This window comes from Streptomyces sp. MBT53, from assembly GCF_016654115.1.
In the GTDB taxonomy this organism is placed as follows: domain Bacteria; phylum Actinomycetota; class Actinomycetes; order Streptomycetales; family Streptomycetaceae; genus Streptomyces.
On sequence record NZ_JAEQAZ010000008.1, the window covers coordinates 1 to 57671 of the forward strand.

A 57671-nucleotide genomic window follows, 5' to 3' on the forward strand; every position below is an offset into this window, starting at 1 on the left:
GACGCCGCCGAACAAATATTGATAAGGGTTGGACCCTGAACTTCGGTTCGGGGTCCAACCCTTTTTTGTTGGGCGTCACTTGAAGTTCACATTGCACAATCACCATCCGAGCATGGGTACTGCTGCAATGCTCAGGGCCGCAGGCGTCGGACTCGGTGACGAGGTCGTCGTGCCGGCGTTCGGGAACGTGGAAGTCGCTGAGGCCGTCACTCTCGCGGGTGGGCTGCCGGTGTTCGCCGACATAGATCCGGTGACCTACTGCCTCGACGCGTCCGCTGTCGAAGCGGCCGTAACTCCGCGTACCGCGGCGATAGTTGTCGTACATCGATTCGGTCGGTCCGCTGATGTCGCGCGGTTGCTCGGGGTCGGGCAGCGGCATGGGCTGCTGGTGTTGCAGCAGGGGGAGTCCGAGGCGCCGTACGACGAGGTGGCTCAGCGGCGGGAGCGGGCTTCCTATCTTGATGCGAAGCTGCGTGGGGTGCGGACGCCCGATGGTGGGGACGGGCACACCTACCAGCAGTACGTCGTGCGGGTGCCGGGGAACGGGCGGCCGGATCGTGACGCCTTCGCTCGGGCCGTGCGGGGCAGGGGAGTTGAGTGCCGGGTGCCGGTGAAGACGCCTGTGCATCGGCTGCCGGAATTCCGTCGGTGCGTGGCGCTGCCCGAGACCGAGCGGGCCGCGGACGAGACGCTCGCGCTACCGGTCGACGCCTCGTTGACCAAGCGGGAGATGCAGCGGATCGTGTCCGCGTGCAACGCGCTCGGGGGACTGTTGCAGCCCGCATTCTGACCGAGTCGGGGTCGGGCTGCGGTGGTTGGGCACACGGGCCTGTTCGGGGTATGATTCTTTTCGTCGCCGCGAGGGAAACCTCGGGAAAGCGACAGGCCCTCTTAGCTCAGTCGGTAGAGCGTCTCCATGGTAAGGAGAAGGTCAACGGTTCGATTCCGTTAGAGGGCTCCAGTAACTGAAAGGCCCCGCCCAATTGGGCGGGGCCTTTTGCGTGTTGGGGTGTCAGTCCTTCTGGAGGCCCGGGACCCGCATGGCGAGGATGGCCATGTCGTCGGACGGGGCGTCCGACGCGAAGCGTTCGACCGCGCGCATGATGCGGGCCGCGACCGCGCCGGCCGTCAGGCCCGTGCAGGTGGTGAGGACGTCGGTGAGGCCGTCGTCGCCCAGCATGCGGGTGCCTTCGCGGCGTTCCGTGACGCCGTCCGTGACGCAGAGGAGGACGTCGCCGGGGTCGAGGGTGACCGTCTGCTCGTAGAGCTCCAGGTCGTCCATGACGCCGAGGAGGGGCTGCGGTTCGGCGGCCGGTTCGACCGTGCCGTCCTGGCGCAGGCGGAGCGGGAGGGGGTGGCCGGCGCAGACCACCTTCAGCTTGGCGCTGCCGTCCTCCTGGGGCCACAACTCGCCGTAGAGGAGGGTCAGGAAGCGGCTGCGGGCGCCCTCGTCGAGGATCGCGGAGTTGAGGCGCTCCAGGACCGCGGGGCCGCCGAAACCCTCTCTGGCGAGCAGGCGGAGGGCGTGGCGGGCCAGGCCGGTGACCGCGGCTGCCTCGGGTCCTGTGCCGCAGACGTCGCCGATGGCGAAGCCGTAGACGCCGTCGCGGATGGGGAACAAGTCGTAGAAGTCGCCGCCCACTTCGTTGCCTTCGCCGGCCGCGCGGTAGATGACTTCGACCTCCACGCCCTCGATGTGCGGGAGGTCGGGGGGCAGGAGGCTGCGCTGGAGGGACTGGCTGATGGCCGTGCGCTCCGAGTACAGGCGGGCGTTGTCGAGGGCGAGGGCGGCTCGGCGGCTCAAGTCCTCGGCCAGTTCCAGGATTTCCTGGCGGAAGTGTTCGTCGGTGGGCTTGCCGAGGGTCAGCATGCCGATGACGCGGTTGCGGGCGACCAAGGGGAGGACGACTGTTTCGCCGCCAACTGCGGACGCCGTAGCGAGGGTTGGGCCGATGCCCGAGCTGACGCGGCGGGTCGGTTCGCCGAGGCCGAGGCTGCGCATGGAGGTGCGCAGAGCCGCCTGGTGGGCGGCTTCGGCGGGGGCGGCCCAGACGCGGGCGCCGGGGGTGGGTACCGGGTCCGGAGGGGCGATCTTCGAGAGCAACGACTTGATGCCGTCGATGAGTTCCTCGTCCTCGTGCAAGACGTACGAGAGGTACGGGTCGGAGGCCTGGTCGGCGATCGTGTAGACCGCGCACCAGGTGGCGAGGGTCGGGACCGTCATCTGGGCCATCAGGGCCAGGGTCTGGTCGCGGTCCAGGGTGCCGGCGAGGAGGTCGGAGGCCTCCACCAGGAAGCTGAGCGAGCCGCGGCGCAGGCGCTCGAGTTCGCCCAGGCGGGCCGACTCGACCGCCAACGCGATGCGGTCGGCGGCGAATTGGAGGCGGAGGGCTTCTTCGTTCGAGTACTTGTTGGGGCCTTCGGCCGCGACTCCCAGGGAGCCGGTGAGGCGGCCCTCCACCTTCAGGGGGACCGTGACGACCGAGCGCATTCCGGTGCCGCTGAGGAGCGGTACGGCGCCCGGGACGGCCTGGAGGTCCTCGTGGACGGCCGGCATGCGGGCGGAGCCGTAGCGACCGGGGCCCGCTTCGACGGGCACGCGCGCGAAGCGTTGGCGTGCGGAGGGCAGACCGGTGGAGGCGCGGACCTCCAACTCCGTTTCGTCGTCGGTCGCGAGGAGGAGGAAGGCGGAGTCTCCGTCGAGCATGTCGCGGGCGCGCTCGACCGTGCGCTGGAGGAGACCGTCGAGGTCGTCCGGCGCGGGGGAGCCGATGAACACCTCGAAGGGATCGGTGTTCTGGCCGTCCGGGGTGGACGCGGCGTCGGGGGCGGGGCCGCGCAACGGGGTCTGCAGAACCGCGCGTTCGTGGTCCCTTACCAGGAGGCACACGGTTGACGGCTCGCCGCCGGTGTCGCGCACACGGAGGTGGGAGGCGTACACCGGGATCACGCGGCCGTCGGCGCCGCGGATGCCGTAACTGCCCTCCCAGCGGGAGAGGCGCAGTGCTTCGGCGATGCCGGTGCTGGTGCCCGGGGTGTGCGGCCAGGCCGCGAGGTCGGTCAGGGGCTTGCCGGTGACCTGTTCGGGGGCGTAGCCGAAGAGTTCCTCGGCGTCCTCGTTCCAGGACGCGATGGAGCCCGTACGGTCGATCTGGACGACCGCGACACGGACCCTGCCGTCGGCGAGCGGGAGGAGGGCGGCCGGGAGGGACGGGCCGGCCGCGCGGGTGCCCACCGGGCGGGCGGGGAGGTCGAGTTGGAACCAGACCAGCTTCTGCGTGGGGGTGTAGTCGACGCCCCAGCGGCTGGCCAGGGCCGCGCACAGCTGGAGGCCCCGTCCGCCCTCGCGGTCCGGGCTGCTCATGGTGATCGCGGCCCCCTGGAGGGGGATCTCGCGCTCCGGATAGTGGTCGGCGACCTCGATCCGCACGCCGTCGTCACTCCGTAGGCACAGAACATCCGCGGCTGTGCCCGCGTGGACCACGGCGTTGGTCACCAGCTCGCTGGTGAGGACCACGGCGTCGTCGACGATGTCGGCGAAGCCCCAGCCCTGCAGGGTGTCGCGGACGAACGACCGCGCGGTGGCGACCGATCGTCCGGCGGGCTCGAAGCTGGCTGCCGCGCGCGCGGTGATCACAGAACTCCTCGGCCTGTTGTCGGCGGGCAGGGGCCCATGGCCGATCGGCGCCTGCCGGGGCAACGGCTGGTTCCCGGTCGGCGGGGGATCCTGGGGCGTTCCTCCAGGATGCAGTCCGGTGGTCATGGTGCGGTGCCCCTCCGATGCCTGCCCGCTCGTGCTCGTGCCACCGCCCAGGCCGGACGGAACCGGCGCGGCTGGACAGCCGCATGCAAGGTTACTTACCTTCACCGTCCATGCGGATGCCGGTCCGCAGTGTTTCCGTCCTCAGGGTGTGCGGACCGTGTGCGAAGCTGCCGAACTGTTATGGCCTGGTTCAGGCAGGGTGAAACACTGGGCAGGATTCTGGTGAAGGTCCGGGCAGGCCGGGTGTCTTCTGTGTACTGCGGGCAGCAGGCTTTGTTGAAGGCCGGTGAACCGGGCAGAGATACGCGGCAGTGACCGAAACGCCGAGCAGCAGCACCCAGTACAGCAGTAGCAGCAACGGTCGACCCCTGCGGGAGGGACACAGTGGAGTCTGGCGCAGCGACGCGGGCCACCAAGACGCGCGCGAAAGGCGGACAGTCCCTGAAGAACCAGCGCAAACCGCGCAATGGGACCACGGAAGTGGACGCGGCCTCCTTGGACCGGCTGCTGACCGCTCTGGTCGCCATGCGGGACGGCAACTTCCGCAAGCGGCTCACGGTGTCCGGCGACGGCGAGATGTCGGAGATCGCCGCCGTGTTCAACGAGGTGGCCGACCGTAATCTGCACCTCACGGGTGAGCTGTCGCGGGTACGGCGGATGGTCGGGCGTGAGGGAAAGCTCACCGAGCGGCTGGAGACGGGCGCCTGCGAGGGTTCCTGGGCCTCGGCCATCGATGCCTCCAACGCCCTCGTGGACGACCTCGTACGGCCCGTCTCAGAGGTCGGACGGGTGCTCTCCGCGGTGGCCGAGGGTGATCTGTCGCCGCGCATGGAGTTGCGGACGCAGGCGCAGGACGACGGGAACGGGCATCCGCTGCGCGGGGAGTTCCTGAAGGTCGGGCGGACGGTCAACAATCTGGTTGATCAACTGTCCACGTTCACCGACGAGGTCACCCGCGTGGCCAGCGAGGTGGGCACCGAGGGCAAGCTCGGCGGGCAGGCACGCGTGCGTGGCATGTCGGGCTCCTGGAAGGACCTCACGGAGTCCGTCAACACGATGGCGTACCGGCTGACGGCCCAGGTGCGGGACATCGCGCTGGTGACCACGGCGGTCGCCAAGGGTGACCTGTCACGCAAGGTCACCGTCCATGTCGCCGGCGAGATGCTGGAGCTCAAGAACACCGTCAACACGATGGTGGACCAGCTGTCCTCGTTCTCCTCCGAGGTGACGCGAGTCGCCCGCGAGGTGGGCACCGAGGGTGAGTTGGGCGGCCAGGCGCAGGTGCCGGGTGTGGCCGGGGTGTGGAAGGACCTCACCGACTCGGTCAACATCATGGCCGGCAACCTGACGGCCCAGGTGCGCGGGATCGCCCAGGTGACGACGGCCGTCGCCAACGGTGACCTGTCGCAGAAGGTGACCGTGTCGGCGCGGGGCGAGGTCGCCCAGCTCGCCGAGACGATCAACCAGATGACCGAGACGCTGCGCACCTTCGCCGACGAGGTCACGCGGGTGGCCAACGAGGTCGGTGCCGAGGGGCAGCTCGGCGGGCAGGCGAACGTGCCGGGTGCGGCGGGGACGTGGAAGGACCTCACCGACTCGGTGAACACGGTCTTCCGGAACCTGACGATCCAGGTGCGGGACATCGCCGCCGTGACGACCGCGGTGGCGAGCGGTGACCTGTCCCAGAAGGTCACGGTGAACGTGGCCGGCGAGATGCTGGAGCTGAAGAACACCGTCAACGGGATGGTTGATCAACTGTCCTCGTTCGGTGCCGAGGTCACGCGCGTGGCGCGCGAGATCGGTGTCGAGGGCGAGTTGGGCGGCCAGGCGCAGGTGCCGGGCGCGGCCGGTACATGGAAGGACTTGACCGACTCGGTCAACACTGCATTCCGCAACCTCACCGGCCAGGTGCGCAACATCGCCCAGGTGACGACGGCCGTGGCCAACGGCGATCTGTCGCAGAAGGTCACCGTCGATGTCTCCGGCGAGATGCTTCAGTTGAAGAACACCGTCAACACGATGGTCGACCAACTGTCGTCGTTCGCCGACCAGGTGACCCGCATGGCCCGGGACGTGGGCACCGAGGGCCGGCTCGGTGGGCAGGCGCGCGTGGACGGCGTCTCGGGTACCTGGAAGGAACTCACCGACTCCGTCAACTCGATGGCCGGGAACCTGACCTCCCAGGTGCGCAACATCGCCCAGGTGACGACGGCGGTGGCCCAGGGCGACCTGTCCCAGAAGATCGACGTGGACGCACGCGGCGAGATCCTGGAGCTGAAGAACACCATCAACACGATGGTTGATCAACTGTCCGCGTTCGCCGATCAGGTGACCCGGGTGGCCCGCGATGTGGGCACGGAGGGCCGGCTCGGCGGGCAGGCGCAGGTGCCCGGTGTCGCCGGTGTGTGGCGCGATCTGACGGACTCGGTGAACGGCATGGCTGGGAACCTCACCGCCCAGGTCCGCAACATCGCGCAGGTCGCTACCGCGGTCGCCCGGGGTGACCTGTCCCAGAAGATCACCGTGGACGCGCGCGGGGAGATCCTGGAGCTGAAGAACACCCTGAACACGATGGTCGACCAGCTTTCCTCGTTCGCCGAGGAGGTCACGCGTGTGGCCCGCGAGGTGGGCACCGAGGGGCAGTTGGGCGGTCAGGCCGAGGTGCAGGGTGTCTCCGGCACCTGGAAGGATCTCACGCAGTCGGTGAACTTCATGGCCAACAACCTGACCATCCAGGTGCGCCAGATCGCCGAGGTCACGACAGCCGTCGCCAAGGGCGACCTGTCCAAGAAGATCACTGTTGACGCGAAGGGCGAGATCCTTGAGCTCGTCACGACGGTCAACACCATGGTTGATCAACTGTCGTCGTTCGCCGAGCAGGTGACCCGGGTGGCCCGTGAGGTGGGCACCGAGGGCATCCTGGGCGGCCAGGCGCATGTGCCGGGCATCACGGGCATCTGGAAGGACCTCAGCGGCAACGTCAACCTGATGGCCAACAACCTGACCATGCAGGTGCGGAACATCTCCCAGGTCGCGGCGGCCGTCGCCAACGGCGACCTGACCCGGACGGTGACGATCGAGGCGCGCGGCGAGGTCCAGCAGCTCGCCGACACCTTCAACACCATGGTGAAGACGCTGAGTTCGTTCGCCGACCAGGTCACCAAGGTGGCCCGTGAGGTGGGCACGGACGGCATCCTGGGCGGCCAGGCGCACGTACCGGGGGTCGCGGGCACCTGGAAGGACCTCACCGACTCGGTGAACGGCATGGCGTCCAACCTGACCGGTCAGGTGCGCAACATCGCGATGGTCACCACGGCCATCGCCAAGGGCGACTTGACCAAGAAGATCGACATTGACGCCCGCGGCGAGATCCTGGAACTCAAGACGACGATCAACACCATGGTTGATCAGCTGTCCAGTTTCGCCGAGGAGGTCACCCGGGTGGCCCGCGAGGTGGGCACGGAAGGCCAGTTGGGCGGCCAGGCACGCGTGCGTGACGTCGACGGCACCTGGCGCGACCTCACCGAGTCGGTGAACGAGATGGCCGGGAACCTGACCCGCCAGGTGCGTGCCATCGCGCGCGTGGCGACCGCGGTGACCCGGGGCGACCTGAACCTGAAGATCGACGTGGACGCGTCCGGCGAGATCCAGGAACTCCAGGACTACATCAACAAGATGATCGCCAACCTGCGCGACACCACGATCGCCAACAAGGAGCAGGACTGGCTCAAGGGCAACCTCGCCCGCATCTCGGCGCTGATGCAGGGCCGCCGCGACCTGGACGACGTCGCCTCGCTGATCATGAGCGAGCTGACACCGGTGGTCTCCGCGCAGCACGGCGCGTTCTTCCTCGCGCTGCCCCTGGCGGACGCGGAGGGCGAAGAGGCGTACGAACTGCGCATGCTGGGGTCCTACGGCTACTCCATGGGCTCCATGCCGACGTCGTTCAGGCCCGGTGAGGCGCTGATCGGGACGGCCGCCCAGGAGCGGCGCACGATCCTCGTGGAGAACGCGCCCAGCGGCTATCTGAAGATCTCCTCGGGGCTCGGGGAGGCACCGCCCGCGCAGGTGATCGTGCTTCCGGTGCTGTTCGAGGGGAAGGTGCTCGGCGTCATCGAGCTGGCCTCCTTCACGCCCTTCACGCAGATCCAGAAGGACTTCCTCAACCAGATCGCCGAGATGATCGCGACCAGCGTCAACACCATCTCCGTCAACACCAAGACGGAGCTGCTGCTGAAGCAGTCCCAGGAGCTGACCGAGCAACTCCAGGAGCGGTCGGACGAGTTGGAGAACCGGCAGAAGGCGCTCCAGTCGTCCAACGCCGAACTGGAGGAGAAGGCCGAGCTGCTGGCCCAGCAGAACCGGGACATCGAGGTCAAGAACACCGAGATCGAGGAGGCCCGGCAGGTCCTGGAGGAGCGCGCCGAGCAGCTCGCCGTATCGATGCGCTACAAGAGCGAGTTCCTCGCCAACATGTCGCACGAGCTGCGCACACCGCTCAACTCGCTGCTGATCCTGGCCAAGTTGCTCGCCGACAACGCGGAGGGGAACCTCTCCCCGAAGCAGGTCGAGTTCGCCGAGACGATCCACGGCGCGGGGTCCGACCTGCTCCAGCTGATCAACGACATCCTGGACCTGTCGAAGGTCGAGGCGGGCAAGATGGACGTCTCCCCGACGCGCATCGCGCTCGTCCAACTCGTCGACTACGTAGAGGCCACTTTCCGTCCGCTGACCGCGGAGAAGGGCCTCGACCTGTCCGTACGGGTGTCGCCCGAACTGCCCGCCACGCTCCACACCGACGAGCAGCGACTGCTCCAGGTGCTGCGCAACCTGCTGTCCAACGCGGTGAAGTTCACCGACTCCGGGGCGGTCGAACTGGTCATCCGGCCGGCCGGCGCGGATGTGCCGGTGGCGATCCGGGAGCAGCTCCTGGAGGCCGGTTCGCTGCGGGACGCGGACGCCGACCTGATCGCGTTCTCGGTGACCGACACCGGGATCGGGATCGCGGGCAGCAAGATGCGGGTCATCTTCGAGGCGTTCAAGCAGGCGGACGGTACGACCAGCCGCAAGTACGGCGGCACGGGCCTGGGGCTGTCGATCTCCCGGGAGATCGCGCAGCTGCTCGGCGGTGAGATCTTCGCGCAGAGCGAACCGGGACGCGGTTCGACGTTCACGCTGTATTTGCCGCTGCACCCGAGCGAACTGCCCCCGCAGGGCTACCAGCAGCTGCCCGCGCTGGAGGCGGGCGACCTCGTGGCGTCGTCCGCCGCGGAGCTCGCCGAGCTGTCGGAGCGGAGCGAGGTGGGCATCGAGACGCCGGCCGAGGTGAAGTCGTACCACGAGACGCAGAACGGTGCCGCCGCGCTCTTCAGGAGGCGTCGTAGGGCCGTGGAGCAGTCCGCCCTGCTGGGGCAGACCGTGCGGGACCAGTGGGCGTCCGAGGAGACCGCGCCCCCGTCGCGCCGGGGCATCCGGTTCAACGGGGAGAAGGTGCTGATCGTCGACGACGACATCCGCAACGTCTTCGCGCTGACGAGTGTCCTGGAGCAGCACGGGCTGTCCGTGCTGTACGCGGAGAACGGCCGTGAGGGCATCGAAGTCCTGGAGCAGCACGACGATGTGACGGTCGTTCTGATGGACATCATGATGCCCGAGATGGACGGATACGCGACGACGACGGCGATCCGCAGGATGCCGCAGTTCGCCGGGCTGCCGATCATCGCGCTGACCGCGAAGGCGATGAAGGGCGACCGGGAGAAGGCGATCGAGTCCGGCGCCTCGGACTACGTCACCAAGCCGGTCGATCCCGATCACCTGTTGTCGGTGATGGAGCAGTGGATGCGTCCGGAGTGACGGAAACGATCGGACCTGACGGGAAAGCAGTGGGAACGGCGCGGGGAACGTTCGGTGTGCACGCGGAGTTGCTGACTCAGTGTGTCCGAAGCCGTGTAGAGGCACGGGATTCGGGGAACCTTCTGGTCTCCCGCTACGTTTCTGCTTCGTGCACAGTGACATCGCGGTGACAGGGTGTGGCGACAGGCGGGGTGCGGCTACCATGACCGGCACAAGGACGGGCGGCGCAAGAGAGCCGTCCTCTGGGGCGGCGCCCGGTGCACATCCGGGGCGAGGAGGGCGGGCCATGGTGCAGAAGGCCAAGATCCTTCTGGTCGATGACCGGCCGGAGAATCTGCTGGCGCTGGAGGCCATCCTCTCTGCGCTCGATCAGACACTGGTTCGGGCATCGTCCGGAGAGGAAGCGCTCAAAGCACTGCTCACGGACGACTTCGCGGTTATTCTGCTGGACGTCCAGATGCCGGGCATGGACGGTTTCGAAACCGCCGCGCACATCAAGCGACGGGAGCGGACCCGGGACATCCCGATCATCTTCCTCACCGCGATCAACCACGGCCCGCACCACACCTTCCGGGGGTACGCGGCGGGCGCGGTCGACTACATCTCCAAGCCGTTCGACCCGTGGGTGCTGCGCGCGAAGGTCTCGGTCTTCGTCGAGCTGTACATGAAGAACTGCCAACTCCGGGAGCAGGCGGCGCTGTTGCGGCTCCAGCTGGAGGGCGGCGGCAAGCCCGCGGTCGGTGCGGCCAAGGAACCGGCCGGACTGCTCGCCGAGCTGTCCGCGCGGCTCGCGGCCGTCGAGGAGCAGGCGGAGGCCCTGTCCAAGCAACTCGACGACGAGTCGGCGGACGCGGCTGCCGTGGCCACCGCGGCCCATCTCGAACGCAAACTCACCGGGCTGCGCCGGGCACTCGACGCCCTGGAGCCGGGCACCGGCACCGGAGCACCTTCGCTCCCGTCACAGAACTGACGTCCGCCGCGGGCGCAGTTGTGCGTGAGCGCGCGTCAGTTGCCTGTCCCGTACGGGCGACACGAACGGGTGAAGCAGTGGGCACACGTGTCCCCTGCGCTCTCCACAGGTAACCTCACACCTATGGCCTCACGTCCCTCCGCAGCCAAGAAGCAGCCCGCCAAGAGGGCTGCTCCGGCGAAGGCTCCGGCGAAGAAGGCCGCCGCGAAAAGGGCGCCCGCGAAGAAGGCGGTCGCCAAGAAGACCGCCCGCCCGGCGCCCAAGCCCGCGCCCAGCCCCACCGGTGGCATCGTCAAGCTCGTGCGCGCCATCTGGCTCGGCACCGCGCACGCCGTCGGCGCCGTGTTCCGCGGCATAGGGCAGGGCGCGAAGAACCTCGACCCGGCGCATCGCAAGGACGGCGTGGCACTGCTTCTGTTCGGCCTCGCCCTGATCGTCGCCGCCGGCACCTGGGCCGATCTGCGCGGTCCGGTCGGCGACCTCGTCGAGATCCTGGTGACGGGCGCCTTCGGCCGCCTCGACCTGCTCGTGCCGATACTGCTCGCGGTGATCGCCGTGCGCTTCATCCGCCACCCGGAGAAGCCCGAGGCCAACGGCCGCATCGTGATCGGCCTGTCCGCGCTCGTCATCGGCGTCCTCGGCCAGGTCCACATCGCCTGCGGCGCGCCCGCCCGCAGCGACGGCATGCAGGCGATAAGGGACGCCGGCGGCCTCATCGGCTGGGGGGTGGCGACCCCGCTGACGTACACCATGGGCGAGGTGCTCGCCGTACCCCTGCTCGTGCTGCTCACGATCTTCGGGCTGCTGGTCGTCACGGCCACGCCCGTCAACGCCATCCCGCAGCGCCTGCGGCTGCTCGGGGTGAAGCTGGGCATCGTCCACGACCCCGAGGAAGAGGACGAGTTCGGCGAGGACGACGAGCGCTACGACGAGCAGTGGCGCGAGGCGCTGCCCGCGCGCACCCGCAAGCGCGGGAGCGACCCCGAGGCGTACGACCCCGACAGCGCGGAGCAGGAGGCCCTCACCAGGCGCCGGAGCCGCCCCAGGCGCTCCGCGGTGCCCCAGCCCGACATGCACCGCCCCATGGACGCCGTGGACGTCGCAGCGGCCGCCGCAGCCGCGCTCGACGGGGCCGTCCTGCACGGCATGCCGCCCTCGCCGATCGTCGCCGACCTCACCCAGGGCGTACGGGTCGGGGGCGACCGCGAGGACACCACCCCGACGCCCGTCCCGGCCCCCGCCGCGCGGCCCAAGCAGGAGAAGCTCAAGGCCGAGGTCATGGACCTCACGAAGGCGCCCCCGGAGGAGGTCCGGGACCTCCCGCCGCGCGCCGAGCAGCTCCAGCTCTCCGGCGACATCACGTACTCGCTGCCCTCGCTCGACCTCCTCACGCGCGGGGGCCCGGGCAAGGCGCGCAGCGCCGCGAACGACGCCGTGGTCGCCTCCCTGACGAACGTCTTCTCCGAGTTCAAGGTCGACGCCGCCGTCACCGGCTTCACGCGCGGGCCCACGGTCACGCGCTACGAGGTGGAGCTCGGCCCGGCCGTCAAGGTGGAGCGGATCACCGCTCTCACGAAGAACATCGCCTACGCCGTCGCCAGCCCCGATGTGCGGATCATCAGCCCGATCCCCGGCAAGTCCGCGGTCGGCATCGAGATCCCGAACACGGACCGGGAGATGGTCAACGTAGGAGACGTCCTGCGCCTCGCGGACGCGGCCGAGGACGACCACCCGATGCTCGTGGCGCTCGGCAAGGACGTCGAGGGCGGCTACGTCATGGCCAACATGGCGAAGATGCCGCACATCCTGGTGGCCGGTGCCACCGGCTCCGGCAAGTCGTCCTGCATCAACTGCCTGATCACGTCGATCATGTGCCGCGCGACCCCCGAGGACGTCCGCATGGTCCTCGTCGACCCCAAGCGCGTCGAACTGACCGCCTACGAAGGCATCCCGCACCTGATCACGCCCATCATCACCAACCCGAAGCGGGCCGCCGAGGCGCTCCAGTGGGTCGTACGCGAGATGGACCTCAGGTATGACGACCTCGCCGCCTTCGGGTACCGGCACATCGACGACTTCAACCAGGCGATCCGCGACGGCAAGCTGAAGACGCCGGACGGCAGCGAGCGCGAGCTCAAGACCTATCCGTACCTCCTGGTGATCGTCGACGAGCTCGCCGACCTGATGATGGTCGCCCCGAGGGACGTCGAGGACTCGATCGTGCGCATCACGCAGCTCGCGCGCGCGGCCGGCATCCACCTGGTGCTCGCGACACAGCGCCCCTCCGTGGACGTCGTCACCGGTCTGATCAAGGCGAACGTGCCCTCCAGGCTCGCGTTCGCCACCTCCTCGCTCGCCGACTCCCGGGTCATCCTCGACCAGCCCGGCGCGGAGAAACTGATCGGCAAGGGCGACGGGCTGTACCTGCCGATGGGTCAGAACAAGCCCACCCGTATGCAGGGCGCCTTCGTCACCGAGGACGAGATCCACGCCGTCGTACAGCACTGCAAGGACCAGATGACCCCGGTCTTCCGGGAGGACGTCACCGTAGGCACCAAGCAGAAGAAGGAGATCGACGAGGACATCGGCGACGACCTCGATCTGCTGTGCCAGGCGGCCGAACTGGTCGTGTCCACGCAGTTCGGGTCCACCTCGATGCTCCAGCGCAAGCTGCGCGTCGGCTTCGCCAAGGCCGGGCGGCTCATGGACCTCATGGAGTCCCGGGGCATCGTCGGACCCAGCGAGGGGTCCAAGGCTCGTGACGTCCTTGTGAAGGGCGACGAGCTGGACGGCGTGCTCGCGGTGATCCGCGGGGAGTCCGAGGGCTAGGAACGGGTAGGCGCTTCCCGAAGGGGGTGCGACCGGCCGTGACTCACCCGTTAGAGATCGTCGGGCAACCGTTTCCCTTTGCCGTACGTCAAGTTGAGCGAGAGGACAGATGGGGCTCCCACCACGGGGTCCGTGTCTGGCCCGCCATCGGCCTGTCCGGCCATACCGATGGCGTACAAAGTCCCACCGCCCGGTTGCCCCACCCTTTCATACCCCCCCTAGACTGAACCTCCAGCACAGGCGGCTACACGCTCGAAAGGCGCCCCCGTGTCCATCGGCAACTCCCCTCAAGACGAGCGTCCGTTCGAAGACGGACACTCCGAAGACGGTCATGAGGAAGCAGCCCGCCCTTCCGTCGGCCGAGCCCTGCAGCAGGCACGTATCGCCGCCGGGCTGACCGTCGACGACGTCAGCAGTGTCACCCGGGTCCGCATCGCCATCGTGCACGCCATCGAAGCCGACGACTTCACGCCCTGCGGCGGTGACGTCTACGCGCGCGGGCACATCCGGACCCTCGCCAGGGCCGTCCACATCGATCCCGCTCCGCTCCTCGCGCGCTACGACGACGATCACGGCGGCCGCCCGGCTCCGACGCCGGCGGCACCCCTGTTCGAGGCGGAACGTATCCGTCCGGAACGGCGTGGGCCCAACTGGACCGCCGCCATGGTCGCCGCGATCGTCGCGGTGGTCGGCTTCGTCGGGTTCACCGCCTTCAAGGGCGGCGACACCGACAGCGACGCCAAGTCGCAGGTCGCCCAGGGAGCCTCGCCCAGCGCCAGCAAACCCGCCAAGCCGACACCCTCGAACACCGACTCCGCCACCCCCAAGTCCGACCCCTCCGACAGCGCCATCGCCGCCGCGCCGCAGGACAAGGTGACGGTCCAGGTGATCGCGGTCGACGGCCGCAGCTGGATCTCCGCCAAGGACCACAACGGCCGGATGCTCTTCGACGGACTCCTCAAGAAGGGCGAGTCCAAGACCTTCCAGGACAGCTCGAAGGTCAACCTGATCCTCGGCGACGCCGGCGCGATCCAGCTCTACGTCAACGGCAAGAAGATCGAGGACGACTTCCAGCCCGGAGCCGTGGAGCGCCTCACGTACACGAAGGGCGACCCCGAGGTCGGATAACCCGTCCGGCGGGTGGTTGCTCAAGGGGTTGGCCAAGATCGGCCAACCCCTTCGACGTGGGGTGTCAGTGGGACGAAGTAGTCTTGAGCCCATGCCTGAACGCCGTACCGTCGCACTCGTCACTCTTGGCTGCGCCCGTAACGAGGTGGACTCGGAGGAGCTCGCAGGCCGCTTGGAGGCGGACGGCTGGCAACTCGTGGAGGACGCCGAGGACGCCGACGTGGCCGTCGTCAACACCTGTGGCTTCGTCGAAGCCGCCAAGAAGGACTCCGTAGACGCCCTCCTGGAAGCCAACGACCTCAAGGGCCACGGCAGAACACAGGCCGTCGTGGCGGTGGGCTGCATGGCCGAGCGGTACGGCAAGGAACTCGCCGAGGCGCTCCCCGAGGCCGACGGAGTGCTCGGCTTCGACGACTACGCCGACATCTCCGACCGCCTGCAGACCATCCTGAACGGCGGCATCCACGCCTCGCACACCCCACGTGACCGCCGCAAGCTGCTGCCGATCAGCCCCGCCGAGCGGCAGGAGTCCGCCGCCGACGTCGCGCTGCCCGGCCACGGCCCGGTCGACCTCCCGGACGGCCTCGCGCCCGCCTCGGGCCCCCGCGCACCCCTGCGCCGCCGCCTGGACGGCTCCCCGGTCGCCTCGGTGAAGCTCGCCTCCGGCTGCGACCGGCGCTGCTCCTTCTGCGCCATCCCGTCCTTCCGCGGCTCCTTCATCTCCCGCCGCCCCAGCGACGTCCTCAACGAGACGCGCTGGCTGGCCGAGCAGGGCGTCAAGGAGGTCATGCTGGTCTCCGAGAACAACACGTCCTACGGCAAGGACCTGGGCGACATCCGCCTCCTGGAGTCGCTGCTGCCCGAACTGGCCGACATCGACGGCCTGGAGCGCGTACGCGTCAGCTACCTCCAGCCCGCCGAGATGCGCCCCGGGCTCATCGACGTGCTCACCTCCACACCGAAGATCGCCCCCTACTTCGACCTGTCCTTCCAGCACTCCGCGCCCGACGTGCTGCGCTCCATGCGCCGCTTCGGCGACACCGACCGCTTCCTCGAACTGCTCGACACCATCCGCTCCAAGGCCCCGCAGGCCGGCGTGCGCTCGAACTTCATCGTCGGCTTCCCCGGCGAGACCGAGTCCGACCTCGCCGAACTGGAGCGCTTCCTGAACGGCGCCCGTCTGGACGCCATCGGTGTCTTCGGCTACTCCGACGAGGAGGGCACGGAGGCGGCGACGTACGACAAGAAGCTCGACCAGGACGTCGTCGACGAGCGGCTCGCGCACATCTCGCGGCTCGCCGAGGAACTCGTCTCGCAGCGCGCCGAGGAGCGTGTCGGCGAGACCGTGCACGTGCTGGTCGAGTCGGTGGACTCCGAGGACGGCGCCTACGGCCGCGGCGAGCACCAGGCGCCGGAGACGGACGGCCAGGTGCTCCTCACGAGCGGCGAAGGCCTGAGCGTCGGCCGTATGGTCGAGGCGAAGGTGGTCGGTACGGAAGGTGTCGACCTGGTGGCCGAGCCGCTCCTGGGCTCGCTCGCGTGTAGTGAGGAGGCGGGCAGATGACCGGAGTCCCGGCATCGGCGGCGGGCGGCACCTCCAGCGCGAACGACGCGCCCGCGAGCGCGGGTTCCGGTGCGGCCTCCGGTGGCGCCCCTTCCGGCGCGATGTCGGGCAGTGTCTCCGGCGGGGTCCCCTCCGGGGGAGTCTCGGCCGGCAGTGCCTCCAGTGATGCCCCCGGTGTTGTCGAGTCCGGCCTGCCCGGTGGACCGAGGCCGGCGCGCGGTGCGAAGGTCGTCGCCGCCGCCGTCAACCAGGCGAGCGTCTGGAACATCGCCAACTTCCTGACCATGCTCCGGCTGCTGCTCGTCCCCGGCTTCGTCGCCCTGATGCTGGCCGACGGCGGGTACGACCCGGCGATGCGCTCCTTCGCCTGGGCGGCGTTCGCCATCGCCATGATCACCGACCTGTTCGACGGCCATCTGGCCCGCACCTACGACCTCGTCACCGACTTCGGGAAGATCGCCGACCCCATCGCCGACAAGGCGATCATGGGCGCGGCGCTGATCTGTCTGTCCTCGCTCGGCGATCTCCCGTGGTGGGTGACCGTCGTCATCCTCGGCCGGGAACTCGGGATCACGCTGCTGCGTTTTCTCGTCATCCGGTACGGCGTCATTCCCGCGTCGCGCGGCGGCAAGCTGAAGACGCTCACGCAGGGCATCGCCGTAGGGATGTATGTGCTGGCGCTCACGGGATGGCTGGCCACCCTGAGGTTCTGGGTGATGGCTGCGGCGGTCGTGCTGACCGTGCTGACCGGGCTCGACTATGTGAGACAGGCCATTGTGCTGCGCAGGCAGGGAATCGCCGAGCGCGCGGCGGCGTCGGAGGAGACGGAAGCGTGAGTTCCACGGCCACTGAAGTGGTGCGACTACTGACCGTGAGCGGTGCGACGCTCGCTGTCGCCGAGTCGCTCACCGGTGGTCTGGTTGCGGTGGAGATCACATCGGTGCCCGGAGCCTCCAAGGCCTTCCGCGGTTCGGTCACCGCCTACGCCACCGAGCTGAAGCACCAGCTGCTCGGTGTCGATGCCGCTCTGCTGGCCGAGCGGGGTGCCGTAGATGCGCAGGTCGCGGCCCAGATGGCGGCCGGTGTGCGGAAGGCGCTGGGTGCCGACTGGGGCATCGCGACGACCGGCGTTGCGGGTCCGGAGCCGCAGGACGGGCAGCCCGTGGGCACCGTTTTCGTCGCCGTGGACGGTCCCTTTGGACCGGATTCGGATGCCGCCGGTGGCGGGAAAGTGGCCGCGCTGCGGTTGAACGGCGGCCGGGCGGAAATTCGTATGGAGAGTGTACGGAGCGTACTCGCGCTGCTTTTGGAGCGGCTCGTGAGCGAACAGACCGGGAATGAGCGGGCACAGGATACGGAACAGAACGGGGGGTTTTGATGTTTGCAGCCCTGAGTGAACACGACATCGCTCCCCGCACGGCCGCGGCGCAAGGCGGTACGGTGGGGCGAGAAGGATGCGGCTACGCGGTCCGAGGAGGGAGCCACCGATGATTCTGCTCCGTCGCCTGCTGGGTGACGTGCTGCGTCGGCAGCGCCAGCGCCAGGGCCGTACTCTGCGCGAAGTCTCCTCGTCCGCCCGAGTCTCACTCGGCTATCTCTCCGAGGTGGAGCGGGGGCAGAAGGAGGCTTCCTCTGAACTGCTCTCCGCCATCTGCGACGCGTTGGACGTACGGATGTCCGAGCTCATGCGGGAAGTGAGCGACGAGCTCGCTCTCGCCGAGCTGGCCCAGTCTGCTGCGGCCACCGGTTCTGTGCCCACGTCGGTACGTCCGATGCTGGGTTCCGTGTCGGTGACCGGTGTGCCACCGGAACGGGTGACCATCAAGGCCCCCGCCGAAGCGGTGGACGTGGTCGCCGCGTGACGCTGACGCCGGTGTGAGCCGATGCGGCGCCGACCGGCACTGAGGATGTGTTGAGGGCCCCGGCCGGGGCTTCTCCGGTGAGAGCTGGAGAGGTGCGGTCGGGGTCTTTCGCGTTCCGGGCGCCGTGTATGGCCGGGGGCTTTGCCGGTCCGTAGCGGTCCGTTTGCCGGTGTGGCTCGGTGCGGTCATGGTTGAGGCGGGTGGTGCGTCCGTGTGCCGTCGATGCGCCCTCCTCGCGGATGACCGCGGTGGCTTAGCGTCCGGCTGGAGGTGGTGGCGGCCATGGCGGGGCGGATAGCGCGCTGGGGGGCTGCGCTGGCACTCGGAGCGCTGTGGTGGTGGGCCGTACTGCGGCTCGCCCTGACGCCGCACGCGGGTGCGCTGGAGGGGGCGGTCGCGGCCGGAGGGTGGGGGCTGAGCCTGCTTCCGGTGCACTGCATGCCCAAGGCGCGGGCGGCCGGCGCCGTGGCCGCCGGGCGGTGGAGGCGGGCATGGCGATTGCCTGCGATGCCGGTGGCTGAAGTGGCCACTGCTACCAGGGCATCGCCACGCCCCCGTTCGGACGGAGGATCTGACCCGTCGTGAACGACGACGCGTCGGACGCCAGATACAGCACGGCGTGCGCGATGTCCTCCGGCTCACCTACCCGGCCCAGCGGCGAAAGCCGGGCCATCATCGCCTCGGTACGGGCCTGCGCCTCGCCCTCGTGGTGATCGGTCATGGGCGTACGTATCCAGCCCGGCGCGACGGCGTTGACGCGGATGCCGTGCCGGCCGACCTCCGTCGCCAGCGTCTTCGTCAACTGGACGACGGCCGCCTTCGCGGCGCTGTAGCACAGCAGTCCTGACCCTCCGGTGTCGATGGCGCCCGAGGCCATGGTGACGATGCTGCCCCTGGTACCGCGGTCGAGCATCAGCCGGGCCGCCTCCTGGCAGGCGTACAGCACCCCCTTGAAGTTGACGTTCAGCACCCGGTCGAGATCCTCGTCCCGGGTCTCCAGCACCGTGCTGCTGTGCATGATCCCGGCGACCGCGGCCATCACATGCAGCTCCTCGCAGGACTCGACGGCCTGCCGGACCTGCGCGCGATCGATGACGTCGAGGTGGTGGGTGCGGGCGGTGCCGCCCTTGTCCTTGATCAGGGTCGCCGTGTCGTGCAGACCCTGCGGGTCACGGTCGGCGCAGTGCACGGTGGCACCCGCCTCGGCGAGCAGCACGGCCGACGCGCGGCCGATACCGCTGGCGGCGCCGGTGACGAAAGCGGTGCGTCCGGTGAGGTCGTACGCCTTGACGGGCATGCAGCGACGGTACGAGGGTTTCTGACGGGTCGTCAATTAGTCGTACGGTGCTGAGTTCCGCGCGGTGGAGAGGTGCCCGGCGCCGGTCCCACCTGGCAGGTCGGGCACCAGTAGGTGGGGCGCTCGCGGGAGCCGTCGCCCTGGTCGGCCGTGCGGATCGGGGTGCCGCAGCGCAGACAGGGGCGGGGTGCGCGGCCGTAGACGAACAGGTCGGGGGTGTGGGGGCCGCCCGCGGTGCGGTGCGCGGAACCGTTGATGATGTGGCTTGTGGTGTTGCGGACCGGGCGGTCGCGGTTGGCTTCCAGGAGTCGTTTGGCGATGGCGGGGAGCTTCGCGGCGCGGTCGGCGGGGAGGGCACCGACGGGGAGCCAGGGGGTGGCGCCGAGGAGGAAACAGAGTTCGCTCTTGTAGATGTTGCCGATACCGGCCAGGTTGCGCTGGTCGAGCAGGGCCTCGCCGAGGGGGCGGGAAGGTTCGGCGAGGAGGTTGGCCAACGCCTGCTCCGGGTTCCAGTCGGGGCCCAGGAGGTCGGGGCCGAGGTGGCCCACGGCGCGGTGTTCGTCGGCGGTGCGCAGGAGTTCCAGGACGGGGAGGCGATAGCCGACGGCCGTGCGGTCGGCGGTGGCGAGGATCGCGCGGATCTGGTGGGCCGGGCCGCCACCGCTCCAGCGCCGACCGTTGGCGTACACCCGCCAGGTGCCGTCCATGCGCAGGTGGGAGTGGAGGGTGAGGCCGCCCTCCACACGGGTCAGCAGGTGCTTGCCCCGGGGTGTCACGTCCAGGACGGTGCGGCCGGTGAGGTCCGCGGTGGCGTACTTGGGCACCCTGAGGTCGCTGCGGGTCAGCACCTTGCCCGCGAGGGCCGTGTGGAGGCGCTGCGCGGTCTGCCAGACGGTGTCGCCTTCAGGCATGGGTCAAGGGTGGCATGCGGTGGTGGGGGTCGGTTCGGTTCATGCGCGTAGGCGCAGGCCGCGCGGTGTCGCGATGAAGCCCGCTCCTTCCAGAAGGGTGCCGATGGGGGAGGTCAGGGCCGAGGCGCCGTTGACCCGCTCCACCGTCACCGTGCCGAGCGAACCGGCTCGGGCCGCTGCCGCGAGCGCTTCGGCGGCCCCCTGGAGGCGCGGGTCTTCGGTGGCCGTGGTGTCCGGCGCGGACGGCCAGGCGAGCAGGGTCTTGCCGCCGCGCTCCATGTACAGCGTCAGCTCACCGTCGACGAGTACGACGAGCGAGCCGGCCTTCCGCCCCGGCTTGTGCCCGGCGCCGGTCGGCGGCTCGGGCCAGGGGAGGGCGGCGCCGTACGCGTTCGCCGGGTCGGCGGCGGCCAGGACCACGGCTCGGCCGGCGAGGGACGGGCGGCGGTAGGAAGGCGTGCTGTTGGTCCGGGGTGCCGGGGCGGGGAAGTCGCGGGGCGAGATGTAGTCGCCCGGGGACGGAGGGTGGGAGGAGGGGGAGCCCTGGAGCCGTGAGCTGGGCCCGGCCGGTGTGCCCGTGTCGTCGAGGTCGTCGAAGTCGGTGAACGGACCGAAGGCGTCGGCGAAGTCGTGCACTCCGGGGGAGTCGGGTGTGTTGTGCGGGCCGTGGGTGGCGGGGGAGTCGTAGGTCGTCGGGGTCGAGAGGCGGTCGACGGAACCGGAGGGCGGTGCGCTGGTCCCACCGAGGGCCCCGAAACCGTACGGGTCGTTGTCCGTGCTGTCAGGCGCGGGCAGGTCGTCGCCCCGGTCGCGGGCGTTGGCGACCGCGCGGAGGCGGTCCACCGCGCCGTCCATCGCGAACTGGGCGGCGCCGAGCCCCTCCACGACATAGCCGCGCCGCGCCTGACCGCTGTCCTCGAAGACGGACAGGATGCGGTACGTCGCCGAGAAGCCGCCCTCGACGCCCTCTGCGGCGACCGCTCCCCGGGTCACCACTCCGTGCCGGTCGAGCAGGGTGCGGGCCAGGGCGTGGGCGCGCACGGTGGGGTCCGGTTCATGGGCGGGGAGCAGGGACCAGCGGCCCGCGACGGTCGGCGGACCGGTCCGTGAGGCGGGGCGCGCGGCGGCGGTGAGGGAGCCGTAACGCCCGCGCGGGACAGTGCGTTTCGCGCGGTGGGCCGTGGAGCCTGCTGTACGGCCGGAGCCCAGCAGGGAGCGCATGGGGGTGAGTGTGTCGTTCGTGAGCCGGCCGGACCAGGCCAGGTCCCAGACGGCGTCGGCCAGTTGGGGATCGGTGGCGTCGGGGTGGGTGGTCGCGCGGATCTGGTCGGCGATCTGGCGGAAGAAGAGGCCGTAGCCGCCGGAGAGGGTGTCCAGGACGGACTGGTGCAGTGCCGTGAGTTCGAGCGGGTGCGGGGGCGGGAGGAGCAGGGGGGCCGCGTCCGCCAGGTAGAGAGAGATCCAGCCGTCCTTGCCGGGGAGGGAGCCCGCGCCGGCCCACACCAGCTCGCCGGCGGAGGTGAGTTCGTCGAGCATGGCGGGCGCGTAGTTCGCCACGCGGGACGGCAGGACGAGCTTCTCGAGGGCGGACGCGGGTACGGAGGCGCCCTGCAACTGCTCGACGGCGCGCACCAGTCCGTCGATGCCGCGCAGTCCGTGGCCCTTGCCGATGTGCTGCCACTGGGGCAGGAACTGCGCGAGCGCAGCCGGCGGCACCGGCTCCAACTCGTGCCGCAGCGCGGCCAGTGAACGGCGGCGCAGGCGCCGCAGCACCGTCGCGTCACACCACTCCTGACCGATCCCGGCCGGGTGGAACTCCCCTTGTACGACACGGCCGTTCGCCGCGAGCCGCTGCAACGCGCCGTCGGTGACGGCAACGCCCAGACCGAAGCGGGCTGCTGCCGTGGCCGACGTGAACGGGCCGTGGGTGCGCGCGTGACGTGCGAGGAGGTCGCCGAGCGGATCCTTGACCGGTTCGGTGAACGCCTCGGGGACACCGACGGGAAGAGCCGTGCCGAGCGCGTCGCGCAGTCGGCCCGCGTCCTCGATCGCCGCCCAGTGGTCGGCGCCGCCGATACGGACCCGGATCGCGCGCCGCGCGGAAGCGAGGTCGTGGGCCCACTGCGGTGCGGCGCCCCGCTCGGCCAACTCGGCGTCGGTGAGCGGGCCGAGCATCCGCAGCAGGTCGGCGACGCCTTCGACGTCCTTGATGCGGCGGTCCTCGGTGAGCCACTGGAGTTCCCGCTCCAGCTCGGTGAGTACGTCGGCGTCGAGGAGTTCGCGCAGCTCCGCCTGGCCGAGCAGCTCGGCCAGCAGCCGGGAGTCCAGGGACAGGGCGGCGGCGCGGCGCTCGGCGAGCGGTGAGTCTCCCTCGTAGAGGAACTGGGCGACGTACCCGAAGAGGAGGGAGCGGGCGAAGGGGGAGGGCTCGGGGGTGGTGACCTCGACGAGGCGGACCTTGCGGGACTCCAGGTCGCCCATCAGCTCGGTGAGGCCAGGGACGTCGAAGACGTCCTGGAGGCATTCGCGGACCGCCTCCAGGACGATCGGGAACGAGCCGAACTCGCTTGCCACCTGGAGCAGTTGGGCCGCCCGCTGGCGCTGCTGCCACAGCGGGGTGCGCTTGCCGGGGTTGCGGCGCGGCAGCAGCAGCGCGCGGGCGGCGCACTCGCGGAAGCGGGCCGCGAACAGGGCCGAGCCGCCGACCTGGTCGGTGACGATCTGATCGACCTCGCCCTTGTCGAAGGCGACGTCCGCCGCGCCCACGGGGGCCTGGTCGGCGTCGTACTCCGTGCCGGCCTTCATCGGTTCCTGGTCGAGCAGGTCCAGGCCCATCAGGTCGGCGTCGGGCAGCCTCAGGACGATGCCGTCGTCGGCGTGCATCACCTGGGCGTCCATGCCGTAGCGCTCGGAGAGACGGGCACCGAGGGCGAGGGCCCAGGGGGCGTGGACCTGGGCGCCGAAGGGGGAGTGGATGACCACGCGCCAGTCGCCGAGTTCGTCGCGGAAGCGCTCCACGACGATCGTGCGGTCGTCCGGGATGTGACCGCAGGCCTCGCGCTGTTCGGCCAGGTACGACAGCACGTTCTCCGCGGCCCAGGTGTCGAGGCCCGCGGCGAGGAGGCGCAGGCGGGCGTCCTCCTTGGGCTGGGAGCCGACCTCGCGGAGGAACGCGCCCACCGCGCGGCCCAGTTCGAGCGGGCGGCCCAACTGGTCGCCCTTCCAGAAGGGGAGCCGGCCCGGGACGCCCGGCGCGGGGGAGACCAGGACGCGGTCGCGGGTGATGTCCTCGATCCGCCAGGAGCTGGTGCCGAGGGTGAAGACATCGCCCACCCGGGACTCGTAGACCATCTCCTCGTCCAGCTCGCCGACCCGGCCGCCGCCCTTCTTGGGGTCGGCACCCGCGAGGAAGACCCCGAAGAGACCGCGGTCGGGGATGGTGCCCCCGGAGGTGACGGCGAGGCGCTGCGCGCCGGGGCGGCCGGTGATCGTGCCGGCGATGCGGTCCCACACCACGCGCGGGCGCAACTCGGCGAACGCGTCGGACGGATAGCGGCCCGCGAGCATGTCCAGCACGGCCGTGAACGCCGACTCCGGGAGTGAGGCGAAGGGCGCGGCGCGGCGGACCGTGGCGAGCAGGTCGTCGACCTGCCAGGTGTCCAGCGCCGTCATCGCGACGAGCTGCTGGGCGAGGACGTCCAGCGGGTTGGCGGGGACCCTCAGGGACTCGATGGAACCCGTGCGCATCCGCTCGGTGACCACCGCGGCCTGGACCAGGTCACCCCGGTACTTCGGGAAGACCACGCCCGTGGAGACCGCGCCGACCTGGTGTCCCGCGCGGCCCACGCGCTGGAGGCCGGAGGCCACCGAGGGCGGGGACTCCACCTGGATGACGAGATCGACGGCTCCCATGTCGATGCCCAGCTCCAGGCTGGACGTGGCCACCACGGCGGGCAGTCGACCCGCCTTGAGGTCCTCCTCGACCTGGGCCCGCTGCTCCTTGGAGACCGAGCCGTGGTGGGCGCGGGCGATGACCGGGGGCGCGCCCTGGGCCGCGCCGGAGCCGCCCATCAGCTCGGCCGGTGCGTGGTGCTCGTCCAGGGGCTCGCCGGTCGCGCGCTCGTAGGCGATCTCGTTGAGCCGGTTGCACAGACGCTCCGCCAGGCGGCGGGAGTTGGCGAACACGATCGTTGAACGATGGGCCTGGACGAGATCGGTGATGCGCTCCTCGACATGCGGCCAGATCGACGGCTTCTCCGCGCCCTCACTGCCGTCGGCCACCGGGGAGCCGCCCAACTCGCCCAGATCCTCGACCGGGACGACCACGGAGAGGTCGAACTCCTTGCCCGACTTCGGCTGGACGATCTCCACCTTGCGGCGCGGCGAGAGATAGCGGGCGACCTCGTCGACCGGACGCACCGTCGCCGACAGGCCGATACGGCGGGCCGGCCTCGGCAGCAGCTCGTCCAGCCGCTCCAGGGACAGAGCGAGATGCGCGCCCCGCTTGGTGCCCGCGACCGCGTGCACCTCGTCCAGGATCACCGTCTCGATGCCGGTCAGCGCGTCACGCGTGGCCGACGTCAGCATCAGGAACAGGGACTCCGGGGTGGTGATCAGGATGTCCGGCGGGCGGGTGGCCAGGGCGCGGCGCTCGGCGGGCGGGGTGTCGCCGGAGCGGATACCGACCTTGACCTCGGGCTCCGGCAGGCCCAGGCGCACGGATTCCTGGCGGATGCCGGTGAGCGGGCTGCGGAGGTTGCGCTCGACATCGACCGCGAGGGCCTTGAGCGGGGACACGTACAGGACGCGGCAGCGCTTCTTCGGATCGGCGGGCGGAGGTGTCGCGGCGAGCTGGTCCAACGCGGCGAGGAAGGCGGCCAGGGTCTTGCCGGAGCCGGTCGGGGCGACCACCAGCACGTCCGAACCCTCGCCGATGGCCCGCCACGCGCCCGACTGGGCCGCGGTGGGCGCGGAGAAGGCCCCCGTGAACCAGCCGCGGGTCGCGGGGGAGAAGCCGTCGAGGGCTCGATGTGCGGAGCTGACCATGCGTCCATCCTGCACCCGACCACTGACAATGCGTCTGACCTGCGGGAATTCTCCGGCGACGGTGTGCAGTACGGTTTCTGTGGCTGCTGCCCGCATGGCGGAGAATGGCCGTATGGCAGGCACGGGCGAGCGGGCGAGGCACTGGCGGTACACGGAGCTGCCCGGCGTCGACCTGCTGCGGGCCCGGTACATCCGCAAGACGTTCGTACGGCACACACACGAGAATTTCGTGATCGCCGCCATCACGGACGGCGTCGAGGTGTTCCACCACGGTGGGGGTGACGTGTCCGCCGGGCCGGGGGCTCTGGCGCTGGTCAATCCGGACACTCCGCACACCGGCCGGGCGGGCGTGCCCGAGGGCTGGCGGTACGGAGCTGTCTACCCGTCGCCCGAGGTGGTCGCAGCGATAGCCGCCGAGACCACCTCGATCCGCGGCACGCCCGGTTTCATCAGCCCCGTGCTCGACGACCCCTACGCCGCCGGACTTGTCCATCAGATCCTGCGCGCGGCCGAGGAGGGCAACGCACTCGCCGCCGACACCCTGCTGCGGGTCGCCGTCACCAGGCTGCTCCGGCTGAACGGCGGCCCGCTGCCGCAGCGCGCCGTGCCCACGGCGGGCGGCCGGGTCGCCGCACGCGCGCGTGCCGTGCTGGAGGAGCAGATGCTGGAACCGCCCACCCTGGAGCAGCTCGCCGGGGATCTGGAAACCAGTCCGTTCGCGCTGCTGCGCGCGTTCCGGGGCGCCTACGGGATGCCGCCCCACACCTGGCTGACCGACGCCCGGGTGCGCCGGGCACGGCAACTCCTGGACGCGGGTACGGCGCCCGCGGAGGCCGCCGTCGCCGTCGGGTTCACGGACCAGCCGCACCTCAACCGGCACTTCGCCCGGATCGTGGGCGTACCCCCGGGCGCGTACCAGCGGGAGCGCAAGAACGTACAAGACGCGGGGCGGCGGCTGCTCCTACCGTCCGACACGTGGCAGAACAGATCGCTTCAGACGACATACGCACCCGAGAGGGAGGAGAAGAGGCTGGGAGCAAGCCGGACTCCGCCGTCGTACGGGACGCCCTCGGAGTCGGGATCGCCGTAGGGCTGTCGGGGTTCGCCTTCGGGGTGACCTCGGCCGGTGGCGGGCTCACCCTGCTCCAGACCTGCGCTCTCAGCCTCCTGGTGTTCACCGGCGCCTCCCAGTTCGCGCTCGTGGGAGCGCTCGCGGCCGGCGGCAATCCGCTGACCGCTGCGGCGGGAGCCTTCTTCCTCGGCGTGCGCAACACCTTCTACGGACTGCGCCTCTCGCAGTTGCTGGCCCTCCCGCGCGCGGTGCGGCCGTTCGCCGCCCAGTGGGTCATCGACGAGACGACGGCCGTCACCCTCGCGCAGCCCACGCGGCGCGCCGCGCGGATCGGGTTCACCGTCACCGGGCTCACCCTGTACGTGCTGTGGAACGTCACCACGCTGCTCGGCGCGCTCGGCGCCAAGGCCATCGGGGACACGGAGGCCTGGGGTCTCGACGCGGCCGGACCCGCCGTCTTCCTGGCGCTGCTCGCGCCCATGCTCAGGACCACCATCGAGCGGGCCGTCGCCGCACTCGCGGTCCTGCTGGGACTGGGCCTGCTGCCCGTGCTGCCGGCCGGCGTACCGGTCCTTGCGGCCGCTCTCGCGGCGCCGATCGCCCTCTACGTAGCGGGCCGTCGGCAGAACGGCACACGTAACGACGCACAGGAGGAAGACCGTTGACCGTCTGGATCGCGATCGCGGCCACCGCCCTCGGCTGCTACCTCGTCAAGCTCGCCGGACTCCTGGTACCCGCCGGCGCTCTGGAGCGTCCGCTCGTGAAGCGGCTGGCCGCCCTGCTGCCCGTCGCCCTCCTCGCCGCGCTCACGGCCCAGCAGACCTTCGCCGACGGGCACGCGCTCGTGCTCGACGCGCGGGCCGCGGGGCTGGCGGCGGCCGCCGTGGCGCTGGTGCTGCGGGCACCCTTCCTGCTCGTCGTCGCGGCGGCCGTGCTGGTGACGGCGGGTGTGCGGGCCATGGGCGGCTGAGGTCCCGGAGTCAGCCGACGGAGCGGCCGTACGCCTTCAGGGTGCGCAGTGCCTGGATCGTCACCATGGGGCGTGCCTCCAGGGCGATGCCCGGCGCCCATTGACGCCAGCGGATGGGCCAGCCGCCGTCCTCCTGCTGGCCGGCCGACAGATGGTCCAGGGAGCGGGTCATCTCGTCGTCCGTGAACCACGCGCGCGCGAGGGAACTCGGCGTCTTCGCGTAGTCGTACGGGAAGTGGTGCTCGCCCGGCGCGTATCCGGGGGCGACCGGGTAGGCCTCCAGGTGGTCCGGGTCAAGGGCGGCGAGGCGGTGCTCGCGCACCAGGCGGCCGAGCCGGTCGGCGGTGGCCTCCGCGCGCGGGCGGTCGGGCGCCGAGTCCAGAAAGGCGACGGCGGCCTCGATCTCGTAGGGGTGCGACTTCTCCAGGGAGTCGACGGCCTGCCAGCAGAAGTCGGTGGCCCGGAACAGCCAGGCGTGCCACACCTCGTTGCGGTGCAGGAGGCCCACCACCGGCCCGGTGGCGAGGAGTTCACTGGGCGGATCGTCCACGATCGGCACGAACGGCGCCGTCGGATAGCCGCGCTGGCCGGGAAGGATCGCCGGCAGGGCGCCGTCGGCGGTGGACACCGAGGTCAGATAGCGGCACACGCGTTCCACCCGCTGCCCGCCGCAGCGCCCGATGGAGTCCAGGACGCGAAGAGCGTGACCGGTGTGCAGCGGCTGGCTCACCGGGCCGCGCAGATCGGGTTCCAGCGCGTGCCCGTACCCGCCGTCCTCGTTGCGGTACGCGTCCAGCGCCGTCTCCACCGGATCGGGTTCGCCGTTGAGGAAGTGGTACGCGAAGAGGCGCTGCTCCAGCACGCGCGCGGTGAGCCAGACGAAGTGCTCGGCGCGGAAGAGCGGGGAGTGCGCCGGGGGCGTCGGGGGGAGTGGGGATGCTCCTGTTTCGGCCATGCGTCAGACCGTAGGACGGAAAGCGGTCTCGGCAGGCGGTCCCGGCCCGGGCCCCACTCTCAGGGGCGGGATACTGATGTCATGCGGTTGACGGTCTTCTGGCAGCGGATGACGGAGCACTTCGGCGCGGGATACGCCGAGAGCTTCGCGCGCGATCACGTGATGACGGAGCTCGGCGGGCGGACGGTGCACGAGGCGCTGGACGCGGGCTGGGAGGCCAAGGACGTGTGGCGCGTGGTCTGCGCGGTCATGAACGTTCCGCAGGAAAGTCGCTGATCGGTCACGAAGATCGACGGCGGTGACCGGTTGTCAGTGGCGTAGGCGAGACTTGGCCCGTGGCATCCACTGACGAGAGCGGGCACGACACCCCGCAGGCATCCCCGTCCGGTACGACGCCGCCGAGCCGGCCCCCGGCCGACGGCGCCGCGCCGGGCACCGGCATGCCGCGCTGGCTGCCGCGCGCCATGGTGCTGGCGCTCGCCCTCGTCGCCGTGTTCCAGCTGGGCAGTTGGGCCTTCCACCAGCTCATCGGGCTGCTGATCAACATCCTCATCGCGTTCTTCCTGGCCCTCGCCATCGAGCCCGCGGTGAGCCGGATGTCCGCGTACGGCATGCGCCGGGGACTGGCCACCTTCCTGGTCTTCCTCGGCCTGCTGATCGTGAGCGCCGGGTTCGTCACCTTGCTCGGCTCGATGCTCGCCGGCCAGATCATCAAGATGATCGAGGACTTCCCGGACTACCTCGACTCCGTCATCAACTGGGTCAACGGCCACTTCCACACCGACCTGAGACGGGTCGACATCCAGGAGGGGCTGCTCCACTCCGACTGGCTGCGCAAGTACGTGCAGAACAGCGCCACCGGCGTGCTGGACGTGTCCACCCAGGTCCTCGGCGGACTCTTCCAGCTGCTGACGATCGGTCTGTTCTCGTTCTACTTCGCCGCCGACGGGCCGCGACTGCGGCGCGCCCTGTGCTCCGTGCTGCCGCCCGCCCGGCAGGCCGAGGTGCTGCGCGCATGGGAGATCGCCGTCGACAAGACCGGCGGCTACATATACTCCCGCGGTCTGATGGCGCTGGTCTCCGGAGTGGCGCACTACATCCTGCTGCAGGCGCTGGGCATCCCGTACGCGCCCGTGCTCGCCGTCTGGGTGGGACTGGTCTCCCAGTTCATCCCGACCATCGGCACGTATCTCGCGGGCGCCCTGCCCATGCTGATCGCCTTCACCGTGAACCCCTGGTACGCCCTGTGGGTACTGATCTTCGTCGTGGTCTACCAGCAGTTCGAGAACTACATGCTGCAGCCCAAGCTGACCGCGAAGACCGTCGACATCCACCCCGCGGTCGCCTTCGGCTCGGTCATCGCGGGCACCGCGCTCCTGGGTGCCGTGGGCGCGCTGATCTCCATTCCGGCCGTAGCCACGCTTCAGGCGTTCCTCGGGGCGTACGTGAAGCGGTACGCCGTCACGGACGATCCCCGGGTGCAGGGGCACCGGCCCACCCGAGGGTCCGGTGGGCCCGGTCTGCTGACTCGCGCGCGGGGGGTGTGGGAGCGGAGGCCGGGGGCTACGGAGGCGACGGGGCACCTGCCGGCCGACTCCGACGGGACAGCCGGTTCCGGGGCGACTGACCCCGGCCCCGACCCCGAGAACTCCGGGCCGACCGACCCCGACCCGAGGGACTCCGGAGAAGGCGCCTCCTGAGGTCTGAGGGATGACCGCGCGAGCACCGGGGCACCAGGGCGTCGAGGTCAGTACGTGAGCGCGGCCCACGCTCCGGCTCCGGCCACCGCGAGGGCGTAGCAGCCGACCGCCACCGCCATGGTCCGCAGCCGTACCGTCTCGCTCCAGGACGTGCGGGACAGCAGCCAGGCCAGGGCCGGCAGCACCAGGACGGCGTGCAGGCTGACCCCGTGCAACGGCTTGAGCGGGGCCGTTGAGTGGTAGGCAGCCTCCTGGTGACCGGTCCGGGCGAGAACGACCCCCCCGCGCGATCATCGCGGCGCCCGAGGCCAGTGCGACGAGCAGGATCGCGAACCCGGAACGCACCGCGAGCGCCATCCCCGCGGGACCCGTCGGCCTGTGCCGGAAGGACGCCACCGCGAACACGGTGAGCAGCACCACGAGGACAGCGCCGCCCACCGCGAGCGTCATGGACACCGCCGTGTCGAAGGGCGTCTCCATGTCGAGGTGCGAAGGCACCCGGCGCCACGCCTGAAGGGTGATGCCGCCGACCTCCACCACGCAGTCGGCGGCGAACACGACGAGCAGGACGGTACGCAACCGGGCCCCGACACGCAGATACGACGTCACCCAGGTGACCGCGATCAGCGTCGCCCCGAAGGAGAGCCCGAACGTGACGGGCTTGCGCCAGGAGACGGGCCCGTACCAGGGGCCGCCGTCGACCGCGAACACCACCAGGTGCACCAACCCGGAGAGGATCAGCAGGGCACCGGTCGCATGGCAGAGACGCTCGGCGGGACGTGCATGGCTCTTCAGGGCCCGAATCATGGCCCGAGCCTCGCGGGAACTCGCCGCGCAGTCGTCGTACACCCGAAGACACCGGCCGTACGCCGACGGAAGTAGAGCTCTCCGGGGCGCTGCTGGTGGTTCGGCTCGGGGCAGGGTGGCGAGCCTGCAGGACTGGCTTCACGACTCGTGAACAAAGCCACGCTGCAGCCACTCGGTGTACCAGGTGCGAAAACCGGGGTTCACCGGGACGAAGCCGCCCCAGTCAGGGTCGATCTGCCAGACCTCGCCCTTTCGCGGGCCGTTCAGGATCAGCCGGACGTAGATGCCGCAGCCCTCTTCGGCCAGCATGAGCGTGCCCCGGGTCAGTTCACAGGCCGATGGACCGATGCGGCCGGGCAGGGGTTCGGTGAGGGTGAACGGCTCGGCAAGTCGGCCGGGCAGCCGGTCTTCTTCCCACTCGTCGTCCACGGCCCACCCCTCGCCGGTCTTCGAGCGGGGGACCGTCAACGGCATCAACCCGTGGCCGGGACCGGCGGGCCCGTTGCCCACCTCCGCGACGAAGGACCGGTACTGCGCCGGCAGATCGATGCCATGGGCTTCCTCAAAGGCTCTGATCTCCGACTCCGGCAGCGTCGGCGCCAGCTCGTACTGGTGTGTATCCGCCCCGAAGCGCGACCGCTCCTGGTCCCGTGCGGTCATCTCCCGTATCCGGGCACGTACGTCGCCCCCGCCCCAGCTCTCCATCCGGCGACCGTAGCAATGACGTCGGCGACACGAACGCGCCTTCATCGAGCTTCGACGGCACAGGACACAGATGACGTGAGTGTCGCGTGGTGCGCTTGACACGAAAATCGAACATCCATTCTTATGGGAGCTCCGGCGAGGCCATGACGGGCATTTCGGCAGGCTTTTGATGGCGAAGTGCCCGAGTTATCCACAGGCCGGACGGGCGTCGGGGCGCATTGTCAGTGGCAGGCGTTAGCGTCTTTGACGTGAAGCGATCGACTCAAGCAAACCGGGTGGAACCCATGGCAGGAACCGACCGCGAGAAGGCGTTGGACGCCGCACTCGCACAGATTGAACGGCAATTCGGCAAGGGCGCGGTGATGCGCCTGGGCGAGCGGCCGAACGAGCCCATCGAGGTCATCCCCACCGGGTCGACCGCACTTGACGTCGCCCTCGGTGTCGGCGGCCTGCCGCGCGGCCGAGTGGTGGAGGTCTACGGCCCGGAGTCCTCCGGCAAGACGACCCTGACCCTGCACGCGGTGGCGAACGCCCAGCGGGCCGGCGGCCAGGTCGCGTTCGTGGACGCGGAGCACGCCCTCGACCCCGAGTACGCGAAGAAGCTCGGCGTCGACATCGACAACCTGATCCTGTCCCAGCCGGACAACGGCGAGCAGGCCCTGGAGATCGTGGACATGCTGGTCCGCTCCGGTGCCCTCGACCTCATCGTCATCGACTCCGTCGCGGCACTCGTCCCGCGCGCGGAGATCGAGGGCGAGATGGGTGACAGCCACGTCGGTCTGCAGGCCCGTCTGATGAGCCAGGCACTGCGGAAGATCACAAGCGCGCTCAACCAGTCCAAGACCACCGCCATCTTCATCAACCAGCTCCGCGAGAAGATCGGCGTGATGTTCGGCTCCCCGGAGACCACGACCGGTGGCCGCGCGCTGAAGTTCTACGCCTCGGTGCGACTCGACATCCGCCGTATCGAGACCCTGAAGGACGGCACGGACGCGGTCGGCAACCGCACCCGCGTCAAGGTCGTCAAGAACAAGGTCGCCCCGCCCTTCAAGCAGGCCGAGTTCGACATCCTCTACGGCCACGGCATCAGCCGCGAGGGCGGCCTGATCGACATGGGCGTGGAGAACGGCTTCGTCCGCAAGGCCGGCGCCTGGTACACGTACGAGGGCGACCAGCTCGGCCAGGGCAAGGAGAACGCGCGCAACTTCCTGAAGGACAACCCCGACCTGGCCAACGAGATCGAGAAGAAGATCCTGGAGAAGCTGGGCGTGGGCGTCCGTCCGGAGAAGGACAAGCCCGCCGCTGAGCCGGTCGCGGACGCGGCGGTTCCCACCGCCACGGACGACCCCGCCAAGGCGGTGCCCGCTCCGGCGACTGCGGCCAAGACCACCAAGGCCAAGGCCACGGCAGCCAAGAGCTGACCCGTGACACGACGAACGGACTGGGTCGACTACGCGTATCCCGGCGCCCCGCAGGGGCGGGGGGGAGGCGGTGACGGCCCGGCCTACGGTGCGGACGGCGTACCCGAGGAGCCGTACGGCATGGACGGGCCGTACGGCGACGAGCCGGGCGGCGGCTGGTCGGCCGGCGCCTTCGACGGTGAGACCGGTCCGCCTTTCGGCGGCTCGGTACCCGGCGGCGGTTCGGCGGGCACCGGTCGGCCTTTCAGAAGCTCGGCGCCCGGCGGCACTTCGCCCGGCGGCGAGTCCGCTGACGACGACGCACCCGGCCGCGGTTCGCGCCGCAGCCGCGGAGCGCGCGGCGGAGGCGACGGGGATGGTTCATGGGAAGGCGGCTCACGGGAGGGTGGCTCACGCGGGGGTACGGCGCGTGGTGACGGCACGCGCGGTAGGCGTGGGCGCCGTGGCCGAGGCTTCGGCGAGTCGTCCGGAGAGAGCGGGGGTGACTTCTCCTCGTCGAGGGCCGAGAAGGAGGAGCCGCCGGCGGACCCGGCTGAGCGGGCGCGGGGCATCTGTCTGCGCCTGCTCACCGGGAACCCGCGCACCCGCAAGCAACTCGCGGACGCCCTGCGCAAGCGGGAGATCCCGGACGAGGTCGCGGACGAGGTGCTGTCGCGGTTCGAGGAGGTCGGACTGATCAACGACGGTGCGTTCGCGGACGCCTGGGTGGAGTCCCGGCACCACGGCCGGGGACTGGCGCGACGCGCGCTCGCCCAGGAGCTGCGCACCAAGGGCGTCGACTCCACGCTGATCGACGAGGCGGTCTCCCAGCTCGACCCCGAGCAGGAAGAGACGACGGCACGCGAACTGGTCGACCGCAAACTGCGGTCCACCCAGGGCCTCGACCGCGACAAGAGGCTACGGCGCCTCGCGGGCATGCTGGCCCGCAAGGGCTACTCCCAGGGCATGGCCCTCAGGGTGGTCCGCCAGGCGCTGGAAGAAGAGGGCGAGGACACGGAGTTCCTCGGGGACGAGGGGTACTGATCCGAGTTCCGGTCCGGGTTCTCATCCGGGTTTTTCTCTGGATTCCTGCCCGGTTCCGGCTTCTCGGTGGTGCACACGGCCTGAACACGGTGGACGCGCGGGGGCGCCGACCGCGTTCAGGCGAGCACCGGCCGATGCTTCAGGTAGGGCTAACCCCCCGTTGAAGACGCCGGATTGCCGCAGTGCACAGACACCTGTGCACAAACGACTGTGTACGCATGGCACCGGAACCCCGCACACCTCGCGCGGAGACACCCGCCGAGCAGACCTCGCCGACACCCGCGCCGGTCGAACTCTCCGACCTCGCCACGCTCAAGGCGCTCGCGCAACCCCGCCGACAGCGCATGCTCCAGCACCTCACCCTGCACGGCCCCGCGACCTCGGCCACACTCGCCCGCGCACTGGGCCTCAACACCGGCTCCACCAGCTACCACCTGCGTGAACTCGCCCGCTACGGCTTCGTCGAGGAGACGGAGGCGGAGACGGAGCCGGGGCGCCCACCTGACCACGGTCACGGTCGCGAGCGCTGGTGGCGGGCCGTTCCCGGTGACCGTCGTTTTCCGCCGCGCAGTCGCCAGAGCAGCGAGATGCGGCACGTCATGGACGAGCTCAACCACCATGCGTACGCCGCCGATCTGGAACTCTTCGAGCAGTTCCAGCGGGACGCCGCCGAGACCGGGCCGTGGGCGGACGCCTTCCCCTACTCGCGCGGCACCATCCGGCTGACGCTGCCCGAACTCGGGGCGTTCTTCGAGGAGTACATCGCCCTCCTCAACCGCTACAAGCGCCCCGAAGCCGAGACACCGGCCGGCGCCCGCACCGTACTCACCCGATTCCTAGCCTTCCCGGCACCCCTCGCCGAGCCCGAGTCCGAGCCCGAAGCCGACCTGGCGTGCAACGGAAAAGAGACCGAGCCCTCATGATGCTGCGCTACGCCCTCCGGTCCGTCCGCGCCCGCAAGGCCGGTTTCCTCGGCGCCTTTCTCTCCCTGATGTGCGCGGCTGCCCTCATCACAGCCTGCGGCACTCTTCTCGACACCGGCCTGCGCGGCACCATCCGCACCGAGCGCTACGCGGCGAGCCCCGTCGTGGTCTCCGCCGATCAGAACGTCCACCGGACGACCGTCAAACACAAGAAGGGCAAGACCAAGGTCAAGCACAAGGCGAAACCGATCGCCGAGCGCGCCTGGCTCCCCGAGAACCTGGAGACCACGCTCGCACGCACCCCGGGTGTCGCCCGTGTCATCCCCGAACTGACCTTCCTGGCCCAGCCGTTGACACCCGCCGGCACCGGCGGCCGGACCGCCTACGGGCACGCCTGGGACTCCGCCGCGTTGACGCCGTACCGCCTCGTCACCGGCAGCGCCCCGCGTGCCGCCACCGATCTCGTCATCGACCGCGACTTCGCCGTGCGGGCCCGACTCCGGCCCGGCGACCAACTCACCGTCCAGTCCACTCAGGCCCCGCGCGTCTACCGGATCACCGGAATCGCCGCTCCCGCCACGCCCGTACGTCATCAGACGTCGCTCTTCTTCTCCGCGGGCGAGGCCCGCCGTCTGGCCGCGCACCCCGGGCAGGTCACCGCGTTCGGAGTGCTCCCGGCCAAGGGCACCAGCGCGGAACGGCTGCGGCAGGCCATCACCACAGCCCTTCACCAGCCCACCACCCCACTCGGGTCCACCGCTCAAGTCACCACCGGCGACGCCCGTGGCCCCGTCGAGTTCCTGGACGCCGCCACGGCCAGGACCAGGCTGGTCAGCATCGGTGGTGCGATGGGCGGTACCTCGTTGCTCGTGGCGGTTCTCGTCGTCGTCGGCACCTTCGTGCTCTCCGTCCAGCAGCGGTACCGCGAACTCGCCCTGCTCCGCGCCGTGGCCGCCACCTCCGGCCAGATCCGCCGGCTCCTCGGCCGCGAGGCCCTGATCGTCGGCACGGTCGCCGGTGTCGCGGGCGCTCTGCTCGGGCTTCCGCTGGGCACTTGGCTCTACGACAGGTTCGTCGCCCTGGGTGCCGTCCCGGCCACCCTCCAGCACACCACCGGCATCGTCCCGCCGCTGGCCGCCCTCGTCGCGACAGCTCTCGGCGCCTGGACCGCCGCCCGGGTCGCCTCCCGCCGTATCTCCCGGATCCGCCCGGCCCAGGCACTCGCCGAGGCCGAACCAGGAGCAGGAGCAGGAGCAGGAGCAGGAGCAGGAGCAGAACCGGAAACCGAAGCCGGGGCCAAGTCCGCGCGCACCCGCCGCACGACGCGCACTCGCCGCACGACACGCACCCGTCTCACGACACGCGCCGGACTCACCCGCGGTCGTCTCCTCGCCGGGCTCGTCCTCCTCGCGGGCGGGGTCGTGCTGGTCGTCGTGCTCAGCAAGCTGCGTACCGAGCCCGCCTCAACACCCGTGACCTTCCTGGCCGTTGTGGTTCTGTCCACCTCCGTCGCCCTCCTCGGGCCGCTCCTCGTCAAGGCAGCCGTCCTCGTCCTGCGCGGTCCGCTCCGGCGCAGCGGCCCGACCGGTCGGCTGGCCACCGCCAACCTGCGTGGCAACGCCGTTCGCATGGCCTCCGTCGTCACCCCCCTCACCCTGCTGATCGGCATGACCTGCACCGTCCTGTTCGTCCAACCCACTCTCGGTGACGCCGCCCGTGCCCAGGTCCGTGAAGGTGTCCGTGCCGACTGGGTCGTCGCCTCCCAGGGACCCGGTGTTCCCGCCGAGGCCGCACGCCAACTCCGCGCGCGGCACGACATCGTCACCGAGGTCGTCCGTACGACCGTCCGTGTGGGCCTCGACAAATACGTGGCCCAAGGCGTCACACCCGCCGGACTCACCCGCACCTGGGACCCGGACGTCACCGCCGGATCGCTCGCCGGACTCACCGAGCACACCGTGGCCGTAAGCGAACTGGCCGCGGACCAGCTCCACTTGAAGCCCGGTGGCACCCTGAAGCTCACGCTCGGCGACGGCACGCCCGCCACGCTCACCGTCGTCGCCGTCTACGCCAGGGGTCTCGGCTTCGGCGATCTCACCCTCGCGCACGATCTCGTCGCCCGGCATGTCGACAACCCGCTCGCCTCCTCCGTCCTCGTCAGCACGCCCCGTACACAGACACAACTCGTGACTAACCTCCGTGAGTTCCCGGGCATCCGTGTTCTCGCGCCGGTCGCCGCCGACTCGCTCCAGGCGCAGCGGCAGCAGGCGAACGCCGAGGTCAACTACCTGGCCATGGGCCTTGTCCTGGCCTTCACGGCCATCGCCGTGGTCAACACGCTCGCCATGTCGGTCGCCGAGCGGGTCCGCGAGTTCGCGCTGCTGCGTCTCGCGGGGGCGACCCGTCGTCAGGTGCTGCGGATGCTGCGGATCGAGGCGCTGTCGGTGGTGCTGCTCGCCACGGCGCTCGGCAGCGGTGTCGCCCTCGCCGTCCTGACCGCGTTCAGCATCGGGATGACCGGCCGGGCCGCACCGTCGGTCACCCTTCTCGTCTACGTCACTGTGGTGACGGTCGGCGCGGCGCTCGCGCTCGTCGCCACGGCCCTGCCGGGGCGGGCGGCGCTCCGGGTGCGGGCGGTGACGGTGGCGACGGCGAGGGAGTAGCCGACAGGGGGGCGAAGTGCCGTTTCCCGGTTCACCGAGGGTGCGTTTTCCGCACGCTTAGTGTGCGGTCCGTGGAGGGTTCGCATGTTTGGTGCGGGAGTAGCTTCTGCTGCCGTCACTCCCCGGCCCTCCCGCCTGCTGAGCCGCAGTCAGGCCCGCCTGAGGAGCTTCAGGCCGTTCCATCGGCCGATCCTTCGCATGTCATGAAAGGCGGCCCCGTTGTTCTCGCCCGCGCATCACCGAAGATCGCTGGTGGTCTCCTTGGCCGCTGTCGGCCTCTTACTGATGAGTGCCTGCGGTCTCGAATCGAGTGCCGCGCCCGCCGACGACGGGCCGATCACACTCGGGTTCGTCAACGGCGGCAGTACCGAGTTCCACACGTGTCTGCAGGAGTCGATCGCGAACACGGCCAAGAGCAACTTCGCGAGGCTCGTCACGGCCGACTCGCATCAGGACGCCGCGCAGGAACTCTCCAACATCCAGACCATGATCACGCGCCGTGTCGACGCGATCATCGTGCAGACCGTCAACACCGACGCGCTCAAGAGCGACATCGCCAAGGCCAGGAAGGCGCACATTCCGATCTTCCTGACCTCGGTCAGCGCCGATCCGTCCGACATCCTCGGAGCCGTCGTCGTCGACCTGAAGGCGGTGGGCAGGCTCGACGCCGACTGGATCGAGGACGACGCCGCCGGTCGCCAGGTGCAGGTGGCCGTCATCGCGGGTGCGCCGGGCGCCGCCTCCGACCTGCTCGTCGGCGGATTCACCGAGGGACTGCCGGCGAACGCGAAGGTGGTCGCGAACCAGCCCGCCATGTTCGTCGCCGCGAAGGCGAAGATCGTCGCCGAGGGCATGATCAAGGCGCATCCCGGTCTGGACTACGCCTTCGTCGCCAACGAGGAGATGGCGTTCGCCGCCCGCAAGGCGTTCGACGCGGCCGGCGCCAAGGACGTCAAGATCGTGACGGTCAACGGCACCGACGAGGCCCTCGCCGCCCTCAAGGACGGCCGCTTCGCCGCCACCGTCTCCAACTCGGCCAAGGACACCGGCGAACTGGCCGTCACCAACGTCATCAGCCTTCTCCGTAAGGAGAAGGTGGAGAAGATCGCCACGACCCCGGCCCGCCTGGTCACGAAGGCCAACGCGGACACCGCCCCGCTCTACTGTCCCTCCGACGGACAGTGAGCCGAGGCGGTAGCCGGACTGTCACGTCGTAGACACTGTGTCTACGACGTGACAGGGAGTCCCGCCGCCTTCCAGGCCTGGAAACCGCCGACCAGGTCCGTCGCGCGGTGCAGGCCCAGTCGGTGCAGGGACTCGGCGGCCAGGCTGGAGGCGTAGCCCTCGTTGCAGATCACCACGACGCGCAGGTCGTGGCCGGTGGCCTCGGGGGCGCGGTGGCTGCCTTGGGGGTCGAGGCGCCACTCCAGTTCGTTGCGTTCGACGACCAGGGCGCCGGGGATGAGACCGTCCCGCTCGCGCAGGGCCGCGTAGCGGATGTCGACCAGGAGAGCCGTACCGTCGCGGGCGGCGTCGTGCGCCTCCTGGGCGTCGATCCGCCGGTAGTCCGCGCGGACCCGCTCCAGCAACTCGTCTATGCCGGGCGGTTGTTCGCGTACGGCACTCACTGCCAGTCCTCCGGGCGCTCGACCTGCTCCAGGCGCAGCACGGGGCCGGTGCGGCTGTAGCGGCGGATCTGCGGCAGCGGCGGGTAGTAGGCGTGGACGGAGATCGCGTGCTCTTCGGTGGACTCGTTGAGCACCTCGTGGACGTGGTGGTGGCCGAAGGCGCGGCCCTTGCCGGTCGGCAGCCGCCGCTCGCGGTCCACGCCCTCCTCCAGTTCGAGGGTCTTCCAGCCGTGGCTCGGGAGCCGCGCGGCGAGCGAGTTCTCCTTGAGCTCGCCGGCGGCGGTGAGGAAGGCGCCCACCGAGTCGGCGTGGTCGTGCCAGCCCGTTCCGCTGCCGGGCGGCCAGCCGATCAGCCAGGCCTCGCTGCCGCCGGGCCCTTCGAGCCGCACCCAGGTGCGGCCCTCGGGGTCGAGGGGGAGCGAGGCGACGAGTTCGGCGTCGGCTGCCGTACGCCGTACGAAGTCGAGCAGGTCCGCGTGCGTCGGAGCCGGGGCGGGCGCGGCGGGGGACGCCGAGGCAGAGGGGGAGACAGACACGTGCACCGTCCTGATGAGTGTTCGCGAGGGCACGCGCGGACCCACAGAAAGGGCGCGCGCGAGTGAGAGAGATGCGAATTCAGCAGGAGACGTGACAGACACAGCCCACGTAGCGGACGAGGTCCAGATGGACCTTCCGCCAGAGGTGGACAGAGGTGTCGGTCATGATCCGGAGTACAGCACGACGGTGCGTGCGGGTCAACTCAGCGTCACTATGTGGACAGTTGCTGTACGGAGGCCTCAGCGTGAGCCGGCCGTGGCCTCCGTCTTCGCCGGGCCGCCCAGGGTCGCTTCGGCCGCCGCGTACAGGTCGGCCGGCCGCACCCCGCTCAGAGCGGTGACCAGGTGTCCGTCGGGCCGTACGAGCAGGACCGTGTGGGCGGCGGCGCCCGGGTAGCTCTCGGCGACCAGCAGTTCGGCCGGGTGCGGCAGCGCCGTCACCGCGGCCGCCAGGCGTGGCATGACGCCGGCGGTCACCCAGTGCTTTCGCTCCCACACGCCGGTGCCCGGTGCGACCAGGACGACCAGCAGGGCACCGCGCCCGAGGCGGTCCCGCAGCCGTACGAAGGAGCCGTCCTCCGCGGTGACCCGGACATCGGTGACCGGCGCACCGGGCGGGGTGCCGACGGGGACCTCGCCCTCGATGTGCCGGGGCGCGAGCGGCGAGTCGGCGTACGCCCCCGGCGCACCGAGCGCGCCGCGCCCCAAGTGACCGTCCGTGAGCAGCGAGTCGTGGCCGCGGGCCGAGCCGGGCACGACCGCGCGCAGCCCGGCACCGCCGCGCACCAACGGCAGCGCCTGGTCGGCGGCGCGCAGCCGGGCCGCGACGACCGCCCGCCGTTCCGCCTGATAGCTGTCGAGCAGCGCCTCGTGCGGCCCGTGGTGCCAGGCCAGTGCCAGTTTCCAGGCGAGGTTGTCGGCGTCCCGCAGCCCCTCGTCCAGCCCCTGCGTACCGAGCGCGCCCAGCAGATGCGCCGCGTCCCCGGCGAGAAACACCCGCCCCACCCGCCACCGGCGCGCAAGCCGGTGGTGCACGGTGTGCACACCGGTGTCGAGCAGTTCGTACGGCGGTGTCGGCCCCTCGGTCCAGCCCGCGAGGGTCTCCCGGATACGGGTGAGCAGCAGCTCGGGCGTGACCAGGTCCTTGCCCGGCGGCAGCAGCCAGTCCAGGCGCCACACACCGTCCGGGAGAGGGCGCCCGGTGACCTCCCCGGCCGAGGGTCCGGACGTCCGCCACGGCGGCACCCGGTGCAACAACGCCTGGTCGGGCCACGGAAGTTCCGTGCGCAGCGCGGCCACGGCGTGTCGCTCCACCGCCGTACGGCCGGGGAAGCGGATGTCCAGGAGCTTGCGCACGGTGGAGCGCGGGCCGTCGCAGCCGACCAGGTAACTGCCGCGCCACCAGGTGCCCTTGGGGCCACGGGTGTGGGCGGTGACGCCCGAGGATTCCTGTTCGACCGCGTCGAGGCGGTTGTCCACGGCGAGTTTCACCAGCCGCTCGCCCGCGAGGGCCTGGCGCAGGGCGCCGGTCAGCACGTGCTGGGCGATGTGCAGAGGGCCGGTGATCTCTTCCTTGCCCTCGGGGCCCGCCGTGCCGAGGGCGCCCTCCGCGTCGTCACCCTGCGCGTCGAACCTGACCTCGCGCATCACCTGCTTGCGCCGCATCGACCGCCATCCGGCCCAACGGAAACCGGCTTCGGAGAGCGGGAATCCCGTCAGGCGCTCGATGAGCGCGGCGGTGTCCTCGCGCAGTACCACCGTCCGCGCGAGCCGTTGTTCGTCCTTGCCCGGCCCCTCGTCGAGGATCACCGAGGGGACCTCCTGGCGGGCCAGCGCAAGGGCGAGCGTGAGTCCCACGGGACCTGATCCGACGATGATCACCGGGTCCATGGCGCGCTGCCCCCTGCCCGCAGTGGTGTCCTGAGGGACGTATGGAAACGGGCAGTTGGAGCGGGGTGCACGATCACAGAACGTATGCAACCCATTGCCGGTGCTTGCGTCAAGTGACGGAGGCGATGGCGGTCACCCCGCCCTGTTTCGCGGTCGATCCGGGTCGTGGGCCTACGCCGCGCAGGCCGTCATACCGCGTGCGAGCCAAGCGACGTGAGCGGCGTGAACACGATTGGCGACGTTGAGTTTGGAGCGGATGGACCGGACGTGGTCTTTCACGGTTTCGGGGCTGATGGAGAGGCTGGTTGCGATCTCCCGGTTCGACATTCCGTGACCGAGGAGCTGCAGCACCTCCTGTTCTCTGCCGCTCAGGCGGTTGACGTTTTCCCGGGCGGATTTCTCCTGCGGTGTCATGGACGCGGAGTCGAGGTACTCGCCGATCATCGATTCGGAGATTTCCGGTGACAACGCGCGGCAGCCGCTCAGGATTGCCGGAATGGCCCATGAGATATGATGCGCGGCGGTCTCCTGGAAGAGGACTCCGGCCGCACCCATCATCAGTACATGTCGAATATCTCCCGCCTGGAGCTGCTCGACCACGATCAGCACCGGTATTTCCGGAAAGGTTTTTTCGGCGAGTTTCAGGAATTCGGTGGAGTCGTGCCCCTGGATGTGGCCGGTGATGATGATGTCCGGCCTTCGTCCGCTCTCGATCTCGACGTCCAGTGATGATTGAGTCTCCAACGCGGCGAGAAGGCTCGCCCGGAAGGAACTCCTGTCATCGACTATCTCAATTCGCATTTCGCTCCCCCGGTCGGCCTTCTGTGATTTGCGTAATGCTGGGGTCTGGCCGCGTGGTCAAGGCGGCCAAGTTTGCTTCATTTTTTCCCGGGGCCGGTCGGGCGTCAAGCTTTCCATGTCTTCATGTCGGACGATCTGAGGTTTTCTTGAGGTGTGCCAATGACCGTCGTGGGTCGAGTGTCACGAATGTCCGATTCCGTACCCCCTGGGAAGGGGATATCGGAGGACAGGTCGCCCGGGGTGTAATGAGCCATCACTGCGCCGGTGCGGCGAAGTGAATCCACTCGAAATGGAAAACCGTCCCCCTGGAAGGGTGAAGAGGGATGCAGTTGTCAGTCCCGCGGCGTCGGCCGTTCAACTCCTTGGCCAAGCGCGGTTCGGTCGTGCTCGCCGGCGCCGTGCTGGCTTCTTCGGCCGCCATGCTCACCGCGACCCCGGCGGCCGCGGCCGGTTGCGGAGCACCGCAACTCCGTGTCTGGTACGACTCGGACCAGTTCGGAACGTACCTGAAGGCCTGGTTCAGGACTCGCCCCGGCTGCACCGCAAAAGTGTATTCCCTGCGGGGATACATCTACTGCACCAACCCGACCAAGAAGGTCTACGAAAAAGTGACCTCGGGAACGGCGCCCGTGGAGACGGAGACGAAAACACTGCCCGCCAAGAACAAATGCAAGTCGTTCTCGGCGACCGCCAAGATAATTTACTACCCCGACACGGACTTCAGTGACTCGTGGACCTGGAAGTGGGGTGACTATCCGGCGTGACCCGGCGATGGGTGGTCGCCGCACCGGTGACGCATCTTCAATGACGATCGAGGAGTAATCGATGTCCTTCACATATCGCGGGGCATGCATGAGGATGACGGTCCTTGGTGCGGCTCTGGCAGTCATGACGGGGGCCCTCGCTGCGGCGCCCGCTTCGGCCGACGACGCCGATGCCGTCTACCTCGGAACACGCTCGGGTGATATCGACGTTCTCGGCGGCGGGTACAAGTGGCACTACTCGGACAAGCAGTACCGCAGCCTGATGTTGAGCAACACCCGGAACCACTACATTCACGTGACCTACAAAGGGTGCAAGAAATGGCGGGTGCGTGTTTCCGCCCCGCACCCCGAAGGCGGCTACACGGACGACTCCACGACCGTGGAGGGATGCAACAAGACGGCCGTGGTGAGCATCATCGGCAAACTGCACGCCAATGCCACTCTCGCCATCTATCTCCCGGTGTCCGGTGACACCAGGAGCGTCGCGGTCACGCCCATCAACTGATCGACCAGGAATGCTTCGGTGAACGGACGAGGGGTGGTGCGACATACACGCACCACCCCTCGCGGGAAACCCGGTAATTCCCTGGACCTGCGCCTAGTCCTTGCCGCCCGGCTCGACCGGCGGAGCGTGGCCCACGGTCTCGAGATCCTCCAGCATTTCCACACCGACCACGGCGCCCGTGCTCTTCTTGCTGCGCCGGAGCCTGCCCTCCAGCCAGCTCGCGAAGGTCGTGAGGGAGAAGTTGATCAGGATGAAGATCACGGCCACCACCGTGAAGCTGGCGATGGTGTTGCCGTAGTAGCCGATCATCGTGTTGGCCGATGCGAGCAGTTCGGAGAACGTGAGCACCGCGCCGCCGAGGGCGGTGTCCTTCACGATCACGACGAGCTGGCTGACGAGGGCCGGGAGCATCACGGTGACCGACTGCGGCAGCAGGATCAGCCGCATCACCTGGCCCTTGCGCAGACCGACCGCCATCGCCGCCTCGGTCTGGCCCTTCGGCAGGGCCAGAATGCCGGCCCGGACGATCTCCGCGAGGACCGAGGCGTTGTACAGCACGAGTCCCGTGACGACCGCGTACAGCGGACGGTCGTCCGAGCTGACGTTCGTGTACTTGGCGAACAGGGCGAGCCCGAAGATCATCAGGACCAGCACCGGGATGGCGCGGAAGAACTCCACGACGATCGAGGCCGGTACGCGGACCCAGACGTGGTCCGAGAGCCGGGCGATACCGAGGACGGCACCGAGCGGCAGCGCGATGATCATGCTGAGCGCCGCGGCCTTCAGGGTGTTCTGCAGCCCGGGCCAGATGTACGTGGACCAGGCCTCGGTGCTGGAGAAGAACGGCTTCCACAGCACCCAGTCGAGTTGGCCCTTGTCGTCGAGCTTGCTGTACACCCACCACAGCACCGCTGCCAGGGCGGCGAGGAAGACCGCTGTGTAGAGGACGTTCCGCCGCTTGGCGCTCGGCCCCTGGGCGTCGTAGAGAACGGAAGTCATCGCTTCACCGCCACCTTCTTGCCCACCCAGCCGAGGATCAGGCCGGTCGGCAGCGTGAGGATCACGAAGCCCAGCGCGAAGATCGAGGCGATCGGGATGAGCTGGGCCTCCTTCTCGACCATCGTCTTCATCAGGGCCGCCGCCTCGGCGACGCCGATCGCGGCGGCCACCGTGGTGTTCTTGGTGAGCGCGATCAGAACGTTCGTCAGCGGGCCGACCGCCGAGCGGAACGCCTGCGGCAGCACGACGAGCCGGAGCACCTGGGTGAAGCTGAGGCCGATCGCACGGGCCGCCTCCGCCTGTCCGACCGGCACCGTGTTGATGCCGGCCCGCAGCGCCTCGCACACGAAGGCCGAGGTGTAGGCGGTCAGACCGAGCACGGCGAGCCGGAAGTTGATCGACTCGAACCTCTCCGCACCGAGGTTGATCCCCAGGGTCTGACTCAGTCCCAGTGAGGTGAACAGGATGATCACGGTCAAAGGGATGTTCCGCACGATGTTCACGTAGGCGGTGGCGAAACCGCGCATCAGAGGTACCGGGCCGACGCGCATCGCCGTCAGCAGGGTTCCCCACACCAGGGAGCCGACGCCGGCGAGCAGGGTGAGCTGCACCGTCGTCCAGAAGGCCCCGAGTAGGTCGTAACCATCAAGAAAGTCGAACACGATTTCCCGCGCTTCCGCGTGTAGGGATGCCTCGGCGCGCCGTCCCCCGTGGGCGGCGCACCCGTCAGGCGTTGCTTCAGCTCTTGATGTCGCCGATCTTCGGCGCGGCCTCGTTCTTGTAGCCCGCCGGGCCGAAGTTCTTGTCGACGGCCTTCTGCCAGGAACCGTCGGACACCATCGACTCCAGGGCCGTGTTGATCTTGGCCTTGAGGGCGCTGCCCTTCTTGACGCCGATGCCGTAGTTCTCGTTGGTCATCTTGAAGCCGCCGAGCTTGAACTTGCCCTTGAACTGGGTCTGCGAGGCGTAACCGGCCAGGATGGAGTCGTCCGTGGTCAGCGCGTCGATGGCGCCGTTCTGCAGACCGGTGAGGCACGCCGAGTACGTCGGGTACACCTGCAGGTTGGCCTTGGGGGCCAGCTTGTCCTTGACGTTCTGCGCCGACGTCGAGCCGGTCACCGAACACAGCTTCTTGCTGTTGAGGTCCGACGGCGACTTGATCGAGTTGTCGTCGGCGCGGACCAGGACGTCCTGGTGGGCCAGCAGGTACGGGCCGGCGAAGTCGACCGACTTCTGGCGCTCAGGGGTGATCGAGTACGAAGCGGCGATGAACTCGACGTCCCCGCGCTGCAGCATGGTCTCGCGGTCGGCGCTCTTCGACTCCTTCCACTCGATCTGGTTCGCGCTGTAGCCGAGCTTCTTGGCGATGTACGTCGCGACGTCGACGTCGAAACCGGCGTAACCCTGCGGCGTCTTCTGGCCGATGCCCGGCTGATCGAACTTGATGCCGACGGTGATCTTCTTGCTGCCGCCCGAGGAACTGCCGCCGCTGTCCTTGTCGTTGTCGTTGCTGGAGCCGCAAGCCGTGGCGGCGAGCGCGAGGGCGAGTACGGCGGCCGAGGCGGCGGTGACCTTGCGGAGCTTCATGGGGAACATCCTTTGAGTGGTGAAGAGATGCAGGTCTTCAGTGATGAACGTCGGTGACGAAGAAGTTCAGGACGTCAGTGGTGGAGGATCTTCGACAGGAAGTCCTTGGCCCGGTCGCTGCGCGGGTTGCTGAAGAACTGGTCCGGCACGGCCTCTTCGACGATGCGGCCGTCGGCCATGAACACCACGCGGTTGGCCGCCGAACGCGCGAAGCCCATCTCGTGGGTGACGACGATCATCGTCATCCCGTCCCGGGCCAGCTGCTGCATGACCTCAAGGACCTCGTTGATCATCTCCGGGTCGAGCGCCGACGTCGGTTCGTCGAAGAGCATGACCTTGGGGTCCATGGCCAGCGCCCGCGCGATGGCGACACGCTGCTGCTGGCCGCCGGAGAGCTGGGCGGGGTACTTGTCCGCCTGGGTGGTCACGCCGACCCGGTCGAGCAGCGCACGCGCCTTCTCCTCGGCCTGCGCCTTGTCGGCCTTGCGGACCTTGATCTGACCCAGCATCACGTTCTCGAGCACCGTCTTGTGCGCGAAGAGGTTGAAGGACTGGAAGACCATGCCCACGTCGGCCCGCAGCCGGGCGAGTGCCTTGCCCTCCGCGGGCAACGGCTTGCCGTCGATCGTGATGTCGCCCGAATCGATCGTCTCCAGGCGGTTGATGGTGCGACACAGAGTGGACTTCCCGGACCCGGAAGGTCCGATCACCACGACGACCTCGCCGCGGGCGATCGTCAGATCGATGTCCTGGAGTACGTGCAACGCGCCGAAGTGCTTGTTGACGCTCTTCAGGACGACGAGTTCGCCGGTCGCGGCCACATCTTCCTTGGCCACCGATACTTCGGTCATCGCTTGCTGGCTCCGTCCTCGTCGGTTGCGGAGGACAGTAGTGAGGCCTTGCGACCAGCGTCATCACATCTGAGCGAGATCTGAGCATCACGATCGGATAGCAAACGGACACGTGTTGTAGCACTTGTCGTAAGGACGCGTACCGGCTGCGTAACGGAAACCGCCCGCAACCGGAACCCCCTTGACGGCGTCTTCGTCCATCAGCGTGACTGCCTGGGTGCACGCGCGCGTGAGACGTGCTTTCGTACAGGCCGAGACCATACGAACGATGAACCGGAGGGGGCCGGGATGAGACTGCTCCTCGTCGAGGACGACAACCATGTCGCCGCCGCTCTGTCCGCGGTCCTGGCGCGGCACGGCTTCGACGTCACCCATGCCCGCAGCGGCGAGGAGGCCCTCCAGGCACTCGTCCCCGAGGGCGACGTCTTCGGAGTCGTCCTCCTCGACCTCGGCCTGCCCGACCAGGACGGCTACGAGGTCTGCGGCAAGATCCGCAAGCGCACCAGCACCCCGGTGATCATGGTGACCGCGCGGTCCGACGTACGCTCCCGCATCCACGGCCTCAACCTCGGAGCCGACGACTACGTGGTGAAGCCGTACGACACCGGGGAGCTGCTGGCCCGTATCCACGCCGTCAGCCGGCGCAGCGTCCACGAGGACGCGGCCGGGGGCGGCGACACCGCGCTGCGGCTCGGTCCGGTGCGCATCGAACTGCCCACCCGCCAGGTCAGCGTGGACGGTTCGGTCGTCCAGCTGACCCGCAAGGAGTTCGACCTGCTGGCCCTGCTGGCACAGCGCCCCGGGGTGGTGTTCCGGCGGGAGCAGATCATCAGCGAGGTGTGGCGCACCAGTTGGGAGGGCACGGGACGCACCCTGGAGGTGCACGTCGCGTCCCTGCGCGCCAAACTGCGGATGCCCGCGCTGATCGAGACCGTACGAGGCGTCGGCTACCGGCTCGTCGCCCCGGCCACGTAGCGGGCCCGGGTGCGCACACGTCTCCTCCCGCTGCTCATCGTCCTGATGGCGGCCGTTCTGCTCGCCCTGGGCGTCCCGCTCGCCATCAGCGTCGCCGCGGCCCAGCAGCAGAAGGTGATCGTCGACCGTATCGACGACACCGCGCGGTTCGCGGCGCTCGCCCAGTTCGTCACCGACGCGCCCACGGGCAGCCGCCCCGCCGACATGGTCCCGGACGAACGCCAGCAGACCCTGGAACGCGAACTCGCCAGCTACTACGAGGTCTACGGCATCCGCGCGGGCGTCTTCTACCGCACCGACACCTCCATGGCGAACGCGCCGGACGACTTCCTGCTCCCCAAGGCCGGCGAGGTGCGCGAGGCCTTCGACGAGGCCCTGCTCAGCCGCCGCAGCCACGACCCGGAACAGGTCTGGCCCTGGCAGCGGCACCGCCTGGTCGTCGCCTCGCCGGTCATCCGGGACGGCGACGTCATCGCGGTCGTGGTCACCGACTCGCCCACCGGGCCGATGCGTTCACGGACCCTGCGCGGCTGGCTGACGATCGGCGCGGGCGAGATCGGCGCCATGCTGCTGGCCGTCGGCGCCGCCCTACGGCTGACCGGCTGGGTACTGCGGCCCGTACGCGTGCTCGACGCCACCACCCACGACATCGCCACCGGGCGCCTGAAGTCCCGGGTCGCCGCGGCCGGCGGGCCGCCGGAACTCCAGCGCCTGGCCCGTTCGTTCAACGAGATGGCGGACAACGTCGAGGACGTGCTGGAGCAGCAGCGCGCCTTCGTCGCCGACGCCTCGCACCAGTTGCGCAACCCGCTCTCGGCGCTGCTGCTGCGCATCGAACTGCTCGCGCTCGAACTGCCGGAGGACAACGACGAGATCGCCTCGGTCCGCACCGAGGGCAAACGCCTGACCCAGGTTCTGGACGACCTGCTCGACCTGGCGCTGGCCGAGCACGCAGATGCGGACCTCAGGGTCACCGACATCGGCGCGCTGACCGCCGAGCGCGTCGCGGCCTGGGCACCGACCGCCGAGGCCAAGGGCGTGCGCCTGGTGGGCAGTTGCCCGCCCACCACGGCGTGGGCCGACCCGATCACGCTGTCCAGCGCCCTGGACGCGGTGATCGACAACGCCGTGAAGTTCACGCCCGAGGACGAGTGCGTCGAGGTGACGGTCGCGTCGAACGGCGAGACCTCCACGGTCGTCGTCACGGACCGCGGCCCGGGCCTCACCGAGGAGGAACTCGCCCGCGTCGGCGACCGCTTCTGGCGCAGCGGCAGGCACCAGAACATCAAGGGCTCCGGCCTCGGCCTGTCCATCTCCCAGGTTCTGCTGGCCGCGGGCGGCGGCTCCCTGACCTACGGCCACCACGAGCCGCACGGGCTCAAGGTGACCGTGTCGGTCCCCAGGAGCGGGCCTACGGCCTGAACGGGCGCCGACGGGCCGTCCGGTGCGCATACGGCCTGAGAGGGCGTCAACGGCCCCTGTACGCCTACGGCTTGACGGAGCGGTAGTAGCGCCGGGCGCCCTCGTGCAGGACCAGGGGGTCGGTGTAGATCGCCGTACGCAGGTCCACGAGCTGCGCGGAGTGCACATGCGCGCCGATGCCGTCCCGGCTCTTGATCACGGTCCTGGTGATCCACTCGGTGAGCCGGGGGTTCAGGTCCTTGCGGGTCATCAGCACGTTGGAGACGGCGATGGTGGGCACCGTGGACCCCCGCTGGATGTCCGGGTAGGCCGACTCCGGCATGTTGGTCGCGCGGTAGTAGCGGGTGGCGTCGCCCTGCTCGTGCATCTTCGCCACGAGGCCGGCCTCTATCGGTACGAACCGGAACGCGTAGTGGGCGGCCAGATCCTTCAGGCCGTCCGTCGGCAGCCCGCCGGACCAGAAGAAGGCGTCGAGCTTGCCCTTCTTGAGCAGGGCGGGTCCGGTGTCGATGCCGGCCGCCACCGGCTTGACGCCCTTCTTCGGGTCGATGCCGGCCGCCGTGAGCACCCGGTTCGCGATCAGTCGCACACCCGAGCGGTCCGGCCCTATGGCCACCCGCTTGTTCCGCAGATCGGCCACCGAGTTGATGTCCGAGTCGCGCGGGACGATGAGCTGGACGTAGTCGTCGTACAGCCGCGCGATCCCGCGCAGCCCGGCGGCACCGGGCTTGCCGTCCGCCTCGTACGTCTCCACCGCGTCGGCCGCGGCGATGGTGAAGTCGGCGTGGCCGGTCGCCACGCGCGCGACGTTCTCCTGCGACCCGGCGCTGTTCACCAGCTTCACCTTGAGGCCCGGCATGTCCTTGTCGAGCTCGGCCTGCAGCAGCTTGCCGTACTCCTGGTAGACCCCGAGCGGCGTCCCGGTGCTGAAGGTGATCGTCCCGGTCGGCGGCTCGTCGCCCAGGGGCAGCAGCCACCACAGCAGCAGCCCGAACACGACGAAGCCGGCCACCGCGCCCGTCAGGGCCCGGCGCCTGCTGATGCGGGAGAACACCTTGAGCATGCGCGCGATCCTGCCAGCCCTGGCGCGGTACTGACCAGGGCCTGGCTCGCGGGCCGGAGCTGTCAGTGGCGGCCGCTAGGGTCGTGGCATGAGTTCTTCGCCCGCCGACCTGGTCCGCGAATTCCACCTGGCCTTCGGGCTCGACGCCCGCAGCACACCCACCGAGGTGGCCCCAGACCTCGCCGCCCACCGCGGCGAACTGCTCGCCGAGGAGGCCGCGGAGGTCGCCGAGGTCTCGGTGAGCGGCCCCCTCGACCGACTCGCGCACGAACTGGCCGACGTCGTCTACGTGGCCTACGGCACGGCCCTCGTCCACGGCATGGACCTTGACGCGGTGATCGCCGAGGTCCACCGCTCCAACATGACCAAGATCGGCCCGGACGGCGAGATCGCCCGCAGGGCCGACGGCAAGGTCCTCAAGGGCGAGCACTACGAGGTGCCGGATGTGCACGGGGTGCTGCGCAAGCAGGGGTGGGACGGCGGAACTCCGGATTCCGGCCGTGGCTCCGAGTGATGTGAGCCACGGCGGTTCTCAGCCGCAGAAGGAGTCACTCCCGGCACCGCCTACCCTTGTCGCATGAGCAGCGGTGACCGGAGCGAGGCAGTGGACGTCAAAACGTACGAAGTGCGCACCTACGGGTGCCAGATGAACGTCCACGATTCCGAACGGCTCTCCGGTCTCCTGGAGGGTGCCGGTTACGTGCGCGCCCCCGAGGGCTCGGACGGCGACGCCGACGTCGTCGTCTTCAACACCTGCGCCGTGCGCGAGAACGCCGACAACCGGCTCTACGGCAACCTCGGCCGCCTCGCCCCCATGAAGACCAAGCGCCCCGGGATGCAGATCGCGGTCGGCGGCTGCCTCGCGCAGAAGGACCGCGACACCATCGTGAAGAAGGCGCCCTGGGTGGACGTCGTCTTCGGCACGCACAACATCGGCAAACTGCCCGTCCTGCTGGAACGGGCGCGCGTCCAGGAAGAGGCGCAGGTCGAGATCGCGGAGTCCCTGGAGGCCTTCCCCTCGACGCTGCCGACCCGCCGCGAGAGCGCCTACGCGGCCTGGGTGTCGATCTCCGTGGGCTGCAACAACACGTGCACCTTCTGCATCGTCCCGGCGCTGCGCGGCAAGGAGAAGGACCGCCGCACCGGCGACATCCTCGCCGAGATCGAGGCCCTGGTCGGCGAGGGCGTCTCCGAGATCACCCTGCTCGGCCAGAACGTCAACGCGTACGGCTCCGACATCGGCGACCGCGAGGCCTTCAGCAAGCTGCTGCGGGCCTGCGGGACCATCGACGGCCTGGAGCGCGTCCGCTTCACGTCTCCGCACCCGCGTGACTTCACCGACGACGTCATCGCCGCGATGGCCGAGACGCCGAACGTGATGCCGCAGCTGCACATGCCCATGCAGTCCGGCTCCGACCCGATCCTGAAGGCCATGCGCCGGTCCTACCGCCAGGAGCGGTACCTGGGGATCATCGAGAAGGTCCGCGCGGCCATCCCGCACGCCGCCATCACCACCGACATCATCGTGGGCTTCCCCGGGGAGACCGAGGAGGACTTCGAGCAGACGATGCACGCGGTCCGCGAGGCCCGCTTCGCGCAAGCGTTTACGTTCCAGTACTCCAAGCGGCCCGGCACCCCGGCCGCGACCATGGAGAACCAGATCCCCAAGGAGGTCGTCCAGGAGCGCTACATGCGTCTGGTCGCCCTCCAGGAGGAGATCTCCTGGGACGAGAACAAGAAGCAGGTCGGCCGCACCCTGGAGCTGATGGTCGCCGAGGGCGAGGGCCGCAAGGACGGCGCCACCCACCGCCTCTCAGGACGCGCCCCCGACAACCGCCTGGTCCACTTCACCAAGCCGGACCAGGAGGTCCGCCCCGGCGACGTGGTGACGGTCGAGATCACCTACGCCGCCCCGCATCACCTCCTCGCCGAGGGCCCCACCCTGAACGTGCGTCCCACGCGCGCGGGCGACGCCTGGGAGAAGCGGAACGCGGCCGAGGCCGCCAAGCCGGCCGGCGTGATGCTGGGCCTGCCGAAGATCGGCGCCCCGGCGCCGCTGCCGGTCGCCACGGGGAGCGGTTGCGGCTGCGACTGAGCCGAGCGTGCGGGGGCGGGGCTCCCCGCACCCGCACGGTTCTCCTCACGCTTGACGTCTGTCCTCACTTCTGACGGGTGCACGCGCCCGACGGCGTGGCCAGGTGGACTGTCGGTGCTCCTTGTTAGGGTTCCGGCCATGCTCGTAGCCGCCGCGGTCTGCCCCTGCCCCCCGATTCTCGTCCCCGACGTCGCCGCCGGAGCCGCGTCCGAGCTGGACGCCGCGCGTGCCGCGTGCACTGACGCGCTCGGGGTGCTCGCCGCCGCCCGGCCCGACCGTCTGGTGGTCGTCGGGCCCGCCGAGCAGAGCGGGCGCGGGCCGCATCCCGAGGGCACCCGGGGTTCGTTCCGCGGCTTCGGAGTGGACCTCGACGTACGGCTCGGGAAGGACAGGGCCGCCGTCTCGGAGCGGGTCCTTCCCCCCTCGCTCGCAGTGGCCGCGTGGCTGCTGGAGCGGACCGGCTGGTCCGACGCCCCGATCGAGGGACTCGGTGTGGGGGAACCTCTCGCTGCCGAGCGGTGTATCGAAGTCGGGAGGGACATCGTCGCGCAGGCCGAGCGGGTCGCGCTGCTGGTGATGGGCGACGCCAGCGCGTGCCGGACGCTGAAGGCGCCGGGCTATCTCGACGAGCGCGCGGCACCCTTCGACGCCGAGGTCGCGCGGGCGCTGGGAGCGGCGGACGTGCCGGCTCTCAAGGCGCTGGACGCCGAGCTGGCGTACGAGCTGAAGGCCTCCGGCCGCGCCCCCTGGCAGGTTCTCGCGGGCGCGGCCGAGGGCGCGGACCTCGGCGGCGCGCTGCTGTACGAGGACGCGCCGTACGGCGTCGGATACCTGGTCGCGACCTGGTCGTAGACGCGGTGCGGCTGTGAATGTGATGCGGTCGCGAAACGGCGGACGGCCGGGAGCCAAGTGCTCCGCGGCCGTCCGCCGATCGATGTGCGGGTGCTGTTCAGGTGGTCGGCGGGGGCGAGTCCGGCGGTGCGGTCGTGCCGCCGCGCTCCGTCCCCGTGCTTCCCGCGCTCCCCGCGTCGTCCTTGTGCGCGAGTCGGTCCATGGCGTCCTTGGCCTTGCCCGTGCCCGTCTGGATCTTGTCGCTGTACTTGCCCTTGGTCTTCTCGTCGACCATCTTCGCGGCCTTGTCGAGGCCGTTCTCGATCTTGCCTCCGTGCTGCTGCGCGAGGCCCGAGACCTTGTCCTTCGCCGGGGCGAGTTTGGCCTTCAAACTGTCCATCAGACCCATGGTTCACCTTCCACGCGGGGCGGTTATGTGCGGGCGCCTTCACCGGCCTCGTTGTCGGCGGCCTCTTCGGCGGACTGCTGCTTGGGGATCTCGACGCCGTCCGCGGCCCCGACGGCCTCCGTCGCCGTCGTCTCGGCCGCTTCCTGAACGCCTGCCCCCGCCTCGGTCTCCGACACCTCGTCCGCCGCTTCGGCCGTGCGGTCCTCGGCCGTCTCCGTGCCGGCGGTCGACGCCTCCTCCGTAGCCTTCGACTTCCGAAGAAGCCGGTCAAAAACGCCCATATCCACTCCATACGTTACTCGTGCGGGCGAAATCCCGCGTCGCCCGGTGCGTCCGTCTGCGTCGCCCGGGGCGCCGCCTCCGGAAACCGGCGGCGGGACATCTCGCAACGGGCAACGACCCCGCGCGGGTGCCGACACGTAACTCGTTCGAGGCGAGGTCCGACGTTTGCGAGACTGGGAACGTGAGCAGCGCACCCCCCGCCCCCCGAGTCATCGCCGTCGTCGGACCGACCGCGGCCGGAAAGTCCGATCTGGGCGTCTTCCTGGCCCAGCGTCTAGGTGGCGAGGTCGTCAACGCCGACTCCATGCAGCTCTACCGAGGGATGGACATCGGCACCGCCAAGCTGACGCCCGAGGAGCGCGGCGGCGTCCCGCACCACCTCCTGGACATCTGGGACGTGACCGTCACGGCGTCCGTCGCCGAGTACCAGCGCCTCGCCCGCGAGCACATCGACGCCCTGCTCGCCGAGGGCCGCTGGCCGATCCTGGTCGGCGGCTCCGGGCTGTACGTGCGCGCGGCCGTCGACAACCTGGAGTTCCCCGGCACCGACCCCGAGGTCCGGGCCCGCCTGGAGGAGGAGCTCGCACTGCGCGGCTCCGGGGCCCTGCACGCCCGCCTGGCCGCCGCCGACCCCGAGGCCGCGCACGCGATCCTGCCCAGCAACGGCCGTCGTATCGTCCGCGCCCTGGAGGTCATCGAGATCACCGGCAAGCCCTTCACCGCCAACCTCCCGGGCCACGACTCGGTCTACGACACCGTCCAGATCGGCGTCGACGTGGCCCGCCCCGAGCTCGACGAGCGCATCGCGCGCCGGGTCGACCGGATGTGGAGCGCGGGACTCGTCGACGAGGTGCGCGAGCTGGAGGCCGGGGGGCTGCGCGAGGGGGTCACCGCGTCCCGTGCGCTCGGCTATCAGCAGGTGCTCGCGGCGCTCGCGGGGGAGTGCACGGAAGAGGAGGCGCGCGCGGAGACCGTGCGGGCCACCAAGCGCTTCGCGCGCCGCCAGGATTCGTGGTTCAGACGCGATCCCCGGGTGCACTGGTTGAGTGGGGCTGCGGCCGATCTCACAGAACTTCCGCACCTGGCACTGGCGTTGCTCGAACGACCGGTCACAGCCTGATCACGTGATGGCATCGGGACGCTCCAGCCGCGGTTGCGGCCTCCGGGGGCGTGCCATCATCGAGCTTCGATCGACCAAGTGGAGTCCGAGTTGGGAGGGCGCGTGGCGATGGAGGCCGGCCCTCGCGACACCGCAGAAGGCCCTGAGCAGGTCACCGCGGACCGTGGTGAATCGGAAGAGGTCGACGGCCGACTGAGCCCGGACGGCCCGGACGAGATCCAGGGCGGCGTGACCGCCGACGGTCCCGGGCCCGACGAGATGTACGCGGGACCCGAGGTCGAGGTCGAGCTGCGCCCGCAGCGTCGCCTGCGCATCTGGCAGCTCGCCCCCATCGTCGCCCTGGCCGCCGTCGGCTCCCTGATGTTCGCCTTCCCGCTCGCCTTCGACTTCGGCGACAGCGGGGCCGTGGTCGCCATGCTCGGTCTGCTGATCTGTTGCTGCGCGGCAGGCTGGGGCACGACGGCCGCCCGCCGCGTCGGCTACACCTGGCCGGGTTTCCCGCAGCGCGGCTCCGGTCGCCGCCCGGACTGGCGGGTCGTCATCGCATACTCCCTGATGGTGGGCGTGGTCGCTGTCCTCGCCGTGTACCGCGTGGCCAGGCTCCGCTAGCCGCCGAGGTCGCACACCGGAGTCATCGGGTGGTCGGGGCCACCCCGTACGATCGAGGAATGAGCACGCGGATCGCCTTCCTCAAGGGGCACGGCACCGAGAACGACTTCGTGATCGTCCCGGACCCCGAGAACGCCATCGATCTCTCCCCGGCCGCCGTCGCCGCCCTGTGCGACCGCCGCGCGGGCGTCGGCGGGGACGGACTGTTGCATGTCGTGCGGTCCGCCGCGCACCCCGAGGCGCGGGACATGGCGGCCGAGGCGGAGTGGTTCATGGACTACCGCAACGGCGACGGTTCGGTCTCCGAGATGTGCGGCAACGGAGTGCGTGTGTTCGCGCGCTATCTCCAGCGTGCCGGACATGTGGCCGCAGGGGACATCGCGGTCGCCACGCGCGGGGGAGTCAAGACCGTCCACCTCGCCAAGGACGGCGATGTCACGGTCGGCATGGGCAAGGCGCTTCTCCCCGAAGGGGACGTCACCGTGAGCGTCGGTGAGCGCAGCTGGCCCGCGCGGAACGTGAACATGGGCAACCCGCACGCGGTCGCCTTCGTCGACGACCTCGCGCACGCCGGAGACCTGTACTCCCCGCCGCCCTTCAGCCCGGCCGCCGCCTACCCGCAGGGTGTGAACGTCGAGTTCGTGGTCGACCGGGGCCCCGGCCACGTGGCCATGCGCGTGCACGAGCGCGGTGCCGGCGAGACCCGCTCGTGCGGCACGGGCGCGTGCGCGGTCGCCGTGGCCACCGCCCGACGCGACGGCGCCGACCCGGCCGTCACCGGAACACGGGCGACCTACACCGTCGACGTACCCGGTGGAACACTCGTGATCACCGAGTGGCCCGACGGCCGGATCGAGATGACAGGTCCCGCGGTGATCGTCGCCGAGGGCGAGATCGATGCCGAGTGGCTGGAAAACGCCATCCGCTGAACGGGTGATTCGCAGTCCTGGCCGCCCTGGACACCCCGATCCGAAGTCTCCGGCGGCCGGCCCGGCTTGAAAGCATGGTCGACCCGTCAGGGTGTGGCGCAAAACCGTAAACCTTCTGACCTTCGCTCGAATGGGTGATCCGTTTCACGCTCGGCGAGAGGCGGTCAGTCGCACGTGGTGGGCTCGGTAGCATCAAGCACCGGCCCGGACGGGGGATCGTCACCATCCCCTGAGCCGAGTCCGCCATGGGGCACCCGTCCGCCGGTCAAGCAGCCGGAGGTGCCCATGAGTGCGGAGGCCACGAACCCTGCGAGCCCAGGCCCTGTGACCAACACAGCGCCCCGCAGGAAGGCCCGCCCCCGGATCGACCTGCGCCGGCTCGGCCGGGCCGCCCTGCTCGGCCCCACGGCCCGTGACCGGCTGCCGGACGCCATCGGGCATGTCGCCGAGGCGCATCGCGCCCACCACCCCGACGCCGACCTCGAACCGCTGCGCCGCGCCTGGGTCCTGGCCGAGTCCTCGCACCGCGGCCAGATGCGCAAGAGCGGCGAGCCGTACATCACACACCCCCTCGCCGTGACCCTGATCCTCGCCGAACTCGGCGCCGAGACCACGACGTTGACGGCCTCTCTGCTCCACGACACCGTCGAGGACACGGAGGTGACACTCGATCAGGTCGGCGAGGAGTTCGGCGCCGAGGTGCGCTATCTCGTCGACGGCGTGACGAAGTTGGAGAAGGTCGACTACGGCGCCGCGGCCGAGCCCGAGACCTTCCGCAAGATGCTCGTCGCCACCGGCAGCGACGTCCGCGTGATGTCGATCAAACTCGCCGACCGGCTGCACAACATGCGCACCCTGGGCGTGATGCGCCCCGAGAAGCAGGCCCGTATCGCCAAGGTCACCCGGGACGTCC

At 69.9% G+C, this 57671-nt stretch carries 48 protein-coding genes, 1 tRNA gene and 1 pseudogene (1 of these 50 running past the window's edge); 32 read left to right on the top strand and 18 right to left on the bottom strand.

Annotated features, from left to right (window positions below):
* Positions 1-127 precede the first annotated feature (127 nt).
* On the top strand, positions 128-790 hold the full coding sequence (locus JHN45_RS04730; RefSeq protein ID WP_200717767.1) for a DegT/DnrJ/EryC1/StrS family aminotransferase: 663 nt from the start codon (positions 128-130) through the stop codon (positions 788-790).
* Between the two features lie 95 nt (positions 791-885).
* Positions 886-961, top strand: a tRNA-Thr gene (locus JHN45_RS04735).
* Between the two features lie 51 nt (positions 962-1012).
* Here JHN45_RS04735 and JHN45_RS04740 read toward each other — a convergent pair.
* Entirely contained in the window at positions 1013-3763 is a 2751-nt protein-coding gene (locus JHN45_RS04740; RefSeq protein ID WP_201048126.1) for a SpoIIE family protein phosphatase, read from the bottom strand.
* Positions 3764-4147: 384 nt separating this feature from the next.
* Here JHN45_RS04740 and JHN45_RS04745 point away from each other — a divergent pair, with 384 nt between their 5' ends.
* The 9 genes from JHN45_RS04745 (at position 4148) to JHN45_RS52795 (ending at position 18554) form a co-directional block, all read left to right on the top strand.
* Positions 4148-9616 (top strand): HAMP domain-containing protein, encoded by a 5469-nt coding sequence (locus JHN45_RS04745; RefSeq protein ID WP_201048127.1) that lies wholly within the window; start codon positions 4148-4150, stop codon positions 9614-9616.
* A 286-nt stretch (positions 9617-9902) separates the two neighbouring features.
* A complete protein-coding gene (locus JHN45_RS04750; protein ID WP_200714639.1) occupies positions 9903-10586 on the top strand; it encodes a two-component system response regulator in 684 nt (227 codons plus the stop codon).
* Between the two features lie 123 nt (positions 10587-10709).
* Positions 10710-13415: a DNA translocase FtsK gene (locus JHN45_RS04755; RefSeq protein WP_201048128.1), complete on the top strand. Its 2706-nt coding sequence runs from the start codon at positions 10710-10712 to the stop codon at positions 13413-13415.
* A gap of 267 nt (positions 13416-13682) precedes the next feature.
* Positions 13683-14543 (top strand): helix-turn-helix domain-containing protein, encoded by an 861-nt coding sequence (locus tag JHN45_RS04760; RefSeq protein ID WP_201048129.1) that lies wholly within the window; start codon positions 13683-13685, stop codon positions 14541-14543.
* A 91-nt stretch (positions 14544-14634) separates the two neighbouring features.
* Complete coding sequence (gene rimO / locus JHN45_RS04765) at positions 14635-16107, top strand: 30S ribosomal protein S12 methylthiotransferase RimO (RefSeq protein ID WP_200714642.1); 1473 nt, start codon at positions 14635-14637, stop codon at positions 16105-16107.
* The gene (pgsA, locus tag JHN45_RS04770) at positions 16104-16943 is read left to right on the top strand and encodes a CDP-diacylglycerol--glycerol-3-phosphate 3-phosphatidyltransferase (RefSeq protein ID WP_201048130.1); all 840 of its coding nucleotides are present in this window, start codon (positions 16104-16106) and stop codon (positions 16941-16943) included. Before rimO ends, pgsA begins: the two co-directional genes overlap by 4 nt.
* A complete protein-coding gene (locus JHN45_RS04775; RefSeq protein ID WP_201048131.1) occupies positions 16940-17485 on the top strand; it encodes a CinA family protein in 546 nt (181 codons plus the stop codon). Before pgsA ends, JHN45_RS04775 begins: the two co-directional genes overlap by 4 nt.
* A 109-nt stretch (positions 17486-17594) precedes the next feature.
* Positions 17595-17969, top strand: coding sequence for a helix-turn-helix domain-containing protein (locus JHN45_RS04780; RefSeq protein ID WP_019060943.1), 375 nt, complete (start codon positions 17595-17597; stop codon positions 17967-17969).
* A gap of 282 nt (positions 17970-18251) precedes the next feature.
* Positions 18252-18554: a hypothetical protein gene (locus JHN45_RS52795; protein WP_236583365.1), complete on the top strand. Its 303-nt coding sequence runs from the start codon at positions 18252-18254 to the stop codon at positions 18552-18554.
* Here the strand turns inward: JHN45_RS52795 and JHN45_RS04785 are convergent.
* Genes JHN45_RS04785 through JHN45_RS04795 form a run of 3 tightly spaced genes read right to left on the bottom strand, consistent with a single transcriptional unit; the run spans position 18502 to position 25223 of the window.
* The gene (locus tag JHN45_RS04785; RefSeq protein ID WP_201048132.1) at positions 18502-19266 is read right to left on the bottom strand and encodes an SDR family NAD(P)-dependent oxidoreductase; all 765 of its coding nucleotides are present in this window, start codon (positions 19264-19266) and stop codon (positions 18502-18504) included. The genes JHN45_RS52795 and JHN45_RS04785 overlap by 53 nt on opposite strands.
* A gap of 32 nt (positions 19267-19298) precedes the next feature.
* On the bottom strand, positions 19299-20177 hold the full coding sequence (locus tag JHN45_RS04790; RefSeq protein WP_201048133.1) for an Fpg/Nei family DNA glycosylase: 879 nt from the start codon (positions 20175-20177) through the stop codon (positions 19299-19301).
* Positions 20178-20216: 39 nt separating this feature from the next.
* A complete protein-coding gene (locus tag JHN45_RS04795; RefSeq protein WP_201048134.1) occupies positions 20217-25223 on the bottom strand; it encodes an ATP-dependent helicase in 5007 nt (1668 codons plus the stop codon).
* A 112-nt stretch (positions 25224-25335) separates the two neighbouring features.
* On the opposite strand from JHN45_RS04795, the gene JHN45_RS04800 reads away from it, so the two are divergent.
* From JHN45_RS04800 to JHN45_RS04810, 3 genes are read left to right on the top strand one after another with little or no spacing between them, the layout of a single operon-like run.
* On the top strand, positions 25336-26313 hold the full coding sequence (locus JHN45_RS04800) for an AraC family transcriptional regulator (RefSeq protein ID WP_201048135.1): 978 nt from the start codon (positions 25336-25338) through the stop codon (positions 26311-26313).
* Positions 26199-26960 (top strand): AzlC family ABC transporter permease, encoded by a 762-nt coding sequence (locus tag JHN45_RS04805; protein ID WP_374195589.1) that lies wholly within the window; start codon positions 26199-26201, stop codon positions 26958-26960. The genes JHN45_RS04800 and JHN45_RS04805 overlap by 115 nt, the downstream gene beginning before the upstream one ends.
* Positions 26957-27265: an AzlD domain-containing protein gene (locus JHN45_RS04810; RefSeq protein ID WP_201048136.1), complete on the top strand. Its 309-nt coding sequence runs from the start codon at positions 26957-26959 to the stop codon at positions 27263-27265. Before JHN45_RS04805 ends, JHN45_RS04810 begins: the two co-directional genes overlap by 4 nt.
* Positions 27266-27275: 10 nt before the next feature.
* On the opposite strand, the gene JHN45_RS04815 is transcribed toward JHN45_RS04810, so the two are convergent.
* The gene (locus JHN45_RS04815) at positions 27276-28220 is read right to left on the bottom strand and encodes a hypothetical protein (protein WP_201048137.1); all 945 of its coding nucleotides are present in this window, start codon (positions 28218-28220) and stop codon (positions 27276-27278) included.
* A gap of 81 nt (positions 28221-28301) precedes the next feature.
* Between JHN45_RS04815 and JHN45_RS04820 the strand changes: the two genes are divergently transcribed.
* Entirely contained in the window at positions 28302-28496 is a 195-nt protein-coding gene (locus JHN45_RS04820; RefSeq protein WP_019075591.1) for a DUF3046 domain-containing protein, read from the top strand.
* Positions 28497-28555: 59 nt separating this feature from the next.
* The gene (locus JHN45_RS04825; RefSeq protein ID WP_201048138.1) at positions 28556-29920 is read left to right on the top strand and encodes an AI-2E family transporter; all 1365 of its coding nucleotides are present in this window, start codon (positions 28556-28558) and stop codon (positions 29918-29920) included.
* Between the two features lie 47 nt (positions 29921-29967).
* Here the strand turns inward: JHN45_RS04825 and JHN45_RS04830 are convergent.
* Both JHN45_RS04830 and JHN45_RS04835 read right to left on the bottom strand, forming a co-directional pair.
* Positions 29968-30727 (bottom strand): annotated as a pseudogene (locus tag JHN45_RS04830) (hypothetical protein).
* 138 nt (positions 30728-30865) lie between these two features.
* Positions 30866-31432, bottom strand: coding sequence for an SMI1/KNR4 family protein (locus JHN45_RS04835; protein ID WP_201048139.1), 567 nt, complete (start codon positions 31430-31432; stop codon positions 30866-30868).
* 284 nt (positions 31433-31716) lie between these two features.
* On the opposite strand from JHN45_RS04835, the gene recA reads away from it, so the two are divergent.
* From recA to JHN45_RS04860, 5 genes are all read left to right on the top strand, one after another.
* Positions 31717-32853 carry a recombinase RecA gene (recA, locus tag JHN45_RS04840; RefSeq protein ID WP_200709664.1) on the top strand — a complete coding sequence of 379 codons (1137 nt, stop codon included), beginning with the start codon at positions 31717-31719 and terminating at the stop codon, positions 32851-32853.
* A gap of 3 nt (positions 32854-32856) precedes the next feature.
* On the top strand, positions 32857-33876 hold the full coding sequence (gene recX, locus JHN45_RS04845; protein ID WP_201048140.1) for a recombination regulator RecX: 1020 nt from the start codon (positions 32857-32859) through the stop codon (positions 33874-33876).
* A 218-nt stretch (positions 33877-34094) separates the two neighbouring features.
* A complete protein-coding gene (locus tag JHN45_RS04850; protein ID WP_201048141.1) occupies positions 34095-34799 on the top strand; it encodes a helix-turn-helix domain-containing protein in 705 nt (234 codons plus the stop codon).
* Positions 34796-37462: an ABC transporter permease gene (locus JHN45_RS04855; protein WP_201048142.1), complete on the top strand. Its 2667-nt coding sequence runs from the start codon at positions 34796-34798 to the stop codon at positions 37460-37462. The genes JHN45_RS04850 and JHN45_RS04855 overlap by 4 nt, the downstream gene beginning before the upstream one ends.
* A gap of 285 nt (positions 37463-37747) precedes the next feature.
* Complete coding sequence (locus JHN45_RS04860; protein ID WP_236583367.1) at positions 37748-38647, top strand: substrate-binding domain-containing protein; 900 nt, start codon at positions 37748-37750, stop codon at positions 38645-38647.
* A 41-nt stretch (positions 38648-38688) separates the two neighbouring features.
* Here JHN45_RS04860 and JHN45_RS04865 read toward each other — a convergent pair whose 3' ends face one another.
* From JHN45_RS04865 to JHN45_RS04880, 4 genes are all read right to left on the bottom strand, one after another.
* Entirely contained in the window at positions 38689-39090 is a 402-nt protein-coding gene (locus JHN45_RS04865) for a rhodanese-like domain-containing protein (RefSeq protein WP_201048144.1), read from the bottom strand.
* On the bottom strand, positions 39087-39626 hold the full coding sequence (locus JHN45_RS04870) for a cysteine dioxygenase (protein ID WP_201048145.1): 540 nt from the start codon (positions 39624-39626) through the stop codon (positions 39087-39089). Before JHN45_RS04870 ends, JHN45_RS04865 begins: the two co-directional genes overlap by 4 nt.
* A gap of 240 nt (positions 39627-39866) precedes the next feature.
* Positions 39867-41516: an FAD-dependent monooxygenase gene (locus tag JHN45_RS04875; RefSeq protein WP_201048146.1), complete on the bottom strand. Its 1650-nt coding sequence runs from the start codon at positions 41514-41516 to the stop codon at positions 39867-39869.
* Positions 41517-41687: 171 nt separating this feature from the next.
* Entirely contained in the window at positions 41688-42317 is a 630-nt protein-coding gene (locus JHN45_RS04880; protein ID WP_200709672.1) for a response regulator transcription factor, read from the bottom strand.
* 362 nt (positions 42318-42679) lie between these two features.
* On the opposite strand from JHN45_RS04880, the gene JHN45_RS04885 reads away from it, so the two are divergent.
* On the top strand, positions 42680-43081 hold the full coding sequence (locus JHN45_RS04885; RefSeq protein WP_201048147.1) for a hypothetical protein: 402 nt from the start codon (positions 42680-42682) through the stop codon (positions 43079-43081).
* Positions 43082-43169: 88 nt separating this feature from the next.
* Positions 43170-43586 (top strand): hypothetical protein, encoded by a 417-nt coding sequence (locus JHN45_RS04890; RefSeq protein WP_201048148.1) that lies wholly within the window; start codon positions 43170-43172, stop codon positions 43584-43586.
* A gap of 93 nt (positions 43587-43679) precedes the next feature.
* Here the strand turns inward: JHN45_RS04890 and JHN45_RS04895 are convergent, their stop codons facing one another.
* The 4 genes from JHN45_RS04895 to JHN45_RS04910 all read right to left on the bottom strand — a co-directional run bounded on the left by JHN45_RS04895 (position 43680) and on the right by JHN45_RS04910 (position 47023).
* Entirely contained in the window at positions 43680-44585 is a 906-nt protein-coding gene (locus tag JHN45_RS04895) for an amino acid ABC transporter permease (protein WP_201048149.1), read from the bottom strand.
* On the bottom strand, positions 44582-45247 hold the full coding sequence (locus JHN45_RS04900; RefSeq protein ID WP_200709676.1) for an amino acid ABC transporter permease: 666 nt from the start codon (positions 45245-45247) through the stop codon (positions 44582-44584). The genes JHN45_RS04895 and JHN45_RS04900 overlap by 4 nt, the downstream gene beginning before the upstream one ends.
* Before the next feature lie 76 nt (positions 45248-45323).
* A complete protein-coding gene (locus JHN45_RS04905) occupies positions 45324-46172 on the bottom strand; it encodes a glutamate ABC transporter substrate-binding protein (RefSeq protein ID WP_200709677.1) in 849 nt (282 codons plus the stop codon).
* A 74-nt stretch (positions 46173-46246) separates the two neighbouring features.
* Positions 46247-47023, bottom strand: coding sequence for an amino acid ABC transporter ATP-binding protein (locus JHN45_RS04910; RefSeq protein ID WP_200709678.1), 777 nt, complete (start codon positions 47021-47023; stop codon positions 46247-46249).
* A 288-nt stretch (positions 47024-47311) separates the two neighbouring features.
* Between JHN45_RS04910 and JHN45_RS04915 the strand changes: the two genes are divergently transcribed.
* Together JHN45_RS04915 and JHN45_RS04920 are read left to right on the top strand one after the other, a co-directional pair.
* Positions 47312-47998 carry a response regulator transcription factor gene (locus JHN45_RS04915; RefSeq protein ID WP_200709679.1) on the top strand — a complete coding sequence of 229 codons (687 nt, stop codon included), beginning with the start codon at positions 47312-47314 and terminating at the stop codon, positions 47996-47998.
* Positions 47999-48007: 9 nt separating this feature from the next.
* The gene (locus tag JHN45_RS04920; RefSeq protein ID WP_200709680.1) at positions 48008-49420 is read left to right on the top strand and encodes a HAMP domain-containing sensor histidine kinase; all 1413 of its coding nucleotides are present in this window, start codon (positions 48008-48010) and stop codon (positions 49418-49420) included.
* A 64-nt stretch (positions 49421-49484) separates the two neighbouring features.
* Here the strand turns inward: JHN45_RS04920 and JHN45_RS04925 are convergent, their stop codons facing one another.
* Positions 49485-50483: a TAXI family TRAP transporter solute-binding subunit gene (locus JHN45_RS04925; RefSeq protein WP_201048150.1), complete on the bottom strand. Its 999-nt coding sequence runs from the start codon at positions 50481-50483 to the stop codon at positions 49485-49487.
* Positions 50484-50571: 88 nt separating this feature from the next.
* Here JHN45_RS04925 and JHN45_RS04930 point away from each other — a divergent pair, with 88 nt between their 5' ends.
* The 3 genes from JHN45_RS04930 (at position 50572) to JHN45_RS04940 (ending at position 53430) form a co-directional block, all read left to right on the top strand.
* Positions 50572-50997 carry a MazG nucleotide pyrophosphohydrolase domain-containing protein gene (locus JHN45_RS04930; RefSeq protein WP_200709682.1) on the top strand — a complete coding sequence of 142 codons (426 nt, stop codon included), beginning with the start codon at positions 50572-50574 and terminating at the stop codon, positions 50995-50997.
* Between the two features lie 63 nt (positions 50998-51060).
* On the top strand, positions 51061-52578 hold the full coding sequence (gene miaB, locus JHN45_RS04935; RefSeq protein WP_201048151.1) for a tRNA (N6-isopentenyl adenosine(37)-C2)-methylthiotransferase MiaB: 1518 nt from the start codon (positions 51061-51063) through the stop codon (positions 52576-52578).
* Positions 52579-52716: 138 nt separating this feature from the next.
* Positions 52717-53430: a class III extradiol dioxygenase subunit B-like domain-containing protein gene (locus JHN45_RS04940; protein WP_201048152.1), complete on the top strand. Its 714-nt coding sequence runs from the start codon at positions 52717-52719 to the stop codon at positions 53428-53430.
* 97 nt (positions 53431-53527) lie between these two features.
* On the opposite strand, the gene JHN45_RS04945 is transcribed toward JHN45_RS04940, so the two are convergent.
* Positions 53528-53818, bottom strand: coding sequence for an antitoxin (locus JHN45_RS04945; RefSeq protein WP_200709685.1), 291 nt, complete (start codon positions 53816-53818; stop codon positions 53528-53530).
* Between the two features lie 23 nt (positions 53819-53841).
* Positions 53842-54099 carry a hypothetical protein gene (locus JHN45_RS04950; RefSeq protein WP_200709686.1) on the bottom strand — a complete coding sequence of 86 codons (258 nt, stop codon included), beginning with the start codon at positions 54097-54099 and terminating at the stop codon, positions 53842-53844.
* A gap of 182 nt (positions 54100-54281) precedes the next feature.
* On the opposite strand from JHN45_RS04950, the gene miaA reads away from it, so the two are divergent.
* The 4 genes from miaA to JHN45_RS04970 form a co-directional block, all read left to right on the top strand.
* The gene (miaA, locus tag JHN45_RS04955) at positions 54282-55220 is read left to right on the top strand and encodes a tRNA (adenosine(37)-N6)-dimethylallyltransferase MiaA (RefSeq protein WP_201048153.1); all 939 of its coding nucleotides are present in this window, start codon (positions 54282-54284) and stop codon (positions 55218-55220) included.
* Positions 55221-55328: 108 nt separating this feature from the next.
* Positions 55329-55829 carry a hypothetical protein gene (locus JHN45_RS04960; RefSeq protein WP_200709702.1) on the top strand — a complete coding sequence of 167 codons (501 nt, stop codon included), beginning with the start codon at positions 55329-55331 and terminating at the stop codon, positions 55827-55829.
* Between the two features lie 59 nt (positions 55830-55888).
* Positions 55889-56758, top strand: coding sequence for a diaminopimelate epimerase (dapF, locus tag JHN45_RS04965; protein ID WP_201048154.1), 870 nt, complete (start codon positions 55889-55891; stop codon positions 56756-56758).
* A gap of 285 nt (positions 56759-57043) precedes the next feature.
* A protein-coding gene (locus JHN45_RS04970) for a bifunctional (p)ppGpp synthetase/guanosine-3',5'-bis(diphosphate) 3'-pyrophosphohydrolase (protein WP_200709689.1) crosses the window boundary here: on the top strand, positions 57044-57671 show its start. 1517 nt of this gene lie beyond the right edge of the window; 628 of the gene's 2145 nt are visible here — the first part of the coding sequence; the start codon lies at positions 57044-57046; the stop codon falls past the right edge of the window.

Coding starts and splice junctions, on each gene's coding strand:
- miaB (WP_201048151.1), top strand. CDS start 51,061: ATGAGCAGCGGTGACCGGAGCGAGGCAGTGGACGTCAAAACGTACGAA.
- JHN45_RS04750 (WP_200714639.1), top strand. CDS start 9,903: ATGGTGCAGAAGGCCAAGATCCTTCTGGTCGATGACCGGCCGGAGAAT.
- JHN45_RS04890 (WP_201048148.1), top strand. CDS start 43,170: ATGAGGATGACGGTCCTTGGTGCGGCTCTGGCAGTCATGACGGGGGCC.
- JHN45_RS04820 (WP_019075591.1), top strand. CDS start 28,302: ATGCGGTTGACGGTCTTCTGGCAGCGGATGACGGAGCACTTCGGCGCG.
- JHN45_RS52795 (WP_236583365.1), top strand. CDS start 18,252: ATGGCGGGGCGGATAGCGCGCTGGGGGGCTGCGCTGGCACTCGGAGCG.
- JHN45_RS04875 (WP_201048146.1), bottom strand. CDS start 41,516: ATGGACCCGGTGATCATCGTCGGATCAGGTCCCGTGGGACTCACGCTC.
- JHN45_RS04940 (WP_201048152.1), top strand. CDS start 52,717: ATGCTCGTAGCCGCCGCGGTCTGCCCCTGCCCCCCGATTCTCGTCCCC.
- JHN45_RS04915 (WP_200709679.1), top strand. CDS start 47,312: ATGAGACTGCTCCTCGTCGAGGACGACAACCATGTCGCCGCCGCTCTG.
- JHN45_RS04730 (WP_200717767.1), top strand. CDS start 128: ATGCTCAGGGCCGCAGGCGTCGGACTCGGTGACGAGGTCGTCGTGCCG.
- JHN45_RS04785 (WP_201048132.1), bottom strand. CDS start 19,266: ATGCCCGTCAAGGCGTACGACCTCACCGGACGCACCGCTTTCGTCACC.
- recA (WP_200709664.1), top strand. CDS start 31,717: ATGGCAGGAACCGACCGCGAGAAGGCGTTGGACGCCGCACTCGCACAG.
- JHN45_RS04960 (WP_200709702.1), top strand. CDS start 55,329: ATGGAGGCCGGCCCTCGCGACACCGCAGAAGGCCCTGAGCAGGTCACC.
- JHN45_RS04880 (WP_200709672.1), bottom strand. CDS start 42,317: ATGCGAATTGAGATAGTCGATGACAGGAGTTCCTTCCGGGCGAGCCTT.
- JHN45_RS04910 (WP_200709678.1), bottom strand. CDS start 47,023: ATGACCGAAGTATCGGTGGCCAAGGAAGATGTGGCCGCGACCGGCGAA.
- JHN45_RS04755 (WP_201048128.1), top strand. CDS start 10,710: ATGGCCTCACGTCCCTCCGCAGCCAAGAAGCAGCCCGCCAAGAGGGCT.
- JHN45_RS04950 (WP_200709686.1), bottom strand. CDS start 54,099: ATGGGCGTTTTTGACCGGCTTCTTCGGAAGTCGAAGGCTACGGAGGAG.
- JHN45_RS04780 (WP_019060943.1), top strand. CDS start 17,595: ATGATTCTGCTCCGTCGCCTGCTGGGTGACGTGCTGCGTCGGCAGCGC.
- JHN45_RS04740 (WP_201048126.1), bottom strand. CDS start 3,763: ATGACCACCGGACTGCATCCTGGAGGAACGCCCCAGGATCCCCCGCCG.
- JHN45_RS04850 (WP_201048141.1), top strand. CDS start 34,095: ATGGCACCGGAACCCCGCACACCTCGCGCGGAGACACCCGCCGAGCAG.
- JHN45_RS04815 (WP_201048137.1), bottom strand. CDS start 28,220: ATGGCCGAAACAGGAGCATCCCCACTCCCCCCGACGCCCCCGGCGCAC.
- dapF (WP_201048154.1), top strand. CDS start 55,889: ATGAGCACGCGGATCGCCTTCCTCAAGGGGCACGGCACCGAGAACGAC.
- pgsA (WP_201048130.1), top strand. CDS start 16,104: ATGACCGGAGTCCCGGCATCGGCGGCGGGCGGCACCTCCAGCGCGAAC.
- JHN45_RS04860 (WP_236583367.1), top strand. CDS start 37,748: ATGAGTGCCTGCGGTCTCGAATCGAGTGCCGCGCCCGCCGACGACGGG.
- JHN45_RS04855 (WP_201048142.1), top strand. CDS start 34,796: ATGATGCTGCGCTACGCCCTCCGGTCCGTCCGCGCCCGCAAGGCCGGT.
- JHN45_RS04905 (WP_200709677.1), bottom strand. CDS start 46,172: ATGAAGCTCCGCAAGGTCACCGCCGCCTCGGCCGCCGTACTCGCCCTC.
- JHN45_RS04790 (WP_201048133.1), bottom strand. CDS start 20,177: ATGCCTGAAGGCGACACCGTCTGGCAGACCGCGCAGCGCCTCCACACG.
- JHN45_RS04795 (WP_201048134.1), bottom strand. CDS start 25,223: ATGGTCAGCTCCGCACATCGAGCCCTCGACGGCTTCTCCCCCGCGACC.
- rimO (WP_200714642.1), top strand. CDS start 14,635: ATGCCTGAACGCCGTACCGTCGCACTCGTCACTCTTGGCTGCGCCCGT.
- JHN45_RS04835 (WP_201048139.1), bottom strand. CDS start 31,432: ATGGAGAGCTGGGGCGGGGGCGACGTACGTGCCCGGATACGGGAGATG.
- JHN45_RS04945 (WP_200709685.1), bottom strand. CDS start 53,818: ATGGGTCTGATGGACAGTTTGAAGGCCAAACTCGCCCCGGCGAAGGAC.
- JHN45_RS04930 (WP_200709682.1), top strand. CDS start 50,572: ATGAGTTCTTCGCCCGCCGACCTGGTCCGCGAATTCCACCTGGCCTTC.
- JHN45_RS04925 (WP_201048150.1), bottom strand. CDS start 50,483: ATGCTCAAGGTGTTCTCCCGCATCAGCAGGCGCCGGGCCCTGACGGGC.
- JHN45_RS04800 (WP_201048135.1), top strand. CDS start 25,336: ATGGCAGGCACGGGCGAGCGGGCGAGGCACTGGCGGTACACGGAGCTG.
- JHN45_RS04895 (WP_201048149.1), bottom strand. CDS start 44,585: ATGACTTCCGTTCTCTACGACGCCCAGGGGCCGAGCGCCAAGCGGCGG.